At 63.5% G+C, this 57,671-nt stretch carries 56 protein-coding genes (2 of these 56 cut by a window edge); 37 read left to right on the top strand and 19 right to left on the bottom strand.

The annotated features are described in order from the left end of the window. The 7 genes from gmk to ATN38_RS31475 form a co-directional block, all read left to right on the top strand. Positions 1-3, top strand: the final stretch of a protein-coding gene (gene gmk / locus ATN38_RS31505) for a guanylate kinase (protein WP_003944801.1). Its footprint begins 597 nt before the window's first position; 3 of the gene's 600 nt are visible here — the last part of the coding sequence; the start codon falls outside the window, past its left edge; its stop codon occupies positions 1-3. Positions 4-101: 98 nt separating this feature from the next. Beyond that, on the top strand, positions 102-401 hold the full coding sequence (gene rpoZ, locus ATN38_RS31500) for a DNA-directed RNA polymerase subunit omega (RefSeq protein ID WP_003944996.1): 300 nt from the start codon (positions 102-104) through the stop codon (positions 399-401). Continuing rightward, positions 398-1,696, top strand: coding sequence for a bifunctional phosphopantothenoylcysteine decarboxylase/phosphopantothenate--cysteine ligase CoaBC (gene coaBC / locus ATN38_RS31495; protein ID WP_003944888.1), 1,299 nt, complete (start codon positions 398-400; stop codon positions 1,694-1,696). Before rpoZ ends, coaBC begins: the two co-directional genes overlap by 4 nt. Before the next feature lie 188 nt (positions 1,697-1,884). Further along, entirely contained in the window at positions 1,885-3,099 is a 1,215-nt protein-coding gene (gene metK / locus ATN38_RS31490) for a methionine adenosyltransferase (RefSeq protein WP_003944827.1), read from the top strand. A 25-nt stretch (positions 3,100-3,124) separates the two neighbouring features. Continuing rightward, complete coding sequence (locus ATN38_RS31485) at positions 3,125-5,143, top strand: primosomal protein N' (RefSeq protein ID WP_082900998.1); 2,019 nt, start codon at positions 3,125-3,127, stop codon at positions 5,141-5,143. 172 nt (positions 5,144-5,315) lie between these two features. Then, positions 5,316-5,984 (top strand): PadR family transcriptional regulator, encoded by a 669-nt coding sequence (locus tag ATN38_RS31480; RefSeq protein WP_370852745.1) that lies wholly within the window; start codon positions 5,316-5,318, stop codon positions 5,982-5,984. Between the two features lie 94 nt (positions 5,985-6,078). Then, positions 6,079-7,098 (top strand): triacylglycerol lipase, encoded by a 1,020-nt coding sequence (locus tag ATN38_RS31475; protein WP_218749350.1) that lies wholly within the window; start codon positions 6,079-6,081, stop codon positions 7,096-7,098. A 57-nt stretch (positions 7,099-7,155) separates the two neighbouring features. On the opposite strand, the gene ATN38_RS31470 is transcribed toward ATN38_RS31475, so the two are convergent. After that, on the bottom strand, positions 7,156-7,362 hold the full coding sequence (locus ATN38_RS31470; protein WP_003944900.1) for a hypothetical protein: 207 nt from the start codon (positions 7,360-7,362) through the stop codon (positions 7,156-7,158). Between the two features lie 288 nt (positions 7,363-7,650). Here ATN38_RS31470 and fmt point away from each other — a divergent pair, with 288 nt between their 5' ends. From fmt to tpiA, 16 genes are all read left to right on the top strand, one after another. Next, positions 7,651-8,574: a methionyl-tRNA formyltransferase gene (gene fmt, locus ATN38_RS31465; RefSeq protein WP_218749349.1), complete on the top strand. Its 924-nt coding sequence runs from the start codon at positions 7,651-7,653 to the stop codon at positions 8,572-8,574. Beyond that, complete coding sequence (locus tag ATN38_RS31460) at positions 8,571-10,019, top strand: RsmB/NOP family class I SAM-dependent RNA methyltransferase (protein ID WP_047270385.1); 1,449 nt, start codon at positions 8,571-8,573, stop codon at positions 10,017-10,019. Before fmt ends, ATN38_RS31460 begins: the two co-directional genes overlap by 4 nt. 40 nt (positions 10,020-10,059) lie before the next feature. Continuing rightward, on the top strand, positions 10,060-10,407 hold the full coding sequence (locus ATN38_RS31455; RefSeq protein ID WP_003944924.1) for an MmcQ/YjbR family DNA-binding protein: 348 nt from the start codon (positions 10,060-10,062) through the stop codon (positions 10,405-10,407). Positions 10,408-10,471: 64 nt separating this feature from the next. Further along, entirely contained in the window at positions 10,472-11,155 is a 684-nt protein-coding gene (rpe, locus tag ATN38_RS31450; RefSeq protein WP_019748384.1) for a ribulose-phosphate 3-epimerase, read from the top strand. An 8-nt stretch (positions 11,156-11,163) separates the two neighbouring features. After that, a complete protein-coding gene (ribD, locus tag ATN38_RS31445; protein ID WP_030536416.1) occupies positions 11,164-12,216 on the top strand; it encodes a bifunctional diaminohydroxyphosphoribosylaminopyrimidine deaminase/5-amino-6-(5-phosphoribosylamino)uracil reductase RibD in 1,053 nt (350 codons plus the stop codon). A 5-nt stretch (positions 12,217-12,221) separates the two neighbouring features. Next, entirely contained in the window at positions 12,222-12,830 is a 609-nt protein-coding gene (locus tag ATN38_RS31440) for a riboflavin synthase (protein ID WP_003944892.1), read from the top strand. A gap of 110 nt (positions 12,831-12,940) precedes the next feature. Beyond that, positions 12,941-14,215 carry a bifunctional 3,4-dihydroxy-2-butanone-4-phosphate synthase/GTP cyclohydrolase II gene (locus tag ATN38_RS31435; RefSeq protein WP_003944833.1) on the top strand — a complete coding sequence of 425 codons (1,275 nt, stop codon included), beginning with the start codon at positions 12,941-12,943 and terminating at the stop codon, positions 14,213-14,215. Further along, complete coding sequence (gene ribH, locus ATN38_RS31430; RefSeq protein WP_003944999.1) at positions 14,212-14,709, top strand: 6,7-dimethyl-8-ribityllumazine synthase; 498 nt, start codon at positions 14,212-14,214, stop codon at positions 14,707-14,709. Before ATN38_RS31435 ends, ribH begins: the two co-directional genes overlap by 4 nt. Next, the gene (locus ATN38_RS31425) at positions 14,706-15,179 is read left to right on the top strand and encodes a PH domain-containing protein (protein WP_003944987.1); all 474 of its coding nucleotides are present in this window, start codon (positions 14,706-14,708) and stop codon (positions 15,177-15,179) included. The genes ribH and ATN38_RS31425 overlap by 4 nt, the downstream gene beginning before the upstream one ends. Before the next feature lie 74 nt (positions 15,180-15,253). Next, a complete protein-coding gene (gene uvrC, locus ATN38_RS31420) occupies positions 15,254-17,446 on the top strand; it encodes an excinuclease ABC subunit UvrC (protein ID WP_003944805.1) in 2,193 nt (730 codons plus the stop codon). Continuing rightward, positions 17,443-18,342 carry an RNase adapter RapZ gene (gene rapZ / locus ATN38_RS31415; protein ID WP_003944872.1) on the top strand — a complete coding sequence of 300 codons (900 nt, stop codon included), beginning with the start codon at positions 17,443-17,445 and terminating at the stop codon, positions 18,340-18,342. The genes uvrC and rapZ overlap by 4 nt, the downstream gene beginning before the upstream one ends. Further along, entirely contained in the window at positions 18,339-19,403 is a 1,065-nt protein-coding gene (gene yvcK / locus ATN38_RS31410; RefSeq protein ID WP_042445666.1) for a uridine diphosphate-N-acetylglucosamine-binding protein YvcK, read from the top strand. Before rapZ ends, yvcK begins: the two co-directional genes overlap by 4 nt. Then, positions 19,400-20,377: a DNA-binding protein WhiA gene (whiA, locus tag ATN38_RS31405; protein WP_021344225.1), complete on the top strand. Its 978-nt coding sequence runs from the start codon at positions 19,400-19,402 to the stop codon at positions 20,375-20,377. Before yvcK ends, whiA begins: the two co-directional genes overlap by 4 nt. Before the next feature lie 158 nt (positions 20,378-20,535). After that, positions 20,536-21,555: a type I glyceraldehyde-3-phosphate dehydrogenase gene (gap, locus tag ATN38_RS31400; protein WP_003944851.1), complete on the top strand. Its 1,020-nt coding sequence runs from the start codon at positions 20,536-20,538 to the stop codon at positions 21,553-21,555. Positions 21,556-21,572: 17 nt separating this feature from the next. Beyond that, complete coding sequence (pgk, locus tag ATN38_RS31395; RefSeq protein WP_003944901.1) at positions 21,573-22,784, top strand: phosphoglycerate kinase; 1,212 nt, start codon at positions 21,573-21,575, stop codon at positions 22,782-22,784. 6 nt (positions 22,785-22,790) lie between these two features. Beyond that, entirely contained in the window at positions 22,791-23,576 is a 786-nt protein-coding gene (gene tpiA / locus ATN38_RS31390; protein ID WP_042445664.1) for a triose-phosphate isomerase, read from the top strand. Between the two features lie 89 nt (positions 23,577-23,665). On the opposite strand, the gene ATN38_RS31385 is transcribed toward tpiA, so the two are convergent. Continuing rightward, positions 23,666-24,499, bottom strand: a complete 834-nt coding sequence (locus ATN38_RS31385; RefSeq protein ID WP_218749348.1) for a tyrosine-protein phosphatase — start codon at positions 24,497-24,499, stop codon at positions 23,666-23,668. Positions 24,500-24,675: 176 nt separating this feature from the next. On the opposite strand from ATN38_RS31385, the gene secG reads away from it, so the two are divergent. From secG to ATN38_RS31370, 3 genes are all read left to right on the top strand, one after another. Beyond that, positions 24,676-24,909 (top strand): preprotein translocase subunit SecG, encoded by a 234-nt coding sequence (gene secG / locus ATN38_RS31380; RefSeq protein ID WP_003944946.1) that lies wholly within the window; start codon positions 24,676-24,678, stop codon positions 24,907-24,909. Positions 24,910-25,012: 103 nt separating this feature from the next. Further along, positions 25,013-27,787, top strand: a complete 2,775-nt coding sequence (gene ppc / locus ATN38_RS31375) for a phosphoenolpyruvate carboxylase (protein WP_218749347.1) — start codon at positions 25,013-25,015, stop codon at positions 27,785-27,787. A gap of 104 nt (positions 27,788-27,891) precedes the next feature. Beyond that, a complete protein-coding gene (locus ATN38_RS31370; protein WP_218749346.1) occupies positions 27,892-28,677 on the top strand; it encodes an oxidoreductase in 786 nt (261 codons plus the stop codon). Here the strand turns inward: ATN38_RS31370 and ATN38_RS31365 are convergent. The 5 genes from ATN38_RS31365 to ATN38_RS31345 form a co-directional block, all read right to left on the bottom strand. After that, on the bottom strand, positions 28,664-29,176 hold the full coding sequence (locus ATN38_RS31365) for a hypothetical protein (protein WP_242430721.1): 513 nt from the start codon (positions 29,174-29,176) through the stop codon (positions 28,664-28,666). The two genes, ATN38_RS31370 and ATN38_RS31365, sit on opposite strands and share 14 nt — an antisense overlap. Before the next feature lie 172 nt (positions 29,177-29,348). After that, positions 29,349-29,597 (bottom strand): hypothetical protein, encoded by a 249-nt coding sequence (locus ATN38_RS31360; RefSeq protein ID WP_256932256.1) that lies wholly within the window; start codon positions 29,595-29,597, stop codon positions 29,349-29,351. A 134-nt stretch (positions 29,598-29,731) separates the two neighbouring features. Continuing rightward, a complete protein-coding gene (locus ATN38_RS31355) occupies positions 29,732-30,052 on the bottom strand; it encodes a TfoX/Sxy family protein (RefSeq protein ID WP_003944891.1) in 321 nt (106 codons plus the stop codon). A 27-nt stretch (positions 30,053-30,079) separates the two neighbouring features. Next, entirely contained in the window at positions 30,080-30,802 is a 723-nt protein-coding gene (locus ATN38_RS31350) for an AAA family ATPase (RefSeq protein ID WP_218749344.1), read from the bottom strand. Positions 30,803-30,834: 32 nt separating this feature from the next. After that, on the bottom strand, positions 30,835-31,179 hold the full coding sequence (locus ATN38_RS31345) for an iron chaperone (RefSeq protein WP_058038770.1): 345 nt from the start codon (positions 31,177-31,179) through the stop codon (positions 30,835-30,837). Between the two features lie 67 nt (positions 31,180-31,246). On the opposite strand from ATN38_RS31345, the gene ATN38_RS33040 reads away from it, so the two are divergent. After that, entirely contained in the window at positions 31,247-31,375 is a 129-nt protein-coding gene (locus tag ATN38_RS33040) for a hypothetical protein (protein WP_256932255.1), read from the top strand. A 10-nt stretch (positions 31,376-31,385) separates the two neighbouring features. Here the strand turns inward: ATN38_RS33040 and ATN38_RS31340 are convergent, their stop codons facing one another. From ATN38_RS31340 to tkt, 6 genes are all read right to left on the bottom strand, one after another. Next, positions 31,386-32,309, bottom strand: a complete 924-nt coding sequence (locus ATN38_RS31340) for an SDR family oxidoreductase (RefSeq protein ID WP_218749343.1) — start codon at positions 32,307-32,309, stop codon at positions 31,386-31,388. A 325-nt stretch (positions 32,310-32,634) separates the two neighbouring features. Then, positions 32,635-33,375, bottom strand: coding sequence for a 6-phosphogluconolactonase (gene pgl / locus ATN38_RS31335; protein WP_003944853.1), 741 nt, complete (start codon positions 33,373-33,375; stop codon positions 32,635-32,637). Beyond that, positions 33,368-34,276: a glucose-6-phosphate dehydrogenase assembly protein OpcA gene (opcA, locus tag ATN38_RS31330; RefSeq protein WP_003944921.1), complete on the bottom strand. Its 909-nt coding sequence runs from the start codon at positions 34,274-34,276 to the stop codon at positions 33,368-33,370. The genes pgl and opcA overlap by 8 nt, the downstream gene beginning before the upstream one ends. Next, a complete protein-coding gene (gene zwf, locus ATN38_RS31325; protein WP_003944956.1) occupies positions 34,276-35,820 on the bottom strand; it encodes a glucose-6-phosphate dehydrogenase in 1,545 nt (514 codons plus the stop codon). Before zwf ends, opcA begins: the two co-directional genes overlap by 1 nt. A 4-nt stretch (positions 35,821-35,824) precedes the next feature. Further along, the gene (tal, locus tag ATN38_RS31320) at positions 35,825-36,949 is read right to left on the bottom strand and encodes a transaldolase (RefSeq protein WP_218749342.1); all 1,125 of its coding nucleotides are present in this window, start codon (positions 36,947-36,949) and stop codon (positions 35,825-35,827) included. A gap of 5 nt (positions 36,950-36,954) precedes the next feature. Then, positions 36,955-39,057 carry a transketolase gene (gene tkt / locus ATN38_RS31315; RefSeq protein ID WP_218749341.1) on the bottom strand — a complete coding sequence of 701 codons (2,103 nt, stop codon included), beginning with the start codon at positions 39,055-39,057 and terminating at the stop codon, positions 36,955-36,957. Positions 39,058-39,258: 201 nt separating this feature from the next. On the opposite strand from tkt, the gene ATN38_RS31310 reads away from it, so the two are divergent. Next, a complete protein-coding gene (locus ATN38_RS31310) occupies positions 39,259-40,242 on the top strand; it encodes a heme o synthase (RefSeq protein ID WP_003944994.1) in 984 nt (327 codons plus the stop codon). Positions 40,243-40,298: 56 nt separating this feature from the next. On the opposite strand, the gene ATN38_RS31305 is transcribed toward ATN38_RS31310, so the two are convergent. Continuing rightward, positions 40,299-41,264: a quinone oxidoreductase gene (locus ATN38_RS31305; protein WP_050656349.1), complete on the bottom strand. Its 966-nt coding sequence runs from the start codon at positions 41,262-41,264 to the stop codon at positions 40,299-40,301. Between the two features lie 83 nt (positions 41,265-41,347). On the opposite strand from ATN38_RS31305, the gene ATN38_RS31300 reads away from it, so the two are divergent. Next, positions 41,348-41,710: a hypothetical protein gene (locus ATN38_RS31300; protein WP_003945032.1), complete on the top strand. Its 363-nt coding sequence runs from the start codon at positions 41,348-41,350 to the stop codon at positions 41,708-41,710. Positions 41,711-41,773: 63 nt separating this feature from the next. Here the strand turns inward: ATN38_RS31300 and ATN38_RS31295 are convergent, their stop codons facing one another. The 5 genes from ATN38_RS31295 to mptB all read right to left on the bottom strand — a co-directional run bounded on the left by ATN38_RS31295 (position 41,774) and on the right by mptB (position 47,823). Beyond that, positions 41,774-42,748 (bottom strand): heme A synthase, encoded by a 975-nt coding sequence (locus ATN38_RS31295; protein ID WP_021332987.1) that lies wholly within the window; start codon positions 42,746-42,748, stop codon positions 41,774-41,776. 89 nt (positions 42,749-42,837) lie between these two features. Beyond that, positions 42,838-44,232, bottom strand: coding sequence for a hypothetical protein (locus ATN38_RS31290; protein ID WP_233405710.1), 1,395 nt, complete (start codon positions 44,230-44,232; stop codon positions 42,838-42,840). 47 nt (positions 44,233-44,279) lie between these two features. Further along, on the bottom strand, positions 44,280-45,116 hold the full coding sequence (locus ATN38_RS31285; protein ID WP_371684328.1) for an ABC transporter permease: 837 nt from the start codon (positions 45,114-45,116) through the stop codon (positions 44,280-44,282). Between the two features lie 14 nt (positions 45,117-45,130). Further along, positions 45,131-46,072: an ABC transporter ATP-binding protein gene (locus ATN38_RS31280; RefSeq protein ID WP_218749340.1), complete on the bottom strand. Its 942-nt coding sequence runs from the start codon at positions 46,070-46,072 to the stop codon at positions 45,131-45,133. Beyond that, on the bottom strand, positions 46,069-47,823 hold the full coding sequence (mptB, locus tag ATN38_RS31275; RefSeq protein WP_003944776.1) for a polyprenol phosphomannose-dependent alpha 1,6 mannosyltransferase MptB: 1,755 nt from the start codon (positions 47,821-47,823) through the stop codon (positions 46,069-46,071). The genes ATN38_RS31280 and mptB overlap by 4 nt, the downstream gene beginning before the upstream one ends. Before the next feature lie 130 nt (positions 47,824-47,953). On the opposite strand from mptB, the gene ATN38_RS31270 reads away from it, so the two are divergent. The 8 genes from ATN38_RS31270 to ATN38_RS31235 all read left to right on the top strand — a co-directional run. Beyond that, entirely contained in the window at positions 47,954-48,700 is a 747-nt protein-coding gene (locus tag ATN38_RS31270; RefSeq protein ID WP_269455348.1) for a metalloregulator ArsR/SmtB family transcription factor, read from the top strand. Positions 48,701-48,855: 155 nt separating this feature from the next. Next, a complete protein-coding gene (gene sufB, locus ATN38_RS31265) occupies positions 48,856-50,316 on the top strand; it encodes a Fe-S cluster assembly protein SufB (RefSeq protein WP_003944799.1) in 1,461 nt (486 codons plus the stop codon). Beyond that, the gene (gene sufD, locus ATN38_RS31260) at positions 50,316-51,536 is read left to right on the top strand and encodes a Fe-S cluster assembly protein SufD (protein ID WP_218749339.1); all 1,221 of its coding nucleotides are present in this window, start codon (positions 50,316-50,318) and stop codon (positions 51,534-51,536) included. The genes sufB and sufD overlap by 1 nt, the downstream gene beginning before the upstream one ends. 61 nt (positions 51,537-51,597) lie before the next feature. After that, positions 51,598-52,404: a Fe-S cluster assembly ATPase SufC gene (gene sufC, locus ATN38_RS31255; protein ID WP_003944795.1), complete on the top strand. Its 807-nt coding sequence runs from the start codon at positions 51,598-51,600 to the stop codon at positions 52,402-52,404. A gap of 5 nt (positions 52,405-52,409) precedes the next feature. After that, positions 52,410-53,675 (top strand): cysteine desulfurase, encoded by a 1,266-nt coding sequence (locus ATN38_RS31250; protein WP_218749338.1) that lies wholly within the window; start codon positions 52,410-52,412, stop codon positions 53,673-53,675. A 3-nt stretch (positions 53,676-53,678) separates the two neighbouring features. Then, positions 53,679-54,182, top strand: coding sequence for a Fe-S cluster assembly sulfur transfer protein SufU (gene sufU, locus ATN38_RS31245; RefSeq protein ID WP_003944894.1), 504 nt, complete (start codon positions 53,679-53,681; stop codon positions 54,180-54,182). Further along, a complete protein-coding gene (locus tag ATN38_RS31240; protein WP_003944963.1) occupies positions 54,179-54,601 on the top strand; it encodes a metal-sulfur cluster assembly factor in 423 nt (140 codons plus the stop codon). Before sufU ends, ATN38_RS31240 begins: the two co-directional genes overlap by 4 nt. A gap of 339 nt (positions 54,602-54,940) precedes the next feature. Next, positions 54,941-57,671 carry the start of a non-ribosomal peptide synthetase gene (locus tag ATN38_RS31235; protein WP_218749337.1) on the top strand. The gene runs 11,555 nt beyond the window's last position, so 2,731 of the gene's 14,286 nt are visible here — the first part of the coding sequence; the start codon lies at positions 54,941-54,943; its stop codon lies off the right edge, out of view.

Genomic DNA, 57,671 nt, shown 5'->3' with positions numbered 1-57,671 from the left:
TGATTCCGCACCCTTCGGGAACCGATTTCCACCCCGTTTCTCAGATATCCGGATCGATAAAACTAGTTCTTCAATGAAGATCTAATTCAGGAGACACAAGAGTGAGCAGCACTTCAGCCGCGTCTGCAGCAGGTCAGGGCGCTCTGCCTGCCTACGACACCCCGCTCGGCATCACCAACCCGCCGATCGACGAGTTGCTCGAACGCACCTCTTCCAAGTACGCCCTGGTCATCTACTCGGCCAAGCGCGCGCGCCAGATCAACGACTACTACAACCAGCTCGGTGACGGCATCCTCGAATACGTCGGACCTCTGGTCGAGCCCGGTCTGCAGGAAAAGCCGCTGTCCATCGCGTTGCGTGAAATCCACGCTGATCTCCTCGAGCACACCGAAGGCGAGTGAGCACCACATCTGCCGCACCCGAACCTCGTTCGGGTGTCGGGGGAGTGTCCGACGCGCCCACATCGATACGTAAGCGCATTGTCGTCGGTGTCGGTGGGGGTATCGCCGCGTACAAGGCGTGCTCGATCATCCGCAGCTTCACCGAGAGCGGTCATCACGTCCGCGTGATTCCGACCGAATCCGCTCTGGAGTTCGTCGGGCGCGCGACGTTCGAAGCACTCTCCGGCAACCCGGTTCACACCGGCGTCTTCAACGACGTCCCGCAGGTTCCGCATGTCCGTCTCGGACAGGAAGCCGATCTGGTCGTCATCGCGCCGGCAACCGCTGATCTGATGGCGCGAGCGGTCATGGGTCGCGCAGACGACCTGTTGACGGCCACTTTGTTGACCGCGCGCTGTCCGGTCGTCTTCGCCCCAGCAATGCACACCGAGATGTGGGAGCACCCCGCAACGGTCTCGAACGTGGCGACACTGCGTTCGCGCGGCGTCCACGTGATCGAACCTGCCTCCGGGCGTTTGACCGGGAAAGACACCGGAGCCGGTCGACTTCCCGAACCCGACGAGATCGTCGGGTTGGCATCGTTGCTCCTCGAGCGCTCGGACGCGTTGCCGCGCGACCTGGAGGGTCGCCGCATTCTGGTCACCGCCGGCGGTACTCGCGAGCCGCTCGATCCCGTGCGCTTTCTCGGTAATCGCAGCTCGGGCAAGCAGGGCTACGCGCTCGCCCGTCTTGCCGCGCAACGCGGCGCGCACGTGACACTGATCGCCGGGTACACGGCTGATCTCGCCGACCCCGCCGCTGTCGACGTCGTGCACATCAAGACGGCCGAAGATCTCCGGTTGGCAGTGGAAAAGCACGCACCGGGACACGACGGAGTCGTCATGGCTGCGGCTGTCGCGGACTTCCGCCCCACCACCGTCGAAGGCAGCAAGATCAAGAAGGGCGCAAACGAACCCGACTCGATCAGCCTCACCAGAAATGCCGACATCCTCGCCGGTCTCGTCGAAGCGCGTCGTGACGGCGACTTGGATGCTCGAACGGTGATCGTCGGATTCGCCGCTGAGACCGGTGACGCCCATGGTGACGTTCTCACCTATGCCCGCTCCAAGCTTGCCCGCAAAGGTTGCGATCTCCTCGTGGTCAATGCGGTCGGCGAGGGCAAGGCGTTCGAGGTCGATCACAACGACGGTTGGCTGCTCGGTTCCGACGGCTCGGAGTCCGCTCTCGAACACGGATCCAAGGCTTTGATGGCCAGTCGAGTACTCGACGCCCTGGTCAAGCTCTTTCCCGAGTAGCGACACGCGCCCGGTGGTGAGAGTTACCCCACGATAATCGGGTGAGTACAAGGGTGTTGCGCAGGCGGTCCAACCGTTATCGTCGGCTCAGCCCCCAGCTAACAAAGCATGACAAAACGGTCACCGAACGGTGATTCGGATACTTCAATAAGCTGTAGTCAAGAACTCAGTCGTCGAGAGGGAGATCTGTGAGCAAGTCCGGCAGTCGGCTATTCACCAGCGAGTCCGTCACCGAGGGGCACCCGGACAAGATCTGTGACGCGATCAGCGACTCGATCCTCGACGCGCTGCTCACCCAGGACCCGCGCGCCCGCGTGGCCGTCGAGACACTGGTCACCACCGGCCAGGTTCACGTAGCCGGTGAGGTCACGACCACTGCGTACGCGGACATTCCGAAGATCGTGCGCGACACGGTCCTCGAAATCGGCTACGACAGCTCCGCAAAGGGCTTCGACGGAAATTCGTGCGGCGTCAACGTCGCGATCGGCGCCCAGTCGCCCGAGATCGCGCAGGGTGTCGATCACTCGCACGAGGCTCGCGTCGACGGAATCAGCGACGACGAGATCGACCGTCAGGGTGCGGGCGACCAGGGCCTGATGTTCGGCTACGCCACCACCGACACGCCGGAACTGATGCCGCTGCCCATCGCGCTGGCTCATCGTCTCTCTCGCCGGTTGACCGAGGTCCGTAAGTCCGGCGTGCTGCCGTACCTGCGCCCGGACGGCAAGACCCAGGTCACCATCGAGTACGACGGTGACAAGGCTGTCCGTCTCGACACCGTGGTCATCTCCACCCAGCATGCCGCTGACATCGACCTCGACAACCTGTTGACGCCCGATCTTCGCGAGAAGGTGCTTCACTCGGTGCTGACCGACGTCAACCTCACCGATCTCGACACCTCCGATGTTCGTCTGTTGGTGAACCCGACAGGCAAGTTCGTCCTCGGTGGCCCGATGGGTGACGCCGGTTTGACCGGCCGCAAGATCATCGTCGACACCTACGGCGGAATGGCTCGCCACGGTGGCGGCGCGTTCTCCGGCAAGGACCCGTCAAAGGTCGACCGCAGCGCTGCCTACGCCATGCGCTGGGTGGCCAAGAACGCTGTTGCCGCAGGTCTGGCCGACCGCATCGAGGTTCAGGTCGCCTACGCCATCGGCAAGGCAGCTCCGGTCGGACTCTTCGTTGAAACCTTCGGCACCGAGAAGACCGATCCGGCACGGATCCAGAAGGCGATCACCGAGATCTTCGACCTGCGTCCGGGAGCGATCATCCGCGACCTCGACCTGCTGCGCCCGATCTACGCGCAGACGGCGGCATACGGTCACTTCGGTCGCACCGATATCGACCTCCCGTGGGAGAGCACCGATCGCGCCGACAAGCTGCGTAGCGCAGCTGGTCTCTGATCACTGACGTACAGACGGGGCGCGGGTGGGCGCGGAAAGAGTAGCGGCAGAAGTCGATCCGGTCGCCCGGGTGCTGCCGATGCTCCCGCTCGCTCACCTCGACCGTGAATTCGACTACCTCGTTCCTCGTGAACTCGAAGCGGATGCGCAGCCCGGAGTCCGGGTGCGCATCCGCTTCGCTGGTCGTCTGGTGGACGGTTTCATCGTCTCGCGCGAGGCGACCAGTGACCATCAGGGGAAGTTCGGCTGGCTCGAACGCGTCATCTCGTCCGAGCGGGTCTTGACGGCCGAAATCGCGCAAGTCGTCGATCGTGTGGCGGAGCGTTATGCCGGAACCCGCGCCGATGTTCTCCGTTTGGCGGTACCGCCGCGCCACGCGAAGGTCGAGGCGGAACCGTGGGAGCCCGCCGAGTCACCGTCCGCTCCTGAAGCGATCGAAAATGGTTGGCATCTCTACAGATTCGGTGACGCCTTCCTGTCCGCCATTCGCGAGTCGAAAAGCCCGCGTGCGGTCTGGCAGGCGTTGCCTGGTGAAAACTGGCCACTGCGCCTGGCCGAACTGGCCGGGGCCGTAGCGGCAAGTGGTAAATCCGCGATCCTGGTTGTGCCCGATCAACGCGACCTGGACCGCGTCGTCGCCGCTTGTACCGAACTCTCCGGAGCGGATGCGGTGGTAGGTCTGTCCGCGGGCCTGGGGCCGGCCATGCGATATCGGAGGTGGCTCGCTGCACTGCGCGGGACCGCCCGGATCGTCGTCGGCACGCGGAGTGCTGTTTTTGCGCCGACGCCCGAGACCGGTCTTGTCGTCGTCTGGGACGACGGCGACGACAACTTGTCCGAGCCGCGGTCGCCGTATCCACATGCCCGCGAAGTTGCCGTCCTGCGTGGCTACGTCGCCGGGTGCGCCGTCGTGATCGGTGGGTTCTCCCGTACGGCAGAAGCGCAGGTACTCGTCGACTCGGGATGGGCGCACGATCTGGTCGCTACGCGGGACGTCGTTCGTGCCCACGCACCCAAGATCACCGCGCTTGCCGACAGCGATCAAGCCTTGGCCCGCGATCCGGGAGCCAGAGCGGCTCGTTTGCCCGCTATTGCATTCGCGGCCGCCCGGCGCGCTCTGGGTGAGGGCAACGGAGTCCTGGTACAGGTGCCTCGGCGGGGGTACGTACCGACCCTGGCCTGCGGAAAGTGCCGTGCCCCGGCACGGTGCCGTCGGTGCAACGGCCCACTGGCTCTTCCCGCTGCGGCAGGTCCCGACGGCGCCGGGACACCGGCGTGCCGCTGGTGCGGGGTTGCCGATGCCGCCTACCGATGTCACGCGTGCGGGGCGAAAGCGTTGCGCGCGGTGGTGGTCGGTGCCGGCCGGACCGCCGAAGAACTCGGGCGGGCGTTTCCCGGTGTGAAAGTTGTTCTGTCCGGGGGCAGTGATGTGGTCAAGGAACTGCCACACGGGCCCGCGTTGGTGGTCTCGACAGTGGGTGCGGAGCCGGTGATGACCGGCGGCTACGGCGCCGCGCTCTTGCTCGACGGCTGGGCACTGCTCGGCCGGCCCGATCTTCGCGCCGCCGAGGAAACACTCAGACGCTGGATGTCGGCTGCTGCCATGGTGATTCCGCTGTCCGAAGGCGGTGAAGTTGTGGTTGTCGCAGACTCGGGTATCCCGACGGTGCAGGCGTTGGTCCGATGGGATCCAGTGGGGCACGCACAGTCTCAATTCGAGGAACGGGACGAGGTCGGCTTTCCTCCGGCCGTTCACATGGCTGCGATCGACGGTGGATCCGCGGCAATTGCGGAGTTGGTGGATTCAGCTGATCTGCCGGCAAGTGCTGTACTGCTCGGACCAGTGGAATTGCCTGCGGGGGAGAGGCTTCCGTATTCCGGTGAGGACGAGAGCGGTGTCGCGCCGGAGCGAATGCTGGTCCGCGTTCCACGCAAGGACGGTCGCGGCCTTGCGGACGCTCTGGCACATGCGAGGGCCGCGCGCAGTGCGCGGAAGTCTTCGGGTCCGGTCCGCATTCAGATCGACCCACGCCGCATCGGCTGAGTTTCGAGTTGTCGGAGGAATCCTTGCGCTACCCGATATGACGATATATCGTCGAACTATCAACGATAGTGATGGAGGTTCGACGATGGATGCAAGTTTCCCGAACGAGGGGATGTTCGGCCGGCGCGGTTTCTTCGGCGGTTTCGGCCGTGAGCAACGGCCACCATTTGTGATGTGGGTGCCGACGGACGACGGCGCGTCGGGCGATGGTCCCGGCGATCGAGACGGTGGACGACGCGGTCGACCGCACGAGCGGCCGGGCTTCGGTGACATGCCACGCAGAGGCCATCGGCGGGGGCGTTTCGGTCCAGACGGCGGACCCGGCCCCGGCTTCGGTCCGGGCGCTCAGTTCGGTCGCGGGCGAGGACGTGGCGGACGAGGTCGTCGAGGAGATGTGCGCGCTGCGATTCTGCTGTTGATCGCGGAAGAGCCGATGCACGGCTACGAATTGATTCAGCAGATCGTCGAGCGCAGCGGCGGCGTCTGGAAGCCGAGTCCGGGCTCCATTTATCCCGCGCTGTCCCAACTCGAGGACGAAGGACTGGTGATCATCGAAAAGGTTGCCGGCCGCAAGACCGCCAAGCTGACAGAAGAAGGCGTCGCGTACGTCGAGGAACATCGCGCCGATCTCGGGGCGCCGTGGGATGACGTTCGTCTCAGCGTAGGGGAGCCGGAGCAGGACCTTCGAGAACTGATCGGCCAGCTGATGGGCGCGGCCGGTCAAGTGGCTGCTGTAGGCACACCAGCGCAGGTCAAGGCCGCAGCCGACGTGCTTGTCGAGGCGCGCAAATCGCTCTACCGAGTGCTTGCCGGTGATGACGCCGATGAAGGCGGCAATTGAGACGTCGGATACCTACTGTTCGGTAGGGTATGCGCCTCGAAGTTTCTGGTGTTACGGTCAGCTCCCTCGTAGGATCAGAGCAGGAGCAGGAACAATGTCTGGCGTCAAACGGTCTGTGGGACTGACATTTTCGGTAGCAGTGGCGCTGCTGATCGGAGCACCGCCGGCTATATCGGGTGCCGCACCGACGCTTCCGTCTGCGAGTGCCGACGCGATGGACGTTCCTCTCGACATCGGTCCGGGTCAGGCGACCCGTTCCGTTGCTACGGCATATGCGCATGCTCATCCAGCATCCGCACCTGCCGGATCGAACGATTTCGGCTGTGAGCCTTCCGCCACGCATCCCCGACCGGTTGTACTCGCCCACGGAACCGACACCGAGGCGTACGCGGATTGGGCGGCCCTGTCGCCGGCACTGGCAGCTGACGGCTACTGCGTCTTCGCCCTCAATTACGGCGGTGCGATCAAAGAAGAAGACGGGGACGTCGCACACGAGACCTACGGCGTCGGCGACATAGTCGGTAGTGCCACCGCGTTCGGTTCTTTCGTCGATCAGGTGCTGACCGCGACCGGCGCGGACAAGGTCGACGTCATCGGCTATTCGCAAGGCGCGACGGTGACGCGGTACTACGTCAACAAGATGGGCGGCGACGCCTACGTCGATCATTGGGTCGGTTTGGCTTCGCCGACCTACGGCGGGGTGATGTTCGGGTTGGTTCCGATCGTCCGCGCGATCCCCGGCGGAGAGGACTTTGTCGAAGACGTCTTTTCGCGAGCTGTCCGTGAGCAGATGCAGGGGTCGGATATGTTGAACGCCCTCAACGACGGCGGCGACACCGTACCCGGAGTGCGCTACACGACCATCGGGTCCACTGTCGACGAGATGATCCAGCCGTCCTCGAACATCGCGCTCCGCGGTGCCGGTGCAGAAAACATCGTCCTCCAGGATCTGTGCCCGTCGAACCTGACCGGCCACTTCCGCATGCCGTACGACCCCTACGTGATCGACGTCATCCGGACGGTCCTCGACCCCGATGCCGAGCGGCACGCTTCGTGCAGCGCGGTGCCGCTCGGCACGGATATTCCGCAAGTGGTCATCGACGCAAATTCGTGAGCTGCAAATTCGTGCGCTGCTAACTCGTGAGCACCGAGATCACGTGGGTCGGGATGTTTACTCGGCGAGCTTGGCAGTGGCCTGCGCCCACAGGAAGAACTTGTTCGTTCCGAGGTCGCGGACGGTCTTGATGTTGAACGCTGCCTTCAAATGTTCTGCGTCCGAATCGCTTACGCCGTTGAGTGCCGCGACCGGGGCGTCCGCCAATTCTTCGACGGACTTTCCTGCGTAGGCCTTGTCGAACTTACTGTCGATGCCTGCCATCTAAGTTCCTCCGTGTGATCGGTGTATCCCGTATCAGCCTCCGCCGAGTGGCGACGACAGAAACAGTCAATACCGAGGACCGGTGAATGTGCAGGGTTCTGATCAAAGAAATTGCTGAGAAAGTGGTTTGGTGTGGCGCGAGGTAGGTCGTAGCTCTCGCAGTCCTTAGACTGACAGTTCCACCCACCGACACATCCGGGAGCATTTTCGTGAGTTGCAGTCCACCGCGTTCGACAGGCCGATCGGCTGATCAGAGTCCGAAGAGCCCAACGAAACGGGAGAGCTGACATGCGCGTCGTGTTCGCCGGAACACCCGAACCCGCGGTTCCTTCACTGCGTCGGCTCATCGAATCCGCCAACCACGAAGTGGTAGCCGTCGTCACGCGTCCGGACGCTGTGGCGGGCCGCGGTCGAAAAGTCGCCCGATCGCCGATCGGTCTGCTTGCCGACGAGCACGGCATCCCGGTGCTGACGCCGGCCAAGGCGTCCGATCCCGACTTCGCGGCCGAACTCGCCCGCCTCGAACCGGACTGTGCACCCGTCGTCGCCTACGGAAACCTGTTGCCACAGAACGTCCTCGACATTCCGAAATACGGTTGGGTCAATCTGCATTTCTCGTTGCTTCCCGCGTGGCGCGGCGCCGCGCCGGTGCAGGCCGCGATCAGTGCCGGTGACGAGGTGACGGGTGCGAGCGCGTTCCGTTTGGAAGCCGGGATGGATACCGGCCCCGTGTACGGAGTGATGACCGAGCGGATTCGCGACACCGATACGGCGGGCGACCTGCTCGGACGTCTCGCGGAAAACGGCGCTGCCCTGCTCGAATCGGTACTCGACGGACTCGAGGCCGGCGAGATCAACGCGGTTCCGCAGTCTGCCGACGGCGTCTCGTATGCCCCCAAGGTGACGGTGGACGCGGCCCGCGTGCGGTGGGAACTGCCCGCTCCCACAGTGGACCGGCATATCCGGGCCGTCACACCCGCGCCCGGGGCATGGACGATGATCGGTGATCTTCGAGTCAAGGTCGGCCCGATCACCGTCACGGACGAGACCCTGGCAGTCGGTGAGATCTCGGTACGCAAGGATGGTCTGTACATCGGTACCGCGACCACCGCGGTGCGACTCGGGCAGATTCAGCCCCCGGGCAAGAAATTGATGTCGGCAGGGGACTGGGCACGCGGTGCCCGACTCGACGCGGAGGTACGAGCACAGTGACCGAATCACGACGACCGGCACGGCGGACACAGGGTCCCGGAGCCAAGACCGGCGGCGGCGGCAAGAACACCAAGCCGAAGCAGGCCAAGCGGCCTGATCCGGCAACCGCCGGGCTCGATCAACCGCGTCTGGCGGCGCGTGACGTCCTGCGCGCGGTCCGTGAGCGTGACGCGTACGCGAACCTGGTTCTGCCAGGGCTCCTGCGTGACCGCAAACTCGACGCACGCGACGCTGCGCTGGCAACCGAACTGGCGTACGGCGCGGCACGTGCTCAGGGGCTGCTGGATGCGGTGATCGCGCATGCAGCGGGTCGGCCGATCGAAGAGATCGACGGAACGCTGCTCGATGTTCTCCGACTCGGCTCGTACCAATTGCTGCGCACTCGTGTCGCACCGCACGCTGCCGTCGCAACTTCGGTCGATCTGGTCCGCGCCGAAAACGGCCAGGGCCGAGCAGGATTCGTCAATGCGGTCCTGCGCCGTGTTTCCGAACGCACCCAGGAGGAGTGGGTCGAGCTGCTGGCCCCGAAGGACCCGGTCGGCCGGCTCGCCTTCGAGCACGCTCACCCCCTGTGGATCGCGCAGGTATTTGCCGACTCGCTCGGCGCTGCTGCCGGTGAACTCGAAGACGTCCTGATCGCCGACGACGCCCGCCCTGCCGTACACCTCGTCGCCCGCCCCGGCGAGATCTCCGCCGAGGAGCTTGCACTGGTGACCGGCGGCGAGATCGGGCCGTACTCGCCGTACGCCGTGCATCTCGACGGCGGTGACCCCGGACAGCTCGAGGCGGTCCGCCAAGGCTTGGCGGGCGTGCAGGACGAGGGCAGTCAGCTGGTGGCCCGCGCCCTCAGCATTGCTCCTCTCGAAGGTGAAGACTCCGGACGCTGGCTCGATCTCTGCGCAGGTCCGGGCGGTAAGGCAGCGCTTCTCGGCGCTCTCGCCGGTATCGAAGGCGGGCGACTCGACGCCGTCGAGCCCGTCGAACATCGCGCCGAACTGATCCGCAAGACCACTCGCGAGCTTCCCGTGGACGTACACGTGGCGGACGGCCGCGAATCCGGGCTCGAACCCGGATACGACCGCATCCTCGTCGACGCTCCCTGCACCGGGTTGGGTGCGCTGCGTCGGCGCCCAGAGGCACGTTGGCGTCGGCAGCCGTCCGATGTGGCCCCGCTCGTGAAGTTGCAGCGTGAATTGCTTGCTGCCGCAATCGAACTGGTTCGCCCCGGCGGAGTGGTGCTGTACTCCACGTGCTCGCCGCACTTGTCGGAAACGCTGGCAGTGGTCGCCGATGCAGTGCGACGTCACGGCGTCGTGGAACTCGACACCAAGGAATTGGTGCCAGGTGTCCCAGACGTCGGCGACGGATCGTCGGTTCAGTTGTGGCCGCACCGACACGGGACCGATGCGATGTTCATGGCCGCTTTGCGCAAGCCGCTGGCCTGATCGGATGACTTCTGGGCATCGGTAGTCGTATGGTGCCTACATGGTTACGTGGGAACAGGTTGTAGTACTCGGTTCGGCTCTTCCCTCCGTGGAAGAGTCGACCTCGTACAACACCCCGGCACTCAAGGTGGCAGGTAAGACTTTTGCGCGGCTCCGCACCGAAGCGGAGGGCGCTTTGGTCGTGATGTGCGGTCTGGACGAGAAGGAGGCGCTACTCGCCAGTGGCGAGGCGGCTTTCTTCACCACCGATCACTATCACGGGCACGGCTCGATCCTCGTGCACCTCGAACTGATCGACGAGGTGCAGTTGGGTGAGATGCTCGAAGACGCGTGGCGGATCAAGGCACCGGCCAAGGTGCGAAAGCTCCACACCGTCGTCAAGAACTGATCTGATTGCACCGGCTCCGATGTGCATGCACGGTCGGCAATGAGACACAGCTAAACTCGGCGTCGTGGCTTCCCCGATGATTGCACCGTCCATTCTGTCCGCAGATTTTGCTCGACTCGCTGATGAAGCGACTGCCGTGTCCGGCTCCGACTGGCTTCACGTCGACGTGATGGACGCGCATTTCGTTCCCAATCTCACGCTGGGTCTGCCGGTGGTCGAGAGTCTGCTGAAGGCGACGGATATTCCGCTCGACTGCCATCTCATGATCGAGAATCCGGAGCGCTGGGCGCCGCCGTACGCCGAGGCCGGTGCGTACAACGTCACGTTTCACGCCGAGGCCACCGACGATCCGCGTTCGGTTGCCCGCGATATTCGTGCAGCTGGTGCCAAGGCGGGGCTGAGCATCAAGCCTGGAACCCCGATCGACGACTACCTGGAAATCCTCAAGGACTTCGACACCCTCTTGATCATGAGCGTCGAACCCGGATTCGGTGGTCAGTCCTTCATGCCTCAGGTGCTCGACAAGGCACGCGCAGTTCGAAAGCTCGTCGACTCGGGTGAGCTGACGCTCCTTGTCGAAATCGACGGCGGCATCAACGCTTCCACGATCGAGCAGGCCGCTGAAGCAGGGATCGACTGCTTCGTCGCCGGTTCGGCGGTGTACGGAGCGAGTGATCCCGGTGAGGCGGTGCGCAAGCTGCGCGCGCAGGCCGCCTCGGCGTCGCCGCACCTGACGCTGTCGGTCTGAGCCGCTCGATGGCAAAGGGTGGACAGGCGTCGACGGCTGATCTCGACGCCGCGATGCAGATCGCGCTGGCCGCAGCTGATTCCGCGCGCGGATTCACCAGCCCCAACCCACCGGTCGGCGCGGTCATCCTCGCTGCCGACGGAACCATCGCGGGCGTCGGTATGACGCAACCGCCCGGTGGACCGCACGCGGAGGTCGTGGCTCTCGACGAGGCCGGCGATGCAGCGCGTGGCGGTACGGCAGTGGTGACACTGGAACCGTGCAATCACCAGGGGCGAACCGGCCCTTGCTCACAGGCATTGATCGATGCCGGAGTCTCGGCGGTTGTCTACGCCGTCGGTGATCCCAATCCCGAGGCTTCCGGCGGCGCAGCGACGCTCATGCGCGCTGGAATCAGCGTCACGGCCGGACTGAGAGCACCCGAGGTGGAAGCTGGTCCACTGCGGGCCTGGCTGCACAAACAGCGCACCGGTCGCCCGCACATCACGTGGAAGTACGCGGCCAGTCTGGACGGACGCAGCGCCGCCGAGGACGGAACGAGTCAGTGGATCACCGGTCCGCAGGCGAGGGCGCGCGTGCATGCGCAGCGAGCGCAGATCGATGCGATCGTGGTCGGTACCGGCACCGTGTTCGCCGACGATCCGTGGCTGACCGCACGTCAGCCCACCGGTGAGCTCGCGGCGCACCAACCCGTTCGCGTCGTCGTCGGAAAGCGCGAAATACCCTCGACGGCAAGCATTCTCGACGACACCGCACCGACTCTGGTGCTCAACACCGACAACATCGACGAAGTAGTCGAGGCGTTGGGGGAGTACACGGACGTACTTCTCGAGGGTGGGCCCCGTCTGGCCGGAGCATTCCTTGCCGCCGGATATGTCGACGTCATAGAGGCATACATCGCTCCGATCCTGCTCGGCGCGGGCGCCTCCGCACTCGTCGATGCCGGAGTGCACACCATCACCGACGCCCACCGATTCCGTTTGGAGTCTGCGGTAACGATCGGCCCCGATATTTTGTTGAGTCTGGTTCCGGAGAGTTCTGCTCCGGGGAACGAGGAGTAGGGCGCGTGTTCACAGGAATTGTGGAAGAACTCGGCGAAATCGTCGCCAAGGAAGAACTGGTCGATGCTGCACGTTTCACGGTGCGCGGGCCACTGGTCACCTCCGACGCCGGCCACGGTGATTCGATCGCGGTCAACGGAGTGTGCCTGACGGTGGTCGACGTGCTTGCCGACGGTTCGTTCACCGCAGATGTCATGCAGGAAACCCTGAACCGCTCGAGCCTGGCGAAATTGGATGTCGGCTCTCGCGTCAACCTCGAGCGTGCCGCGGCGCTGAACAGCCGACTCGGCGGCCACCTGGTTCAAGGGCATGTCGATGGAACAGGCCACGTCATTTCCCGCTCGCCGTCCGAGAACTGGGAGGTAGTGCGGATCGCACTGCCCGACTCCATTTCCCGTTACGTCGTGGAGAAGGGTTCGATCACCGTCGACGGAGTCTCGCTGACGGTCTCCGCGCTGGGCGGAGACCGCGGGTTCGAGTACTTCGAGATCTCGCTGATCCCGACAACGCTCGAGTTGACGACGCTCGGAACCGCTGTGGTCGGTACGCCGGTCAACCTCGAGGTGGACGTGATCGCGAAGTACGTCGAGCGGCTTCACTCTGCCGGTCGGTAGGACCAGGCTGATCGGACCCGTCCGATTGGTCGTAGGGTTGTCAGTGCATCCGTCGGATGCACTTGTTGTATTCGATGATGTGAAAAGTCAAGACTTTGGAGTGCGAGCACGTGACCAGGTTCGACAGTATCGAGCGCGCAGTAGCAGATATCGCTGCAGGTAAAGCTGTTGTCGTCGTGGACGACGAGGATCGCGAGAACGAGGGCGACCTCATCTTCGCCGCCGAGAAAGCCACCCCGGAACTGGTGGCGTTCATGGTCCGGTACACCTCCGGCTACCTGTGCGTGCCGCTCGACGGTGACGATTGCGATCGGCTGGGCCTGCCCCCGATGTACGCCACCAACCAGGACAAGCACGGCACGGCGTACACCGTCACGGTCGACGCCCGTGAGGGAATCGGTACCGGCATCTCGGCGTCGGACCGCGCTGCGACGATGCGTCTGCTCGCCAACCCCGAATCCGGTGCCAACGATTTCACTCGCCCCGGTCACGTCGTTCCGCTCCGCGCGAAGGAAGGCGGAGTACTGCGTCGTCCTGGCCACACGGAAGCTGCAGTCGACCTCGCCCGCATGGCGGACCTGCGTCCTGCCGGCGTCATCTGCGAAATCGTCAGCCAGAAGGACGAAGGCGCGATGGCTCAGACCGACGAGCTGCGAGTATTTGCCGACGAACACAACCTTGCTCTGATCTCGATCGCGGACCTCATCGCGTGGCGTCGCAAGCACGAGAAGCACGTGCTGCGCATCGCCGAGGCCCGCATCCCCACCCGCCACGGTGAGTTCACCGCTGTCGGCTACACGAGCATCTACGACGAGGTCGAGCACGTTGCGCTGGTGCGTGGCGACATCGCAGGCCCCGACGGAGACGGTAGCGACGTGCTCGTCCGCGTTCACTCCGAGTGCCTCACCGGCGACGTCTTCGGTTCGCTGCGGTGCGATTGCGGCCCGCAGCTCGACGCCGCACTGGACATGGTCGCCCAGGAGGGCCGCGGCGTTGTTCTGTACATGCGCGGGCACGAGGGTCGTGGCATCGGTCTCATGCACAAGCTGCAGGCCTACCAGCTCCAGGACGCCGGTTCCGACACCGTCGACGCCAATCTCGAACTCGGCCTACCGGCGGACGCCCGTGACTACGGCATCGGTGCCCAGATCCTCGTCGATCTGGGGATCTCGTCGATGCGTCTGCTGACCAACAACCCGGCCAAGCGTGTGGGTCTGGACGGCTACGGCCTGCAGATCACCGATCGTGTTCCGATGCCGTTGCGCGCGAATGCGGAGAACCTCACCTACCTGCGCACCAAGCGCGATCGGATGGGGCACGATCTGATCGGACTGGACGAGTACGAGGCGAACCAGAACACCGCACAGCCGGGAACCGCATTGTGAGCGGGGAAGGTCAGCCGCAGCTCGCGATCGCCGAGGCCAAGGATCTGAAGCTGGCGATCGTTGCCGGGCAGTGGCACGCGACGATCTCCGAGGCTCTGATCGCCGGCGCGCAGCGCGTCGCGCAGGAGGCACAGATCAAGGACGTGACACTGGTCCGTGTCGCCGGCGCGATCGAACTGCCGGTCGTTGCGCAGGCATTGGCGCGCACGCACGACGCCGTCGTCGCACTCGGTGTTGTCATCCGCGGCGGTACGCCGCACTTCGAGTACGTGTGCGACGCGGTCACCGCGGGCCTCACACGCGTCTCGCTCGACGAAAGCACCCCCGTGGGGAACGGTGTCCTGACCACCGACACCGAGCAGCAGGCTCTTGACCGTTCGGGTCTGCCGGGTAGCGTCGAGGACAAGGGCGCACAGGCCTGCGCCGCCGCACTGGACACCGCAGTGACCCTGCGCCATCTCCGAGCACCATGGACCGAGGATTCGTTTCGATGAGTACACCCGGCGACAACGAGAACTGGGAACTGATCGCGTCACCGCGTAAGTCGACGCGATACGCGATCGGAGTTGCCGTCCTCCTGGTGATCGTTCACGTCACACTTGCACTCCTGCTCCGCCAGGGGTCCACCGGCGTGTACTTCCGTGCCGCGGACCAGATCGCGATGGCAGGCATCGGCACCATTCTGGCTCTCGGTGTGCTGATGTTGACGCGGCCCCGGGTCAAGGTGGGCAAGCAGGGTATCGCCGTACGAAACATCCTGGGCGAGAAGATCGTCGACTGGGATCTGTTCGAGGGACTCTCGTTCCCCGACGGTGCCGCCTGGGCACGCATCGAGTTGCCCGACGACGAGTACATGGCAGTGATGGCGATCCAGTCCAACGACCGCGAGTACGCCGTCGACACGGTCGGTAAGTTCCGCGAACTGGCCGACCGCTACGCACCGGTCGCGCACAAGAGCAACTGACGTCTTCCGACCGGTTCGGTGCCCGCATCCTGCGCGTTTCCGAGTCGGTCGGTGGCGGCGACTAACCTGAAACCGTGCCGGATCCCTCGACTTACCGCCCCGCTACCGGAACCATTCCGGCTGCGCCGGGCGTCTACAAATTTCGCGATCCGCATGGTCGGGTCATTTACGTCGGAAAGGCGAAAAGCCTCCGTTCACGTTTGAACTCGTACTTCGCGGACGTCACGACACTTCATCCCCGTACTCGGCAGATGGTGACCACCGCCGGCAGCGTCGAGTGGACCGTCGTCAGTACCGAAGTCGAAGCGCTTCAGCTCGAGTACAACTGGATCAAGGAATTCGATCCGCGGTTCAACGTCCGGTACCGCGACGACAAGACGTATCCGGTTCTCGCGGTGACGCTCAACGAAGAGTTCCCGCGACTGTTCGTCTACCGCGGTCCGCGGCGCAAGGGTGTCCGGTACTTCGGTCCCTACTCCCATGCCTGGGCGATCCGCGAAACTCTCGATCTGCTGCTACGAGTCTTTCCCGCACGAACGTGCTCGTCCGGAGTCTTCAAACGGCACAACCAGATCGGTCGTCCGTGTCTGCTCGGCTACATCGACAAGTGCTCGGCGCCCTGCGTCGGGCGAGTCAGCGCCGAGGAGCATCGACAGATCGTCGAAGATTTCTGCGACTTCCTCGCCGGCCGCACGGACAAGTTGGTCAAAGATCTCGAAAAGCGCATGCAGCAGGCTTCCGAGGATCTCGACTTCGAGACCGCAGCCCGTCTGCGTGACGATATCGGCGCTTTGCGCAAGGCGCTCGAGAAGCAGGCCGTCGTACTCGGTGACGGCACCGACGCCGATCTCGTCGCCTTTGCCACCGATGATCTCGAAGCCGCCGTTCAGGTGTTCCACGTGCGGGGCGGACGCGTGCGGGGTCAGCGTGGATGGGTCGTGGAGAAGGCAGGCGACGCCATCGACTGGGCCGCACTCGACGCCGAGTCCGACCTGCCGATCCTGGTCGAGCAGTTCCTCACCCAGTTCTACGGGGAGCAGGCGGCCCTCGACCCGGGAGCGGGTTCCGAGGCCGGGATCAGCGCAGTTCCCAAGGAAGTTCTGGTGCCGGTTCTGCCGGCAAACGCGACCGAGATCCAGGCGTGGCTGAGCAAGCTTCGGGGATCGCAAGTGCAACTGCGGGTTCCGCAACGTGGCGACAAGAAAGACCTCGCCGAAACAGTTCAGCGAAACGCGAAAGAGGCTCTGGCGCAGCACAAGCTCAAGCGTGCCGGCGATTTCACTTCGCGTTCTGCGGCGCTGCAGGGCATCCAGGAAGCACTGGACCTGGACTCGGCTCCGCTACGAATCGAATGCATCGACATCAGTCACGTCCAGGGAACCGACGTCGTGGCGTCACTGGTCGTGTTCGAGGACGGGCTCCCGCGTAAGTCGGACTACCGGCACTACGCGATCAAGGAAGCCGCCGGCGACGGTCATTCCGACGACGTCGCGAGTATCGCCGAGATCACGCGTCGGCGGTTCCTGCGCCACAACCGCGACCTGGGCGTCCTCGCGGCGTCGGCGTCGACCATGGACTCGGACGGTGGGGACCTGGCTCCCGAAGCGGCGATCGACCCGGCGACGGGCCGGCCTCGGCGGTTCGCCTATCCGCCCAATCTGTTCGTCGTGGACGGCGGCGCCCCTCAGGTCACGGCGGCAGCGGCGGTCCTCGACGAGCTGGGGGTCACTGACGTCGCGGTAGTCGGGTTGGCCAAAAGACTCGAAGAGGTATGGGTACCGGGGGAAGAAGATCCGGTCATCCTCCCTCGGACGAGCGAGTCGTTGTACCTACTGCAGCGCATCCGAGACGAAGCCCACCGCTTCGCGATCACGTTCCATCGCAGCAAACGCTCGAGGCGGATGACGGCTTCGGCTCTGGATTCGGTCAAGGGGCTCGGTGAAACTCGTCGAACCGCTCTGGTGGCTCACTTCGGTTCCGTGGCGAAGCTGAAAACGGCAACGGTCGAGGAGATCATGCAGGTCCCCGGTATCGGTGAGACCACCGCCACAGCAGTTCTGGCCGCACTCGGCACGGATTCGGCTGCAGCCGACGCGGGCGCTGAAGCTCGAGCGCTGCCAGCCGCGGTAGGGGATGATGAGCTGGACACGGAATCCGAATCGTCTGTTACGTCTGCTGACGCGCCCAGCGCCGAATCCGGTAGCGGCGACGAGGGCTCCGAGTCGCGAGAATTGTCCATGCCGACGACGGGGCCGAGTGCACAGTGACTACCGACAGCGCCAAAGACAGTCGAACGATGGATTTCCTGCTGGTGACGGGATTGTCCGGAGCAGGTTTGAGTACCGCTGCCAAGGTGCTCGAAGACCTCGGCTGGTATGTCGCGGACAATTTGCCACCTGAGCTCATTTCCCGAATGGTCGGTCTGAGCTTGACCTCCGATCCGCCGGTCGATCGTCTGGCCGTCGTGATCGACGTGCGGAGTCGACTCTTCACCGGCGATCTCGGGTGGGTGCTCACCGAGCTCGAGGCGGAACCGATCCACACTCGGGTGCTGTACCTCGAAGCGTCGGACGACGTGTTGATCCGACGGTTCGAACAGGTGCGCCGCAGTCATCCGTTGCAGAACGACGGCATCGACGGCACGTTGTCCGAAGGGATCGCAGCCGAGCGTCGGCAGTTGGCCGTGGTGAAGGCGGCCGCCGATCTGGTCATCGACACGTCGGCACTGAAGGCGCATCAGCTGCGTCAGAAGATCGAAACGGCGTTCGGAAACGATGCCAACCGAACGATGAAGGTGACGGTCCAGTCGTTCGGATTCAAGTACGGCCTGCCCATGGACGCCGATCTCGTCTGTGACGTTCGTTTCCTGCCCAATCCCCACTGGATCCCTGAACTTCGCCCGCACACCGGTCAGGACGCCGACGTTCGCGACTACGTGTTGTCGCGCGAGGGCGCGGAAGACTATCTCGACACCTACCGACATCTGGTGGATTTGACGATCGCCGGATATCGACGAGAAGGAAAGCGCTACATGACAATTGCGGTCGGATGCACCGGCGGTAAGCACCGAAGCGTAGCCATGTCCGAAGCTCTCGCGAGGCGTTTGGGTTCCGAGGACGACATCTCGGTCAGCATCGTGCACCGGGATCTGGGGCGCGAATGAGTGAACCGACACATCGCTCGCGGGAGACACCCGAGGGGCCGGCCATCGTCGCGCTCGGCGGCGGGCACGGATTGTTCGCCACGCTCCAGGCCGTCAGACGCTTGACGTTCGACGTCACCGCCGTGGTCACGGTCGCCGACGACGGTGGTTCGTCGGGCCGGCTGCGCGCCGAACTCGGCGTCATCCCGCCTGGAGACCTCCGGATGGCGCTGGCAGCTCTCGCGTCGGACGAACCCGAGATAGTCGACTGGACTCGGACCATTCAGCATCGCTTCGGCGGTGTCGGCGCACTTGCCGGGCACTCGGTGGGCAATCTCATCCTGGCCGGACTGACCGAGGTGCTCGGCGATCCGGTCGTCGCGCTCGACGAGATGGCGCGACTGCTGCGAATCCGTGGCCGTGTGCTGCCGATGTCGCCGATCGCGCTCGAGATCGAAGCCGACGTTCAGGGACTCGAAGAGGACCCCCGCGTCAGCCGCTGCATTCGTGGACAGGTTGCCGTCGCGACCACCCCGGGCAAGGTTCGGCGTGTGAGACTGCTCCCGTCCAATCCGCCCGCGTGCCCCGATGCCGTGACTGCGATCGATCGTGCCGATCTCGTGGTTCTCGGCCCGGGATCGTGGTTCTCGAGCGTGATCCCACACGTCCTGGTACCCGAACTCGTCGAATCACTGTCGTCGACGAAGGCTCGAAAGGTACTGGTGCTCAATCTCGCACCCGAGCCGGGGGAGACCGCCGGATTCTCCGCGGAGCGTCACCTGCACGTACTCTCCCAACACGTGCCCGATTTCCGGGTCGACTACGTGGTGGTCGACTCGGCGTCGGTACCGGCCGGGCGTGAACGTGAACATCTGCAGCGTGCGGCGGATCAATTTTCAGCCGAAGTCAGGTACGCGGATGTCGCGGACACCTCACCGGGCGCAGCGCATGTACACGATCCGGCAAAACTGGCCGATGTACTGGCTGAACTGTCGAGCAGTGCGGCAGTAGGGGATTCGACACAGTCTTCCCTGCAAGAACAGCAATCCGAAGAACAGAGGGAGAACGCTTCGTGGCAATGACAGCGGAGGTCAAGGACGAACTGAGCCGGTTAGTGGTGACTCAGGTCAGCTGCCGCAAGGCAGAGGTCTCCGCGTTGCTGCGCTTTGCCGGTGGGCTCCACATCGTCGGCGGCCGGGTGGTCGTCGAAGCAGAGGTGGATCTGGGCTCCACGGCGCGACGTCTGCGCCGGGAGATATTCGACCTGTTCACCTACAGTGCCGATGTGCACGTACTCAGTGCGGGCGGGCTTCGAAAGTCCGCTCGCTACATCGTGCGTGTAGCGAAGGAGGGTGAGGCCCTCGCGCGCCAGACGGGACTGCTCGATCTTCGCGGGCGCCCGGTTCGCGGCTTGCCTGCGCAGGTCGTCGGCGGAAGTGTCGGCGACGCCGAAGCAGCGTGGCGCGGTGCGTTCCTCGCGCACGGTTCCCTGACCGAACCCGGCCGTTCGTCGGCGCTCGAAGTGAGCTGCCCCGGCCCGGAAGCTGCACTTGCTCTGGTTGGAGCTGCGCGGCGTCTGGGGATCTCGGCGAAGGCACGTGAGGTTCGCGGAACGGATCGTGTGGTGATCCGCGACGGTGAGGCCATCGGCGATCTCCTGACCCGAATGGGAGCCCAGGACACACGCCTGGTGTGGGAGGAGAGGCGGATGCGACGCGAGGTCCGCGCCACCGCCAATCGTCTCGCCAATTTCGACGACGCAAACCTGCGACGCTCTGCTCGCGCTGCCGTTGCGGCTGCTGCGCGCGTCGAGCGTGCGTTGGAGATCCTCGGTGAGGACGTGCCCGATCACCTCGCGGCGGCGGGTGCACTGCGCGTCGAGCATCGGCAGGCGTCCCTCGAAGAACTCGGCCAGTTGGCCGACCCGCCGATGACCAAGGACGCCGTTGCCGGACGTATCCGTCGCCTGCTGTCCATGGCTGATCGCAAGGCCAAGGAAACGGGCATACCCGACACCGAATCCGCAGTGAATGTGGAGCTACTCGAAGAGGGGTGACCTGCCCTCCGTCAGGGTGGGCTGCGCACGTTCGGGCCACGCGCATTAGGGTATGAGTCACATCGACCGATGAACCCCACGTCCGCGTCGTGCACACATGGATTCGGAGTATGCGTGGGTCAAGTTGCACACCAGAATCATGGTCAAAGGAGCGAATTGTGACTGTCCGGGTTGGCGTAAACGGTTTCGGCCGTATCGGACGTAACTTCTTCAGGGCGGTGGATGCGCAGAAGGCGCTCGGAACCACCGATATCGAGATCGTGGCAGTCAACGACCTGACTGACAACGCGACGCTCGCTCACCTGCTGAAGTACGACTCCATCCTCGGCCGTTTGCCGTACGACGTGTCGCTCGACGGTGACGACACGATCGTCGTCGGCGATCAGCGCATCAAGGCCCTCGCACACCGTGGCCCGTTGAACGAACTTCCCTGGGGCGAGCTGGGCGTCGACGTCGTCGTCGAGTCCACCGGCATCTTCACCGACGCCGCAAAGGCCAAGGGACACCTCGAAGCCGGCGCCAAGAAGGTCATCATCTCGGCTCCGGCCAAGGGTGAAGACATCACCATCGTGATGGGCGTCAACGACGACAAGTACGACGGCAGCCAGAACATCATCTCCAACGCGTCGTGCACCACCAACTGCCTCGGCCCCATCGCCAAGGTTCTCGACGACGAGTTCGGCATCGTCAAGGGTCTGATGACCACGATCCACGCGTACACCCAGGATCAGAACCTGCAGGACGCTCCGCACGCAGACCTCCGTCGCGCCCGCGCAGCTGCCCTCAACATCGTTCCCACCGGTACCGGTGCAGCCAAGGCAATCGGCCTGGTTCTCCCGCAGCTGCTCGGCAAGCTCGACGGCTACGCACTGCGCGTGCCGATCCCCACGGGCTCGGTCACCGACCTCACCGCGAACCTGAAGAAGTCGGCCACCGCCGACGAGATCAACGCTGCGATGAAGGCTGCTGCCGAAGGACCCCTCAAGGGCATCCTGAAGTACACCGACGCACCGATCGTCTCCTCGGACATCGTCACCGACCCGCACTCGTCGATCTTCGACTCGGGTCTGACGAAGGTCATCGACGACCAGGTCAAGATCGTCTCCTGGTACGACAACGAGTGGGGCTACTCCAACCGCCTCGCCGACCTCATCGGCCTCGTCGCCAAGTCTCTCTGAGCGGAGTTTCGATAACAGTGGCAGTTCAGACGCTGAAGGATCTGCTGGACGCTGGGGTCGAGGGGCGCACCGTACTGGTGCGTTCCGACCTCAACGTCCCGTTGGATGGCGGAGAAATCACGGACCCGGGTCGCATCGTCGCGTCCGCTCCCACCCTGCGGGCACTCGCCGAGGGTGGAGCGAAGGTCATCGTGACCGCGCACCTCGGGCGCCCCGACGGTCAGCCCGATCCCAAGTTCTCCCTCGCACCGGTTGCCGCGAAGTTGGCCGAAATCCTCGGTCGTAACGTGCAACTCGCCGGTGACGTCGTGGGACAGGACGCGCTGGCTCGTTCCGAAGGACTCACCGACGGTGACGTCCTGATGCTCGAGAACATCCGTTTCGACCCTCGCGAGACCAGCAAGGACGAAGCCGAGCGGGTCAAGCTCGCCAAGGCTCTCGTCGAGCTGGTCGGTGACGACGGCGCATTCGTCTCCGACGGATTCGGTGTTGTTCACCGTAAGCAGGCGTCGGTCTTCGACGTCGCGAAGCTGCTCCCGCATTACGCCGGATACCTGGTCGGCGCCGAGGTCGAGGTGCTCGCCAAGCTCACGCAGGACGCAGCGCGTCCGTACGCGGTGGTGCTCGGTGGCTCCAAGGTCTCGGACAAGCTGGCCGTCATCGAGGCACTGGCACCGAAGGTCGACACTCTGGTGATCGGCGGCGGAATGTTCTACACGTTCCTCGCGGCTCAGGGTGTGTCCGTGGGCAATTCGCTGTGCGAAGAGTCCATGATCGAGACCTGCAAGGATCTCCTCGACCGGTACGCCGACGTCATCCACATCCCTCAGGATGTTGTCGTCGCGGACTCCTTCTCGGCCGATGCCGAGTCGAAGATCGTTCCGTTCGACAAGATTCCCGACGGCTGGATGGGTCTGGACATCGGACCGGAGTCGGTCAAGCGCTTTGCCGCGATCCTGACCGGCGCCAAGACGGTGTTCTGGAACGGCCCGATGGGCGTGTTCGAGTTCCCGAAGTTCGAGGCAGGCACCCGCGGTGTCGCCGAGGCAATCGTGGAGGCAACCGAGAAGGGCGCCTTCAGCGTCGTCGGCGGCGGCGACTCCGCAGCAGCCGTTCGTCAGCTCGGTATCCCGGACGAGGGCTTCTCGCACATTTCCACCGGTGGTGGCGCTTCCCTCGAGTACCTCGAGGGCAAAGAGCTGCCTGGCATCGCAGTACTGGAAGGCTGATCCGACATGGCACGTAAGCCGTTGATCGCCGGCAACTGGAAGATGAATCTGAACCACCTCGAGGCTATCGCCCTGGTGCAGAAGATCGCTTTCTCCTTGCCTGCGAAGTACTTCGACAAAGTGGACGTCACGGTCATCCCGCCGTTCACCGACATCCGAAGCGTCCAGACGCTGATCGAGGGCGACAAGCTCCTCCTCACGTACGGCGCGCAAGATGTCTCGGCTCATGACTCGGGTGCGTTCACGGGCGAGATCAGCGGCTCCATGCTGGCCAAGCTCGGTTGCACCTTCGTCGTGGTCGGTCACTCCGAGCGTCGCACCCTTCACGGTGAGACCAACGAGACCGTCCTCGCGAAGACGAAGGCTGCTCTCAAGAACGGCCTCACGCCGATCGTGTGCATCGGCGAAGGCCTCGAGATCCGCGAAGCGGGCGAGCATGTCGCCTACAACGTCGACCAGCTCAAGGGTTCGTTGGCGGGCCTGAGCGCGGAGGAGATCTCCAAGATCGTCATCGCGTACGAACCTGTCTGGGCCATCGGCACCGGCCGTGTCGCTTCTGCCGCCGATGCACAGGAAGTGTGTGCTGCGGTACGAGCAACAGTGGCCGAACTTGCCGACGCCGAGGTCGCGGCCGGCGTTCGCGTTCTGTACGGCGGTAGCGTCAGCTCCAAGAACGTCGGAGAGATCGTCGGCCAGACCGACGTCGACGGCGCTCTTGTCGGCGGCGCGTCACTCAAGGCTGACGAGTTCGCGACACTGTCTGCGATCGCTGCAGGCGGTCCACTCCCGTGATGATCGGGTAGTGAGCTGAAACTGCTCGAGACTAAGACTGCGGGTGTGTGACCGAGTAGGTCACACGCCCGCAGTTTTTTGTTCGCGAGTCAGCTCAGGAGTTTGGTTTTCAGAGCGCCGACGAGTTCGGGAGCAAGCTCCAACCCGGAGGTCAAATAGTTCTCGACGGTCCCGTAGTGGTCATCCACCTGCTCGAAGGCAGCGCCCAGGTAACTCGCGTCGACGGAAAGCAGCAACCGGATCACCTCGCCCTTGTCTGCATCTGTGGCAGCGGCGATCTTCGCGACTGTTGCCTCGATGTACTCGGCCGAGTACGTGTTCGTGAGCAGGTAGTCCGCCGTGATCGTTTCGCGCGGTACACCAGCGAGTGTCTGCAGTAGTGCTGCCGCCCAACCTGTTCGGTCCTTGCCCGCCGTGCAGTGGAAGAGTTGCGGCCCCTCGGTGGTCGCCAGGGCGGCGAACAACTGCGAAAATCCGTTCCGAGTGACGGGGTCTGCGACAAAGCTGCGATTGATGTTCTGCATGAAAGCTGTTGCAGCGTCCGCTGTTCGGAGAGCCATCGCTTCGGCGTGGATGTTTTCGGACAGGATGGGAATGTGGGCGTACATCGCCGGCGCCGGCACGATGTCGGGAGTTTCGTTCGCCTCGGTTTCGGAGCGCACGTCATAGACGGCGGTCAGCCCCAGCGATTCCACGATTGCAAGATCCTCGGGCGAGGGCGTCAGTACGTTTGCACGGTAGAAGACTCCGCGGCTCATCGCCTGTCCGCTGGTCGTGACGTACCCGGGGCCGGCCACGTCGCGGAAGTTGTGAATCGAAGCCAGACGCGGTGTGTCAGGCAGGGGTGTGTCGGGCAGGGCAGTGTTGGGCAGGGCAGTGTCGGAAAGCTTGGAGCCGGCCTTTCGGAGGTAGAGTCGCGTCAACTGAAAAACTACTGAATCGGTATCTCGACAGTGTGATCGATGCCACTGATCAAGAGTCGTGCCTGGCCGGGTGCAAAGTCATGTGCGAGGCGGGTATGTGGTCAGGCTATCTGCGCGCGCCTGTATGGTGATATCGGTTGTAGTTGTCCCTATTGGATTGGTGGACGTAGACAGACATGAAACTGTTCCTGGATATCCTGCTGGTCATCACCAGCTTGCTCCTCATCGCCTTGGTGCTCCTGCATCGCGGTAAGGGCGGCGGTTTGTCGAGTCTGTTCGGTGGCGGTGTCCAGTCCAGCCTGTCCGGATCGACTGTTGTCGAGAAGAACCTCGACCGGTTGACGGTCTTCACCGCGTTGATCTGGCTCATTTCGATCGTCGGCATCGGCCTGGAGATCAAGTTCGCCTGATTCTCGGCTCATGACTTACAGCCGGTAGTTTTTCACACACGAATTTCAGACACGGAACCCCGCCTATCGAGCGGGGTTCTTTGTTTCGGTCGATAATTGTGTGATGACTGAAACCGCGTCGCATCGAGAAACACCGCGAGAGGCCACCGAGCCGCTGCGCGAAGACATCCGGCTTCTCGGCGGAATACTCGGACAAATAGTGCGAGAGCAAGCCGGCGACGATGTGTTCGATCTGGTCGAGCGAGCCCGTGTCGAGTCGTTCCGAGTCCGTCGTTCGGAGATCGATCGCGCCGAACTGGTGTCGCTGTTCGCCGAAATCAGTACGGACGACGCCATTCCCGTCATCCGGGCGTTCAGTCACTTCGCACTGCTCGCCAACCTGGCCGAGGACATCCACCGCGAGCGTCGACGGGCCATCCACGTCAACGCGGGGGAACCGCCCCGCGACAGCACTCTCGCGGCCACGTACACCAAACTTGATGCAGCCGATATCGATTCGGCCACCGTCGAAGAAGCGCTTCGGGGCGCCCTGGTCTCACCCGTCATCACCGCTCACCCGACGGAGACTCGACGCCGTACGGTGTTCGAGACGCAGAGTCGGATCACCGAGTTGATGCGATACCGCGAGCGCACGGCGCTGAGCGTCGCAGAAACCGCTGATGTCGATCTGCAATTGCGCCGTCAGATCCTGACCCTGTGGCAGACGGCTCTGATCCGGCTCAGCCGCCTCCGCATCCAGGATGAAATCGAGGTAGGCCTGCGCTACTACGACGCAGCGTTGTTCGAGGTGATTCCGAAGATCAACGCCGAGGTTCGCAAAGCGCTGCGCACTCGTTGGCCGGACGCCGGGCTCCTGCCGGAACCGATCCTGAGGCCGGGTTCGTGGATCGGCGGTGACCGAGACGGCAATCCGTACGTGACCGGCGAAATCGTCCAGCGCGCCACGTCGCGCGCTGCGGCGACTGCTCTCGAGCATCACCTCGAGGAACTCGATCATCTCGAGCGTGAACTGTCGATGTCGGCGCGGCTGGTTTCCGTCACGCCCGAACTCGATCTGCTGGCGTCTACCTCCGGCGACGACTCTGCCTTCCGGGCCGACGAGCCGTACCGTCGCGCGATTCGCGGTATCCGCGGGCGCTTGAGCGCCACAGCACTGACGGTACTGGGGGAGTTGCCCGCCCACGGGTCCGACGACGGACTCGAGGCGTACACCGACCCGGCACAGTTGCAGCGGGATCTCGGAATCATCGACACCTCGTTGCGTCGTTTCGGTGACGAGACCATCGCCGACGATCGACTCGATCGGCTCCGAGAAGCGGTGGAGGTGTTCGGCTTTCACCTGTCCGGTCTGGACATGCGGCAGAACTCCGAGGTACACGAAAGCGTCGTCGCAGAACTTCTGGCGTGGGCCGGAGTTCACCCGGACTACGCGTCCTTGCCGGAAGCCGATCGAGTCGAATTGCTGTCGGCCGAGTTGACGACGCGGCGACCACTGACTTCGCCGGACGCCGAGTTCAGCGAATTGACCACCAAGGAACTGGCCATCATGGCGGCCGGTGCCAAGGCAGTGCGGGTTCTCGGAGCGGGCGCAGTACCCAACTACATCATCAGCATGTGTACCTCGGTCAGTGACATGCTCGAGGCCGCAGTGCTGCTCAAAGAGGTCGGGGTGCTCGATCCGGGCGTCGGTAGCGAGCCCTCGTGCCCGATCGGCATCGTGCCGTTGTTCGAGACGATCGAGGATCTGCAGGGCGGCGCCGACACATTGCTGGCGACGCTCGACATCCCGATCTATCGTGCGATCGTCCGTTCCCGTGGTGACAGTCAAGAAGTGATGCTCGGGTACTCCGACTCGAACAAGGACGGCGGGTACCTGGCAGCCAACTGGGCGCTGTACCGTGCCGAACTCGACCTCGTCGATGCCGCGCGTAAGAGCGGAATCAGGTTGAGGCTCTTCCACGGCCGCGGCGGAACCGTCGGACGTGGCGGCGGACCGAGTTACGAAGCGATTCTGGCTCAGCCTCCCGGTGCAGTCGCGGGTTCTCTGCGAATCACCGAGCAGGGTGAGGTGATTGCGGCCAAGTACGCCGAACCGCGTCTGGCACATCGCAACCTCGAAACACTCATCGCCGCGACTATTGAGTCGACGTTGCTCGACGTCGAAGGACTCGGCAGCGATGCCGACGCTGCCTACGCGGTACTGGACGAGCTCGCGTCCCTCGCCCGCACCGCGTACAGCGAACTGGTGCACGACACACCAGGATTCGTGCAGTACTTCGAAGCGTCCACACCGGTCGCCGAGATCGGGGCACTCAACATCGGCTCTCGCCCGGCCTCTCGCAAGCAGACCAAGGCGATCTCCGACCTGCGAGCAATTCCCTGGGTGCTCTCGTGGAGTCAGTCTCGCGTGATGCTTCCGGGTTGGTACGGAACCGGCGCCGCGTTCGAAAGATGGATAGACGGAGACTACACTCGGCTTGCCACGTTGACGGCCCTGTACGAGAAGTGGCCGTTCTTCCGAACCGTGCTCTCGAACATGGCCATGGTGATGTCGAAGTCGGATCTCGGTTTGGCGGCCCGGTACGCGGACCTCGTGCCCGACGCCGAACTGCGCGATCGAGTCTTCGGAATGATCACCGACGAGCACGAACGCACAATTCGCATGTACAAGGCAATCACGGGCAACGAGAACCTCTTTGCCGACAACTCGGGCCTCGAGCGTTCGGTCCACAACCGGTTCCCGTACCTCGAACCTCTCAACCATCTACAGGTCGAGCTGATCCGTCGGTACCGTTCCGGCGACGAGAGCGATCAGGTGCGTCGGGGTATCCAGCTGACGATGAACGGCCTGGCCACTGCGCTTCGTAACAGTGGCTAGGTAACAGCGGCTGGTTCTGCAGGTTTACCAGGGTGTGCGTGCGGCGACTCTAGAGCTGTCGCACGCACACCCAACGCTGCGCACCGGACCGAACGGGGACCGCAGTGGATCTGCAATTGGACGGACGAACTGCCGTCGTTACCGGCGCGGGAAAAGGTATCGGACTGGCTGTCACGCGGGCGTTGGTGGCCGAGGGAGTCCACGTCGTCGCGGGCTCGCGGACGCTCTCGCCGGAACTCGAATCGCTGCAGTCCGGCGGCGCCGTCACCTTTGTCGGCGTCGACCTCGCGAGTGTCGAAGGATCAACCCGACTGCTCGAGGTTGCAGCAGCGAGGGGCGGCGTCGACATCCTGGTCAACAACGTCGGGGCCGTCACCCCGAGAACGAGCGGTTTCGCGGCCATCACAGACGAAGAGTGGGCGGCGTCGTTCAATCTGACGTTCTTGTCGGCTGTACGCACTGTTCGCGCTGCGCTGCCGGAGTTGATCCGCCGAGGTGGCGGGAGCATCGTGACGATCAGTTCGGTCAACGCATTCTTACCTGACCGCACGGTGATCGACTACAGCGCCGCCAAAGCGGCGTTGACCAACTTCTCGAAGTCGTTGTCGAAAGAACTGGGCGGGCAGGGGATCCGCGTCAATACCGTCAGCCCTGGCCCGGTGCAAACGGAGTTGTGGCTCGGCAAGCACGGAGTGGCCTCGACGCTGGCGAAGGCGAGTGGGTCAGCCGCCGACAACATCGTCGAAAGCGCCGCGGCCGGAGCCGAGACTGGGCGGTTCACCTTCCCCGAAGAGGTTGCCGACCTGGTGTTGTTCCTCGCCAGCGATCGTGCGGGGAACGTGACAGGCGCGGATTTCGTGATCGACGGCGGTCTGATCAAGACCTTGTGATCATTGCTGCCTGAAACCTGATCATGTGCGCGACGGTCGACGACGTGATGCACAGGATCACTGCGGACGCGATGACCACCCACAGTCCCCACCCGATGGACGGTCCGGCAGTGTGCCCTGCGAACTCGGTACTACGTCGCACGATGGACGCGGCGTTTCCGACGGCAACGATCAATACCGCGATTCCGACCAAAGGGCCGGTGCAGTGATTCTTGATCTCGGGCGTGACGTCTCGAACCATGAGGGTGATCAGCGCGGTCACCGCGCAGAGAGCGAGGACGAGAGTGATCACTCCGCATTCGTCGATACCACTGTGGTCCAGCGCGGAGGATGACGTCCACGGGCCGAGGCTTCCGGCGACGATCCCGGCGCACGCCCAGAGCGATCCGATGAGGCTAGGTCCGAAACGGTCGGGCATGAGGGAGGGAATTGCGCGGGTCGACGGCGTCTGAAACCCGAAGGCGCGTTGGTGATCCGGCTGATTGGGTGTGAACGTCACGGGACGGACCACCTTTCCTCCGCGGCGTCGAGCCGCCCAATCCAATGCTTTTCCGGAGTCTAAGGGCCGCCCAGTTCACTTTTGCCGAATCGAGCGAAATTGATCGAACCGGCGCTAGGGCTCGAGCAACTCGGCGCGAGAATATTCGTTGCAGCCCGCACCGACGAGGCGCTTACTGATCAAACGGCGTCGTGAACGACACTGGTTTGCCGGCGGCGCGCGCGTACGCGATCTCTCGGCGCGTGGACTCACCGATGTATCCGCGAGGGTTGACGACCAGAACCCGATCGGCGAGGTCGATCTTGCGCAGATGGAGCGCGTCGAGCAGGATCTTCTGCTCGACAGAGACCGCCTCGTCTGCTTCACCCGGCGCGACGACGATCACGCCCGCGAACGTCAGGTCGCGGTTCGCCTCCCACATCTCTTCAGCGAATCGCGCAGAGCCGCAGATACATACAATCTCAGGTCGATCGGGCACGGTTCAGTCTCTCATCGACGCGAGAGCCCGCGGCCACACCAGTCTCGTCAGTTATCTTCGGCAACGCACCCCAGCTGTCAGTGAACGAAGTCCAGAGCTTCCTTGATCCACGCGTTGAATTCGACGTTCGAACTCGTCCCGGTTCGGTCGACGACGATCCATCCCTTGCTCATCGGCTTACCCCGCATCTCGGGCCAACTTGCACCCTTGTGCGTCAGAAGCTCGTCGACTCGATCGGGGTCACACCGAACCATGATGTTGCCGTGTGAGTTCGCACTGGCGGCCAGCTTCCCGTTCACCATGAAGCTCAGCCCACCGAACATCTTTACTTCCTCGACGTCGTCCTCGCCCGAGAGCGCATCGCGGATACGCTCAGCCAGCGCTTTGTCGTATGCCATGGAGGCCTCCTGGGGTGGAGTTCCAGGTTAGATCAGATGGCGCAGGTACGTGTGCGGGTCGTGAAGGAACCGCTGCCAGTTCGACACCAGATCGAGGTCCTCCCAGCTCGAGGCTCGGATTCCCCATTCTCCGATCTCGAGCAGGTTGGCGTTCGGCAGCGCCGCGATGATCGGCGAGTGCGTCGCGATCACCGCCTGCGCGCCGGATTCCACCAACTCGCCGAGCAGCGCGGCCAGTGTCAGGGTCCCCTGGAAGGAGAGTGCGGCATCGGGTTCGTCGATGAGATAGAAGCCGCCGTCGGCGGTCCTCGACGACAGGATCTCGAGCAGCGCCTCACCGTGGGAGAGGTGATGGTAAAGCGGTTCAGGTCGCTTGGGATTGGGGTTGTCCTCCAAGTACGTGTACAAACCGTGCAGGGTTTCGTCTCGGAGGTAGTACGCCCACTTCGATGCTCCGGGACTCCGCTCGATCACAAGGTCGAGGCCGCCCGGTTCACTCGATCGAGTCTGATGCCGCGTATTGGTCGACCCGCCTTCGGCGTTGAGACCGAGAACGGCGGCAATAATTTCGATGACGGTCGACTTTCCCGCTCCGTTTTCGCCGACCAGAATGGTGACACCCGGTGGAAGCTCGAGACCGTGCTGAACGATCTGCGCGACTGCAGGCACCGTCATCGGCCAGCTGCCTACGTCGGCGCCCGACGATGGCCCGGCCTTGATGCGGCGGATGGGTTGTCTCTGCACGGCCATACGTTCTCACAAGGCTCCGACGAGAACGGACGTTAGTGGCGCTGCGCGAGCAATTCGACGATCCGAGCCACGAGATCGAGAGGGATCGGTTTGTTCAGCGGGAACTTCACCGTTGATTTCGCAGCCCGGTAAGGGTCGACGGACTTCTCGAACTCGGCGTCACCCGCCGGGAGCGGGTACATCGAGATGTGGTTTTTCCAGCCTGCGAAGTGAATCAGGTTCTTTCCGTTCACCGTCATGGTCGGCATCTGATAGCTGATGGTCTCATCGAGGCCTGAAACCGTGTTGTGAATCGTCTCGCGGATACTCTCGAGGGCTGGTTGCACGTCGGTGGGAAACGAAGCGATGTATTCGTTGATCGTCGCGAATTCGGCCATGCGCGGATCATAATCGCGCTCCGACTCCCAATTGCGGCGACTTGGGGGACAAATGAGACCATTAGGTATGAAAAATCTGGAACCTTGGGAGTTCGCCGGCATGCTCACGCATCTGCGTGCCTACCTGACCAACGCAAGGCGCTTTCTGTGGGGGTGGTCTTACCGCGAGGTAGACGGCTCGTCGGAAGATCGTTGACTAGTCACGTTCAGCGTTGGTAATGCCAGAAATCGGGGCGGCTGCCGTCCGCGTCGGTGAACCCGTATTCCGTTCCGAGTTCGCCTGAACTGACCGATCGCTGATTCCATCGCTGTCGATTCGGATCGGCAGCGATGGCCGCGATCGCACGTCCGATGAATCTTGGCGACTCGGAGCGTGCGAAATCCGCGGGCGCAGTCGGACAATCCCGCTCCGGCAACAGAGCGTCACGCCAATTCGATTCGCCGACACCAAAATTGTCGAGCATCATCTCCGATCGCAGGAACCCGGGAGTGATGGCGACGGCAGTACAGCCGAACGGGGCAAGTTCGTGGCCTTGCGAAAATGCGAGCCTGTTCACGGACACCTTTGCCAAGTCGTAGAACACCGAGATGCGATAGTTCGATGCGTTGTATTCGGTAGTGCCATCGGTTATTTCGGCGACCAGTCCGCCTGGCCGATCAGTCATGAGCGGCAGGAGGTGGTGCGACGTGGTGATGTGGGTGTCGATCGCCAGACGCAAGATGTGAAACCCCTTGTCCAGATCGTGTTCCCATACCGGCGTGTTCCACTCCGCCGGCCCACCCTTGAGTAATTCCGCGCCCCAGATGTCGTTGACCAAGATGTCGATATGGTGATAGTCGATTCGCAAGCGTTCGGCGAGATCAGCCACTTGTTTGCTCTTGAGATGATCGACGGCAATCGGCACGCCGACGCCGCCCAGCTCGGTGACCAACTCTGCCGTCTCTTCGATGGTCTCTCCGCGCGGATAGTCCGACTGAAGAATTCCGGCAGATGTGCTCCGGCCAGTGCAGATGACGGTTGCACCGGCCTCGCCCAATGCCGCGGCGATTCCGCGTCCGGCGCCCCTCGTCGCCCCGGCAACTACAGCCACTCGCCCGCGAAGTGCGTCCGGATTCGGTGTCCACGACATTGTTCGATTGTTCTCGCCTGGATTGATTCGTTCAAGAGTGAAAGCGATCTGCGGAACCGAACCTTACTTCGCGGCGTCCAAGGTAGTAATCACTCGGATGAAGGAGGCAGGGGGAGAGATGGATCGTTGTGTGGGGCGCAGTGCTGGTTGGAGAAACGGGATCTCGGGATTGAGTTCCGTTCCGTCAAAAGGAAATTCGCATCGGATCCGGACTCGGCGGGTAGTCGAAAGTCGCCACGGTGAGAAAGTCGTCGACGTACCACCAAGCCGGGAATCGCCCGAAGACGATTCCCGGCCGGTGTGAAATCAGATCTGTGAAATCAGATCAGGGAAGCTGCGAGGCAGCGTCCGTATCGAGGAACCAACGTGTCGCAACCAGACCGGTGGCGCCGGCGGACGGCCAGTCGTCGGCCGAAGCACCTCCGACGGCTTTGGCAACGGCCTCGGCCTTTGCAGCACCCGAGACGAGCAGCCAGACCTCTTTGGCTCGCCGAACAGCAGGCAACGTGAGGGTGATCCGCACCGGTGGCGGCTTGGGGGAGTCCGTCACCGCGACTACGAAACGCGCTTCTTCGCGAACAGCGTCGGTGTGCGGGAACAACGAGTTGACGTGTCCTTCGCCGCCCATACCGAGCAGGTGCACGTCGAACGTCGGAACCTGATTCCCGTGTGCCTGAGCGCCCAGCAGTTGTTCGTACGCCGTCGCCGCCCCGTGTGGATCACCGTCGTAGATACCGTCGGATGCGGCCATCGCATGTACCCTGTCGGGATCGACCGGCACATGATCGAGAAGCGCCTCACGTGCTTGCACTTCGTTCCGCTCGGGATCGCCGGACGGCAGGAACCGCTCGTCGCCCCAGTACAGATCGATCTGCGACCAGTCGATGTCGCCGGGAGCTTCACGCAACTTCTCGAGAAGTGCGATGCCGGTTCCACCGCCGGTCAGCACGATGGACGCGAACCCGCGAGCCTTCTGGGCATCGACGATGGTCGTGACCAGGCGTGCGGCGGCAGCGTCGACAAGTTGGCCGGCGTCTGAAAACTTCTCCACGACAACATCACTCATAGGTCACCTTCTCCAATCCGGCCAGAGCTTCTTCGTAGATCTCGTCCGGATCGAGCCGACGCAATTCCTCGGCGAGGCAATCGCGTGTCTCTCGACGACCCAGAGAAACCAGCGCGTCAGGCTGACCGGTGCGGATCAACGTTGCGGTCGTGCCCTCCTGCGGACGACTGATGGAGATACTGCGGGTCTCGAGCTTCAACTCGACCGTCAGCTCACCCGTACGCCGAATGACCGGACCGTCGATCTTGGCCGCCAACCAACCGGCGAGAATATCCAGTGCCGGTTCGGTTTTGAGACCGGAGACCACCGCTGAGGTGATCTTCTCGTGCGGCGGCTGATCGAGAGCCGATGCGAGGAGCGCGCGCCAGTAGGTGACGCGACTCCAGGCGAGATCGGTATCGCCGGCGGTGTACGACGCGAGTCGTCCCTTGATGGTGGCGGTCGGATCGGGGGCGCCGGTGGCGTCGGTGATGCGACGGATCGCAAGCTTTCCGACGGGGTCTTTCGCCGGAATCTCGGGTGCCTCGAGGGGCCACCACGCGACAACTGGTGTGTCGGGGAGCAGGAAAGGGATGACGACGCTGCTCTCGTGGTCCGCCAGCGGACCGTAGAGACGCAACACGACAACCTCCGAGGCGCCGGCGTCCCCGCCGACACGGATCTGAGCATCGAGCCTGGGCTCACTCTGCTCGTCGCCACGCAGAAGCACGATGACGCGGCATGGGTGCTCGCGGCTTGCTTCGTTGGCGGCCTCGATGGCTTCCTCGGCATTCCCGGTGTCCCTGGTGCAGACGACGAGCGTCAACACCCGTCCCAAGGTGACAGCGCCGCCGGTCTTACGTACCTCGACCAGTTTCTTGCTGACCTGGACCGTGGTGGTGGACGGCAAATCGAGAATCACTAGGGTCGCCTCCATTCGCGTCCGGTGCGTTGCATCATTTCGTCCGCAGACGGTGGTCCCCACGTTCCGGCCTCGTAGGGTTCCGGCTTACCGCCGGCAGCCCAGTGCTCGAGGACGGGATCGAGGATCTCCCAAGACAATTCGACTTCGGCATTCACCGGGAACAGAGACGGCTCGCCGAGCAACACGTCGAGAATGAGCCGCTCGTACGCCTCCGGAGACGACTCGGTGAAAGCCTGGCCGTACGAGAAGTCCATGTTGACGTCACGGACTTCCATGCTCGATCCGGGAACCTTCGAGCCGAACCGCATGGTGACGCCCTCGTCGGGCTGCACGCGGATGACCAGAGCGTTCTGGCCGAGGTCTTCGGTCATCGTCTTGTCGAACGGTAGGTGCGGTGCACGTTTGAACACCACCGCGATCTCGGTGACACGGCGTCCGAGTCGTTTGCCCGTGCGCAGGTAGAACGGCACACCCGCCCAGCGGCGGGTGTCGACCTCGAGGGTGATGGCGGCAAAGGTCTCCGTGATGGAGTCCGCTGCGAAGCCGTCTTCTTCGAGGAGCCCGACCACCGGCAGCCCACCCTGCCAGCCGCCCGCGTACTGGCCGCGGGCGGTGGTCTCGTCGAGGGGCTCGGCAAGGCGAGTAGCCGAGAGGACCTTGATCTTCTCCGCCTGCAGATTGAGCGGCTCGAAGCTGATGGGTTCTTCCATCGCCGTGAACGCGAGCAACTGGAGCAGGTGGTTCTGGATCACGTCACGGGCCGCGCCGATGCCGTCGTAGTACCCCGCGCGTCCACCGAGGCCGATGTCCTCGGCCATCGTGATCTGAACGTGGTCGACGTAGTGCGCGTTCCAGATCGGATCGAACAACTGATTCGCGAAGCGCAGAGCCAGAATGTTCTGGACGGTTTCCTTACCGAGGTAGTGGTCGATACGGAAGACCGTGTCCTCGGGGAACACCTTGTTGACGACGGCGTTCAGTTCGCGAGCGCTCTCGAGGTCGTGGCCGAACGGCTTCTCGATGACAACTCGTCGCCACTGACCGTCCTCGGCCTGCGCGAGGCCCGACGCCGACAGTTGCTCGAGCACCTGAGGAAACGCGTTGGGCGGAATCGCAAGGTAGAAACCGTGATTGCCGCCGATACCACGTTCGTTGTCGAGCGTGGCCAACGTGTCGGACAGGTTCTGGAAGGCCTCGGCCTCGTCGAAACTGCCCTCCACGAACCGGATACCTTCAGCGAGCCTCTCCCAGACGTCCTGACGGAACTTGGTGCGAGCACCGTCCTTGACTGCTTCGAGGACGACGTTCGCGAAGTCCTCGTCCGTCCAGTCACGCCGGGCAAACCCGACCAGAGCGAATCCGGGCGGCAACAGTCCACGGTTGGCGAGGTCGTAGATGGCGGGCATGAGCTTGCGCCTGGCAAGGTCGCCGGTAACACCGAAAATCACCAGGGCGCAGGGCCCCGCAATGTGCGGAAGCCGTTTGTCGGTGCTGTCCCGAAGGGGATTCACCCAATCTGATGCCGCCGCGGAATCGCTCACAGGCTCAGCTCTTCTGGGTTGCTGCGCGGAGCTGCTCGGCGGTTGCGTCGAGCAACTCGTTCCAGGACACCTCGAACTTGTCGACGCCCTCTGTCTCGAGGACCTTGAACACGTCCGCAAGATCGATGCCGACTGCAGCGAGCTGATCGAAGACCGCCTGTGACTCCTGAGCGGTGCCCGAGATCGTGTCGCCGGTGATCTCGCCGTGGTCGGCGAGAGCGTCGAGCGTCTTCTCCGGCATGGTGTTGACCGTGTTCGGCGCAACCAACTCGGTGACGTAGAGCGTGTCGGGGTAATCCGGGTTCTTCACGCCGGTCGACGCCCACAGCGGACGCTGAGCCTTGGCGCCGTCGGCCAGAAGAGCCTGGAAGCGCGGCTGCACCTCGAAGATCTGCTGGTACGCGTTGTACGCCAGACGTGCGTTTGCGAGTGCAGCCTTGCCACGAAGCTCGAGGGCTTCCGGCGTGCCGATTGCCGTGAGGCGGTTGTCGATCTCGGAATCCACGCGGGAGACGAAGAACGAGGCGACCGACTCGATGGACGAGACGTCGCGGCCGGCAGCCTTGGCGGTGTCCAGACCTTCCAGGTATGCGCCCATGACTGCCTCGTAGCGCTCGACCGAGAAGATCAAGGTGACGTTGACGCTGATGCCCTCACCGATCACCTTGGCGATGGCGGGAATGCCTGCCAGCGTCGCGGGAATCTTGATCAGGACGTTCGGGCGATCGACGATCTTGTGCAGCTCGATCGCCTGCGCGACGGTGGCGTCGGTGTCGTGTGCCAGGCGAGGATCGACCTCGATGGACACGCGGCCGTCGACGCCGTTCGACGCCTCGAACTGCGGAGCCAGGATGTCGCACGCAGCACGCACGTCGTCGGTGGTCACCGCGGTGATGGTGGCGTCGACATCGGCGCCGCGCTGTGCGAGCTCACGGACCTGAGCGTCGTACGCCGATCCCTTGGACAGTGCCGCCTGGAAGATCGACGGGTTGGTCGTGACACCCACGATCGACTTCGTGTCGATGAGGTTCTGCAGGTTGCCGGACTGGATGCGATCCCGCGAGAGGTCGTCGAGCCAGATGGAAACGCCTGCAGCGGAGAGCTTTTCAGTATTCACGTTCTGTGTCATCGAGATCATCCCTTCACAGCTGCGAGGGAGCGCTGCGCGGCTTCGACAGTCGCGTCGGCAGTGATGCCGAACTCCCGGAACAAGGTCTTGTAATCGGCGGAAGCGCCGTAGTGCTCGAGCGAGACGGCCTGACCGGCGTCGCCGAGGATGCGCCACCACGGCATCGCGATGCCGGCTTCGATGGACACGCGTGCGCGGACGGCGGGCGGAATGACCTCGTCGCGGTACGCCTGATCCTGCTCGAGGAACCAGTCGAGGCACGGCACGGAAACGACGCGGGTTGCGACGCCCTGAGCTTCGAGGGTTTCGCGAGCCTCGGTGGCCAGATGCAGTTCGGAACCGGTCGCCAGCAAGATGACCTCGGGCGAACCGTTGGCTGCGTCGACGAGGACGTAAGCGCCGCGCTTGACACCCTCGGCAGCCTTCTCCTTGGTGCCTTCGAGAACCGGGATGTCCTGGCGAGTGAGTGCCAGAGCCGTCGGGCCCGTCTTGTTCTCGAGTGCTGCCTGCCATGCGAAAGAGGTCTCGTTGGCGTCACCCGGGCGGACGACGGCGAGGTTCGGGATCGCACGAAGAGCAGCGAGGTGCTCGACCGGCTGGTGGGTCGGGCCGTCTTCGCCGAGACCGATGGAGTCGTGGGTCCAGACGTAGGTGACGGCAGTCTTCATCAGTGCGGCCAGGCGAACCGCCGGACGCATGTAGTCGGAGAAGACCATGAAGGTTCCGCCGTACGGGCGGGTGGGCCCGTGAAGCGCGATGCCGTTGAGGATCGAGCCCATCGCGTGCTCGCGGATGCCGAAGTGGAGCGTGCGGCCGTACGGCTGCGCATTCCAGTCGTTGGTGGAGATGGAGAACGGGCCGAACGAATCTGCGCCCTTGATGGTGGTGTTGTTGCTGCCGGCGAGGTCGGCGGAGCCGCCCCACAGCTCGGGCAGGATCGGTCCGAGCGCGTTGAGTGCCGAACCGGAGGCCTTGCGAGTCGCAACGCCCTTGGCGTCGGCCTCGTAGGTCGGGAGAGCGTCGGCCCAGCCGGCAGGGAACTCACCGGCGAACAGGCGGTCGAAGAGTTCCTTGCGCTCGGTCTCACGTGCAGCCCACGCGTCGAACTCGACCTGCCATGCCTTGCGTGCGTCGGCGCCGCGGGAGACGACCTCACGGGCGTGAGCCAGAGCGTCGGCGTCGACGTCGAAGGACTTGGCCGGATCGAAGCCGAGGGCTTCCTTGACCGCTGCAACTTCGTCGGCACCGAGAGCGGAGCCGTGGACGTCGCCGGTGTTCATCTTCTTCGGAGCCGGGAAACCGATGATGGTGCGGAGCAAGATGATGGACGGACGATCGACGACGGCCTTGGCCGCGGCAACCGCGTCGAGGATGCCGGAGACGTTCTCGCCACCTTCGACGTGCTGAACGTGCCAGCCGTACGCCTCGTATCGCTTTCCGACGTCTTCGCCGAGAGCGATGGTGGTGTCGTGCTCGATGGAGATCTTGTTGTCGTCGTAGAAGACGATGAGGTTGCCCAGTTCCTGGACACCGGCGAGGGACGAGGCCTCGGACGTGACGCCTTCTTCGATGTCACCGTCGGACGCGATCACGTAGATGTGATGGTCGAAGGGGGAGGAGCCGACCGGGGTCTCCGGATCGAACAGTCCGCGCTCACGACGCGCAGCCATCGCCATACCGACTGCGGACGCAAGGCCCTGGCCCAGCGGACCGGTGGTCATCTCGACGCCGACGGTGTGGCCGACCTCGGGGTGGCCGGGGGTCAGTGCGCCCCACGTGCGGAGAGCTTCGAGGTCAGCGAGCTCGAGACCGTAGCCCGACAGGTAGAGCTGGGTGTACAGCGTCAAGGATGAATGGCCACAGGAGAGAACGAAGCGGTCACGGCCGACCCATTCTGCATCCGAAGGATCGTGGCGCATGACGCGCTGGAAGAGGGTGTATGCCAACGGCGCCAAGCTCATTGCAGTTCCGGGATGGCCGTTGCCGACCTTCTGAACCGCGTCGGCGGCGAGCACGCGGGCGGTATCGACAGCCTTGGTGTCCAGGTCGGTCCAGTCCGAGGGGTGGACGGGTTGCGTGAGGACGTGGATCTCGTCTGTGATCGACACTGGCAGATGTCTCCTGACATGGTGTACGTGGATTGCGAGGGTGGGGTGTCCCTCCACTGCGTAACCCAGCCTAATGGTCCTGGCTGTCCGGGTCGATTCGGTTCCTCAATGGCTGCGGTCTACCATCGTTCGTAGTAGAGAACAGTGTCAGCAGTGTGTCGTGAAGAGTTAGTGCGGTAACGCGTGGTGCAAGGAGAGAACGTGCGGACAGGGCAACAGCCGAGCGGACATGGCTTCGGCAGCCCAGGTGCCGCCCCGCGGGCGACCAATACCGATACGGTGTGGGGTCGCGCAACGGGCAAGGTTCTGGCTTATATCGCGCTCACGAAGCCGCGAGTGATCGAATTGCTGTTGGTGGCAACCATTCCGGCAATGCTGCTGGCCGATCGCGGAACGGTCGACATCGTTCTGATCCTCAGCACCCTCTTCGGTGGCTGGATGGGCGCGGCGAGTGCGAACTCGCTCAACTGCGTCGTCGACGCCGACATCGACAAGGTCATGAAGCGCACGGCGAAGCGTCCGCTGGCCCGCGAGGCGGTGCCGACGCGTAACGCGCTCGTCTTCGGGCTCCTTCTCGGACTCGCGTCGTTCCTGTGGCTGTGGTGGCGAGCCAACCTCTTGGCCGGCATCCTCGTCGTGATCACGATCGCGTTTTACGTCCTCATCTACACGATGGTTCTCAAGCGTCGTACCTGGCAGAACGTCATCTGGGGTGGCGCAGCCGGATGTATGCCCGTCCTCGTGGGCTGGGCCGCTGTCACCGGGTCGCTGAGCTGGCAGCCCGTCGTGCTGTTCCTGATCATCTTCTTCTGGACGCCGCCGCACACCTGGGCGCTGGCGATGCGATACAAAGAGGACTACAAAGCTGCCGGTGTTCCCATGCTTCCGGTGATCGCCACCGAAGAGCACGTCACGAAGCAGATCCTGTTCTACAGCTGGGCAATGGTCGTAACGACGCTTGTCCTCGTGCCCGCATCGGGAGTCATCTACGCCGCCATCACCATCGTCGCTGGTGCGTGGTTCCTGCTCATGGCACATCAGCTGTACCGCAGCGTTCGCGGTGGTGCTCAGGTCAAACCGCTCCGCCTGTTCCTGCAGTCCAACAACTATCTTGCGATCGTGTTCGTCGGCCTCGCTGTCGACTCGGTTCTCGGACTGCAGACGATCAGCGACATGCTCAGCTGATTCTGCTGTGCGCCTTTATTAACCGCGGGCGGTTAATAAAGGCGCACAGCACTTCGCTAGGGGATCAGAACGATCGACCCGGTCGTTGCTCTACCTTCCAGATCCCGATGCGCTGTTGCCGCATCGGCGAGGGGATACTCGGCGCCGACGCGAATATCGAGTTTCCCGGCCGCAATGGCGTCGAAGACATCGCCGGCACGCCAGGTCAGTTCCTCTCGAGTGCGAATGTGATGCGCGAGCGTCGGACGCGTCAGGAACAGCGAACCCGACGAATTGAGCCGCTGCGGGTCGACAGGCGGAACCGGTCCACTGGCCGCACCGAACAAAGCGACCGTGCCGCGGATGCGCACGGAAGCCAAGCTCGAATCAAAAGTTGTCGCGCCGACGCCGTCGTATGCCGCCGCTACTCCTTCGCCGCCGGTCAACTCCCGGACTCGCGCTGCGATGTCCTCGTCGTACCGCAGAACCTCCGAGGCACCGGCGCCGCGCGAGAGTTCTTCCTTTGCATCCGATGACACAGTCGTGATGACCTTCGCCCCGAGGCTGACGGCCATCTGCGTCAGGATCAACCCGACGCCGCCCGCGCCTGCGTGCACGAGCACGGTGTCGCCGCTCTGGATCGGATACGTCGACTTCGCGAGGTAGTGCGCTGTCATCCCCTGCAGGAGCGCCGACGCTGCGGCCGATGCCGGGACACCGTCAGGCACTTTCACGGCGACTGCGGCGGGAACAGCCACCTTCTCGGCATAGCTGCCAGTGGCAGCGGCCCACGCGACCCGGTCGCCCACGGCGAATTCGTTGACCTCGGAACCGACAGCTTCGACGACACCGCTGCCCTCGTCGCCGGGAATGTAGGGGAGCGGACGCTTGTACTGGCCCATTCGGAAGTACGTGTCGATGAAATTGATGCCGATCGCTTCGGTCTTGACGAGTAGATCGCCTGGGCCTGGTGTCGGTTCGGGTTGTTCGGTCAGAGTCAGAACCTCTGGTCCGCCGGTCTCGGTCACGTAGATGGCTCGCATGGTTTCTGTTCTACACCCGAGGCGGCCGACGCTCAGTCCATGCCTGGTGTCGCTTCCGGGCTACCGACCAGTATTGTCGAGTCATGAGCACCGATACCGAGAAGTCGGACGCCACCCCGTCCGCGCCGGAACTGCCGAAGTCCACGGTGAACGCCATCACCAAGTTCGTCGCCGAGCACGGCGGCTCCGCCAGCGCCGTCATCCAGCCGGTCGGCCTGGCCGGCGTTCGCATCACCCTCGTAGGTGCCGACGGCATCCTCGGTGATCAGGTCGTCGAGGACCTCGCCACGGCAAACGCGGTCGTCGCGTCCTTCGACAACGTCACCGTCGCCGAGTGGGAGCGCGAACTGACGAGCATCGTCACCCCGCAGGAAGGCCATTTCAAGAAGATGGCCGGTTGGGTCGCCAACCAGACTCGGTTCCCGAAAGCTCGCAACGAATCCTGAAATGACGTGTGGGGCGTAGGAACACCTTTTGGTGTTCCTACGCCCCACACGTGTCTTGAAGCGTCAGACAGCTGGTATCGGCGAATTGGTCGGCGTGTACTGGCGGGTCTTACCCGCAGCCCAAACTGCTGCGGTCGCAGCCGTGCACAGTCCTGCACCGGCGACGTGCATGATCACCAGAACTTCCGGCACATCGGTGAAGTACTGCACGACACCGATGAGCGACTGCGCGAGGATCAGTCCCAGCAGGACCTTCAGACGGATCTTCACGGCTGCGGATGTCCCGACCGCATACAGGCCGAAGGTCAGACCCACGACCAGCGCGAGATATCCGACCAGAAGCTGTGAGTGCAGATGGACGAGCGTCACGATCTCGATCTCCAGGCGAGGCACCGTCCGGTCCAGTCCCTTGTCGCCGGCGTGCGGGCCTGCGCCCGTTACGAGAGTTCCAGCGACCAAAACGCCGGCGAGCGCGACACCTGACAGCGCGGTAAGCCAGCGCAACGGCTTCGGCATCACGACCAGAGTTGTTGCTTCGTCGGGTTCCGCGATCTTCGCGTACATCACCGTGGCAACCCAGACCATCAGCATCGACGCAACCAGGTGAATGGCGACCGTCCACCACAGCAAGCCTGTGAGGACGGTGATACCGCCGATCACTGCCTGAACGACAGTGCCGAGCGGCATCATCCAGGCGTAGACAAGCACTTCTTTGCGTCGGCGAGCGCGAGTCACCGCAAGCACGATCGCAGCGGCGACGATGACGACCAGGAAGGTCAGCAGGCGGTTGCCGAACTCGACGGCTTGGTGAATCACCGCGACCTGTCCGTGGCCGACCGGGACGAAGCTACCGGGGAAGCACTGCGGCCACGTCGGGCAACCGAGTCCCGAGTCCGTCACGCGCACCACCGCGCCGGTGACAGCGATGCCGCCCTGCGTCAGGATCACGATGAACGCGATGATTTTCTGCGTTTTCAGCGAGGGGAGAGGTAGTCGATCCACCAAGCGTAAAAATCCGGCATACACACGATTCACCACGCCAACGATCGTAGTTCCCCATCAACTACACAGTGTCGTTGGGGCCAGCTCGCTCCGCGCCTGCCCCGCGTCGTTGGGGCCAGCTCGCGTCAGTTCGCGCGAACTCGCACGATTCCCGAGATCGTTCCCTGGAAGTACTCGCCCGACTCGGTGATGAGTGCAGACATCTGAAGGGTGTCGTTGAGGATCGTCGACGGCAGCGGAGTCGAACCGATCTGCGACCCGTCCTTCGAGTCGATCACCGCGAAGGAGTAACCGTCCAGCGGAGAGGTGTTCGGAGCACCGTCCCGTGTCACCGTGTAAATCGAGCCGTCAGCCGTCGAGAGGTGAGGTACCGCGGAGCTACGAATCGTGTTGTCCCACACGACATGGCAGCCGACCGGATCGATGTCGACGCGGGTCATTCCGCCGTTGAAGGGTGCCGTGGCGGGGACCGCTGGACCGGCACCTTCAGGAGTCGTGGGGTACGGGTATCCGTAAGTGCCGGCGACGTAGACGGAATGACCGATGCCGACGGGGGAGTTCTCGCTGCCGCTCGGTGAGCCGTCCTGGCTGGCAGCGGACAACACCGGCTGCGTGCACACCTCGGCGCCCGTGTCAGCGCGATAGACATGCAAGCTCACTGTCGGGTGGGCGTTGTCGACGATGGTCAAGAAATCGCTGCCCGTCGACGGGCCGAAGTATGTCGGCGTCGATCCGGTTCCCCAGCTGAGCTGACCCGGATTACGGGCCGGCCCGCGGTCGTACGGCTGACGCCAGTCGATGACGACCTCGTCGCCATTTCGCTTCAGTTGGTAGAGCGCGTGGGTCGTTGCGACAGCAGTGCCCGTCGGGGAGGTGGAGATGCTGTTCTGCACCTGTTCACCTTCGGGGAGCGCAATGCTGTGCGCGATTCGATCCGCGCCGACATACCCGACGGTGCCGTGCCCGGTGGCGAACCAGACATTGCCTTCCCAGTCCGGAGCGAGGCCGGTGACGTTGTCGTCGGCGGCAACCGCACCACTGAGATCGACTACATCCGCGAGTTCCAGCCGCCAACTGCCGTCCGGATTCTGCGCATGGGAAATGCGGACCAGTTGACGGTTTCCGTCGACGGCTACGAGACGGTTCTCGTTGTCGAGGTAGGCGTAGACGCCGCCGAGCAGACTGCCCTTCGCGAGCGGCAGTTGTGCTACGGATCTACCCAACGGCGTGGCGTCGGCCTTCGGATCGATCAAATGGATGGTCGGGATCTGGCCGATCATCGTCGTGCAGAGCGAGACGACCATGCCGTCGGAACCCTGGAGGACCGTCGGGCAGGCGGCCATCATCGGGAAAGCAGTCACCTCGTGTGGGCCGGTTCCTGGACCAGGCAGCGGAGTGACGTCGGACGAGCCCGCGTCACCGTGCATGGTGGAAGTACCGACGGGACCGAGGTACGGATTTGCAGGTGCGAGTGGACCGGACACCGAAGGGGTCGCCGTTGCGGGTCCGGCACACAACATGACTGTTGCGGCCACACAGCCGACGATCTGAGCTGTCCGTCGTGTACTCACGTGAACTTGAACCACCTTGCTGCGCAGACTCCGGCCACTGCGGCCCAGATGAGAAGTACGAGAATCGAGAACCAGTCCATCGAGGTGTCGAGGGCCGCTTCGAGTGCGTGTGCGAGAGCGCCGGACGGAACAATGCGGACCAGCGTGTGGACGGCGGTCGGAAGTTCACCACTGGCGAAGACCACACTGCCGATGCCCACCATGATGAACCACAGGATGTTGGCGAGAGCGAGAACGATCTCTGCTCGCAAAGTACCGCCGAGCAGTAGGCCAAGCGCTGCAAATGTGACAGTACCGATGGCAATGACCACTGCGCCGAGTACAAGTTCGACGAATGACGGACGCCATCCCAACGCCAAACCGATAGCGCCGAGCAAGAGTGACTGCAGAGCCACGACGATGATGACGGCAGCGCTCTTGCCTGCGATGATTCCCCACCGCGGTAGCGGCGTTGCACCGAGTCGCTTGAGCGCGCCGTATCGGCGGTCGAATCCGACGGCGATGGCCTGTCCGGTGAACGCCGTCGACATCACGGCAACCATCATGACACCAGGGAGCACGGTATCGACCCGAGAATCGCCCAAATCGCCGATCGGAAGTAGACACAGTCCGATGAGCAGGGTGATCGGGATGAACATGGTGAGCAGCAATTGCTCACCGTTGCGGAGCAGAAGAGTCAGCTCCAGTTTGGTCTGCGCCGCCAGCATCTTGGCCGCCGAATTGGGGCGGGGATCCGGCGAGAAGGTGCCTGGCTCGAAGCGGTTCTCGGCGAGCCGTCGGTCTCTGGCAACGCTGATGGGACTGCTCTGGCCGTTCGACGCTGTTTCGTTCATGACCTTGATCTCCGTCATCCCCTCAGTTCCCGGCCCGTCAATTCGAGGAAGACGTCTTCCAGACTCCGTTGATCGACGCGAATGTCGTTGATCAGCACGTCCTGATCGGCACACCACGTCGCGACAGTCGCCACGGTTGGCGGATCGATTGCACCTTCGACGACGTAGGTGCCGGGGTTGGATTCCTCGATGCGGAACCCGGGGAGTGAACCGGCCAGCGAATCGAGGCTCAAACCGGGAATCGTCGTCAGACGGAGTTGTCCTTCGGCGCCCTTGCTGGTGACCTCGGCCGGCGTTCCTGACGCGACGATCTTGCCGTGGTCGATGATGACCAGTTCGTCGGCGAGCGCTTCGGCCTCGTCCATGAGGTGTGTGGTGAGCAGGACGCTCACGCCGTCGCGTCGCAGAGCGTCGATGAGTTCCCACACGAGTAGACGTGCCTGAGCGTCGAGGCCGGCGGTGGGTTCGTCCAGAAATACCAATTCGGGACGGCCGACCAGCGCGCACGCCAGGGACAGTCGTTGCTGCTGGCCTCCGGAGAGGCGGCGGTACGGGGTCTTGCGCGCATCGGTGAGGCCGAGTTTGGAAAGGAGCCAGGCGGGATCGAGCGGGTCGGCCGAGTATGCGGCCACGAGGTCGAGCATTTCCCCGGCCTTGGACCCGGGGTACGCGCCGCCGCCCTGCAGCATGACGCCGATTCGCGAGCGGACTTCACCGGAGTCGGCGATGGGGTCGAGACCGAGCACTCGAACCGTGCCGGCATCGGGGGTGACAAAACCTTCGCACATTTCGACGGTGGTCGTCTTACCGGCTCCGTTGGGGCCGAGCAGGGCAACGACCTGGGCCGTCTCGACAGTGAGATCGATACCGTCGACGGCTCGAACACCGTCGAAGGACTTGACGACACCCTGGATCTGTACCGCCGGCGTCGACGATCTGGAGGCTCTCGAGGTCACGGGGAATCAGCGTAAGCCCCCGCCGAGTTGTCTTCGTCTACCGGTCCGCCTTTCGTGATCTCCGCTACTGGCTTGTCGCTACGCCAGGGGAGTGAATTGCGGGTGAAGACGATGAGCGTTCCGGCGGTGAGGATGGTCGCGATGACGGCCTGCACGATCATGAACGGAAGGTATTCGGCGCCGTTGGACATCAACATGACGCTGACGATCGAGGTGAAGACGACGGCAGGGATGCGGAAAATCGGCGCGGTGGCCCACGCCGCCAACGGAAGGATCGCCCACAGCAGGTACCACGGCTGAACGACGGGGAACAGGAGAACGATCGCTCCGAGTGCGATGCCGAGTCCACCGACCGGGTGTATGCGGCCCATGTACACCGAGATCATCATCCGAGCGGTGACGAGCATGGCGACGAGAGTTGCGATGGGCCGCGTGATCGTGAGGATCGCCGTCGTGTGATCGCCGAGTCCGAGTAGTACACCGGCCAATCCCGTGCCGACGCCCAGGAGCGTCGGGATGGACATCCAACTCCGGACTGCGGTGGCGGTGTCGAGGGTGTTGATCCAACCCATACCGAGCCCACTGGCCACGCTGATGACAAACGTGACGACAGCGGCAACGATGCCCAGGAGAATCGCGGCTCCCGCCAAGGCTTTCCAGGTTCCGCCCCAACGCCGGGCCAAAGCCATGCCGACAAATCCCAGTGCAAGCAAGGACGGAATTTTGACGGTCGACGACAAGGCGATCAAACCTGATCCCGCAACGAGATAGAACAGCGCTCGCCCACGGATGGGCCCGGACCCTTCGACTGCGCGAAGAGCGATCTCGATTCCGGCGAGCATCAACCCGAGCATGAGTGCTTCGTTGTGGATGCCGGCCACCAAGTGGAAGAGCAACAGTGGGTTCGCGGCACCGAGCCAGAGCGAACTGACGGCAGAGACACCGCATCGCTTGGCCAGTCGCGGTATCGCCCACACGATGAGCGCGACGCCGGCCAATGCGAGCAAGCGGTGCAAGAAGATTCCGGCCACGATGTTGTCGCCGGTCAGTGAGCTGATCCCGCGTCCCAGCCACAGGAAGAACGGTCCGTACGGAGCCGGGGTGTCGCGCCAGATCGTCGGAACCGTGCGGGTGAGAACGTGGTCGACGCCCAGTGCCGCCTTGGGGCCGATGGCGTACGGATCGAGTCCACGGGCCGCGATTTCGCTTTGAGCCAGATACGAGTAGACGTCGCGGCTGAACATCGGCGGTGCGACCGAGAGCGGCAGGATCCACAGCAGGAGTGTGCGGTCCAACTGGGAACGGGTCATGCGCCGCGGTGCGCCGGAACGGCTGCGTATGTCCCCGACTGCAAATCGGCCCATCATCAGCCAGGCCAGAACGACGAGCACGGTTCCGGTCATCGTCATGGTGAGTGAGACCGTCGGCATACGTCCGGGAAGGCTGAGGACTCGAAGTCCTGCGGTCGGATTCTGCAGGACGGGTTGCGCGCCGGCGCCGAGCGCTCCGACTGCCATCAAGACCGCGCCGGTTGCGCCGAATCGGCGAATCCCTCGCAGTTGTGCGGTTTCCTTCGCGTTCAGGCCCGGGCGCTCGTCCTCGTCGCCGTGCAGCACCGCGGCCATACTCTGCCGGGGAGCGGATCCGAAAGGTCGAACGCCGATTGTGGAAAGCGCGAGTGCCTTGGGTTTTTCCAGCAGGATCGCGCGCGCCGATCGCGCGGTCGTCGTCTTCTCGGGGGTCTGCGGCACACCAGGCAGCGTAGCGGCTCCATCCAGCCGGACAGACAAGCACAAACAACGTACGTTGTCCGGATATTCCCGAATGTAATGCAGGTTGCCCTTAGTAGACCTGCGAAAAGAATTCCGTCACACTTGTGTTGTGAAAAGAAATGCGTCAGACCCTCGAAGCAAGGAAGTTGCAGGTCAGCCCACTGTAGCGGCCTCGCCGAGTGCTGCCGCAAATCCGGTGACGGTGAGCGTCGAAGGTCAGACGCGGGCGGCAGTGGTCAAGCTGCTACTCGAAGAAGGCCCTATTACCGCCTCCGAAATCGGCACGCGCCTCGGTTTGAGTGCCGCAGGTGTCCGACGTCACTTGGATGCGTTGATCGAGTCCGGCGAAGCCCGAACTGCTTCGGCGTCGTCGCTGCGTCAGCGTGGACGAGGTCGTCCCGCCAAGCAGTTCCAGATCACCGCGACCGGTCGCGGCCGCCTCGGCCACACCTACGACGATCTGGCGGGAGCCGCGATGCGGCAACTCCGTGAAATCGGCGGAGACGCGGCAATCGAGGAGTTCGCCAAGCGTCGGGTCCAGGCGATCGTCGGAGACGTCGAACCGGCTGATCCGACAGATGTCGACAACGTCGAGGCGACAGCGGACGCAATCGCCGAAGCCTTCAATGCGGTGGGGTTCGCAGCGTCGACCCGGCCGGTCGGCAACGGCGTGCAGATCTGCCAACACCATTGCCCGGTTTCCCATGTGGCAGAAGAGTTTCCGGAACTATGCGAGGCAGAGCAGCAAGCATTCCGGCAATTGCTCGGGACTCATGTTCAGCGTCTGGCGACCATCGCCAACGGTGACTGCGCCTGCACGACGCACGTGCCCCTCGTGTCCACCGGGAGTAGATGACCGGACCAGAGTGTTCTACAGAGCGTTGCCACCGTGCAGCGTTCGAATAGAGATTTTTCAGCTAGTTCTTCAAAGTCAGAACTGCTCGACCACAGCGACCAGCCCTCGCTGAGCCCGAGCAGCCGTCAAGAAACAAGACTCCGGAAGGAGCTCGCATGACCGTCACATCAGACCAGGCGACTACCACTGCGGCAGCAGGCACCGAGCCGCTCACGCAGGAAGAGACCATCGCGTCCCTCGGTCATTACGGCTACGGCTGGTCCGATTCCGACGAAGCCGGAGCCAGCGCGCAGCGCGGGTTGTCCGAGGCTGTCGTGCGGGACATCTCCGCCAAGAAGAGCGAGCCCGAGTGGATGCTCGACATCCGCCTCAAGGCGCTGCGCACCTTCGACAAGAAGCCGATGCCGAACTGGGGCAGCGACCTCGAAGGTATTCACTTCGACAACATCAAGTACTTCGTCCGGTCCAGCGAGAAGCAGGCCGAGTCGTGGGAAGACCTGCCCGAGGACATCAAGAACACGTACGACAAGCTCGGCATCCCCGAGGCGGAGAAGCAGCGCCTCGTTGCCGGCGTCGCAGCTCAGTACGAGTCCGAGGTCGTCTACCACTCGATCCGTGAGGACCTCGAGGAGCAGGGCGTCATCTTCCTCGACACGGACACCGGTCTCAAGCAGCACCCGGAGCTGTTCAAGGAGTACTTCGGATCGGTCATCCCGGCCGGCGACAACAAGTTCTCCGCGCTGAACACCGCCGTGTGGTCCGGTGGCTCGTTCATCTACGTTCCGCCGGGAGTCCACGTGGACATCCCGTTGCAGGCGTACTTCCGCATCAACACCGAGAACATGGGTCAGTTCGAGCGCACCCTGATCATCGTCGACGAAGATGCCTCCGTGCACTATGTCGAGGGTTGCACCGCGCCGATCTACAAGTCCGATTCACTGCACTCGGCCGTCGTCGAGATCATCGTGAAGAAGGGCGGCCACTGCCGCTACACGACCATCCAGAACTGGTCCAACAACGTCTACAACCTGGTGACCAAGCGCACCAAGGTCGAGGCCGGCGGATCCATGGAGTGGGTCGACGGCAACATCGGCTCCAAGGTCACCATGAAGTACCCGGCCGTGTGGCTGATGGGCGAGTACGCCCGCGGTGAGGTTCTCTCCGTTGCGTTCTCCGGCGAGGGCCAGCACCAGGACACCGGCGCCAAGATGCTCCACCTCGCGCCGCACACGTCCTCGACCATCATCAGCAAGTCTGTCGCCCGTGGTGGTGGACGTGCGTCGTACCGCGGTCTGGTGCAGGTCAACAAGGGTGCCCACGGCTCCAAGTCGACCGTCAAGTGTGACGCTCTGCTGGTCGACCAGATCAGCCGAAGCGACACCTACCCGTACGTCGACATCCGCGAGGACGACGTCACCATGGGTCACGAGGCCACCGTTTCGAAGGTCAGTGACGATCAGCTCTTCTACCTGATGAGCCGCGGACTGACCGAGGACGAGGCGATGGCCACCATCGTGCGTGGATTCGTCGAGCCCATCGCGAAGGAACTCCCGATGGAGTACGCGCTCGAGCTCAACCGCCTTATCGAACTTCAGATGGAAGGGGCTGTGGGTTAGTGACCACGCCAGAGACCGGAGTCATCGGAGCTGTTGCCGGGGAGAACCCGACCGCTCCTGTAAAGGGTGCAGCCACAGGCTCACCCATCACGAACAAGGGTGAGCAGTTCTCCTCGTTCGACGTCAATGCTTTCGAGGTTCCCGGCGGACGTGACGAGATCTGGCGGTTCACCCCGCTGCGTCGTCTCCGGGGATTGCACGACGGCAGCGCCGTCGCCAACGGACAGGTCACCGTCGAGGTCGACGGCGGAAGCGACATCACCGTCGAGACCGTCGGCCGTGACGACGCACGTCTGGGCAAAGCCGGCGTTCCCGCTGATCGCATTGCAGCGCAGGCGTATTCGAGCTTCGAGACGGCAACGGTCATCTCGGTTGGCGCCGAGGTCGAGGTCGAGAAGCCCGTCGTGGTCACCATGACCGGCCCCGGAGTCGACAACGTCGCCTACGGACACACCCAGATTCGTCTGGCGCAGTTCGCCAAGGCGACGTTCGTGATCGACCAGCGCGGCAGCGGAACCTTCGCGGAGAACATCGAATTCGTTCTCGGTGACAGTGCGCAGCTGACGGTGGTGGCCATCCAGGACTGGGCGGACGACGCAGTTCACGTGACGTCACACCACGCTCGCCTGAACCGCGACGCAGTGCTTCGATACACCTCGATCAGCCTGGGCGGCGACCTGGTTCGCCTGTCCGCCACCGTCAAGTACGACGGACCGGGCGGCGACGCCGAACTGCTCGGCCTGTACTTCGCCGACGCCGGCCAGCATCTGGAACAGCGTCTGCTGGTGGACCATTCGCAGCCCAACTGCAAGTCCAACGTGGTCTACAAGGGTGCGCTTCAGGGAGATCCCGGATCCGGCAAGCCCGACGCGCACACCGTGTGGATCGGCGACGTTCTCATCCGCGCCGCAGCGGACGGCACCGACACGTTCGAGCTCAACCGCAACCTGGTGCTGACCGACGGCGCCCGCGCCGACTCGGTTCCGAACCTCGAAATCGAAACCGGTGAGATCGTCGGGGCCGGCCACGCAAGTGCAACGGGACGTTTCGACGACGAGCAGCTGTTCTACCTGCGTGCTCGTGGTATCCCGGAGGATCAGGCTCGTCGTCTGGTCGTACGTGGGTTCTTCCACGAAATCATCAACAAGATCGCTGTTCCCGAGGTGCGCGATCGCCTCGAAGCCGCAGTCGAAGCCGAACTCGCAGCCGTCGGCTCCTGACCGCCCCGCCTGCGACACCACCCCGTCGCTACGCTCGCCCGCCTCATCTTGAAGGAATTTCATGTCTACCAGTGACAACACCACCACCTCGGTCCTCGAGGTTCGTGACCTGCACGTCGAGGTCGCCAACTCCGATGCCAACGCCGAGCCCATCCAGATCCTCAAGGGCGTCGACCTGACGGTCCGCTCCGGGGAGACCCACGCGATCATGGGCCCCAACGGCTCCGGCAAGTCGACTCTGTCGTACGCCATCGCCGGTCACCCCAAGTACCAGGTCACGTCCGGCTCCATCACCCTCAACGGTGAAGACGTCCTCGCAATGAGCGTCGACGAGCGTGCACGTGCCGGGCTCTTCCTGGCCATGCAGTACCCCGTCGAGGTTCCCGGCGTTTCCATGTCCAACTTCCTGCGCACCGCCGCTACGGCCGTGCGAGGCGAGGCTCCCAAGCTGCGCCACTGGGTCAAGGAAGTCAAGGAAGCCCTCAGCGAGCTCGAGATCGATCCCTCGTTCATCGAGCGCTCGGTCAACGAAGGCTTCTCCGGTGGCGAGAAGAAGCGCCACGAGATCCTGCAGTTGGGCATGCTCAAGCCGAAGATCGCGATCCTCGACGAGACCGACTCCGGCCTCGACGTCGACGCTCTGCGCACCGTCTCCGAAGGCGTCAACCGCTACAAGGAGCGCGAGAACGGCGGCGTTCTGCTGATCACGCACTACACGCGCATTCTGCGCTACATCAACCCCGACTTCGTTCACGTGTTCGTCGGTGGCCGCATCGTCGAGTCCGGTGGACCGGAGCTGGCCGACGAGCTCGAGACCAACGGCTACGTTCGTTTCACCGCGGACACCGCAGCTACCCAGGGAGCGTAATCACGATGACCACCTCGGTGCGCGAGCTCGACGTCACAGCGGTTCGGGCCGACTTCCCGATCCTGGCGCGAACCGTGCGCGACGGAAAACCTTTGGTGTACTTGGATTCCGGCGCTACCTCGCAGCGTCCGGTCCAGGTTCTCGATGCCGAACGGGACTTCCTGACCACGTGTAACGCGGCAGTACACCGGGGTGCTCATCAGCTCGCAGAAGAGGCGACGGACGCGTACGAGAATGCTCGCGCCACCATCGCTTCTTTCGTGGGCGCGGATTCGGACGAGTTGGTGTTCACCAAGAACGCCACCGAGGCTCTCAATCTGGTGACCTACGTTCTCGGTGACGATCGCTTCGACCGCCATGTCGGTCCTGGCGACGAAATCGTCATCACCGAACTCGAACACCACGCCAACCTCGTTCCCTGGCAGGAACTTGCGCGCCGAACCGGTGCGACGCTCAAGTGGTACGGAGTCACCGACGACGGCCGGATCGATCTCGATTCGCTGGAGCTGACAGACGCGGTGAAGGTCGTTTCGTTCACCCACCAGTCCAACGTGACCGGCGCGATCGCGCCCGTCGAGGAATTGGTGCGACGAGCACGCGCCGTCGGTGCACTCGTCGTGCTCGACGCGTGCCAGTCGGTGCCTCACATGGCGGTCGACTTCCACGAACTGGGAGTGGACTACGCGGCGTTCTCCGGTCACAAGATGCTCGGCCCTTCGGGGGTCGGAGTTCTCTACGGCCGTCGTGAACTGCTGGCAGCAATGCCTCCGTTCATCACCGGTGGCTCGATGATCGAGACGGTCACCATGGAGGTCAGCACTTACGCGCCACCGCCTCAGCGTTTCGAAGCCGGCGTACCGATGACCTCACAGGTGGTCGGGTTGGGCGCTGCCGTGGATTACCTGAACACCTTCGGGATGGACGCCGTCGCCGCGCACGAGCACGTGTTGGTGGAGGCTGCTCTCGAAAAGTTGTCGCCGATCGAAGGTCTGCGCATCATCGGACCGCAGACGTCCGAGAACCGCGGCGGAGCGATTTCCTTTGTCGTGGACGGTATTCACGCCCACGACCTCGGACAGATCCTCGACGACGAGGGCGTCGCGATTCGCGTCGGACACCATTGTGCGTGGCCGCTGCATCGTAAGTTCGGTGTCGCTGCGACGGCCCGTGCGTCGTTTGCGCTCTACAACACCACCGCGGAAATCGATGTTCTCGTTGCCGCGATCAAGCGTGCGCAGGAATTTTTCGGTGTCGCAGGGGAGTTGAACTGAATCATGCGCATGGAGCAGATGTATCAGGAAGTGATCCTCGATCACTACAAACATCCGCACGGCCGCGGACTCCGTGAGCCGTTCGGCGCCGAGGTGCACCACGTCAACCCGACGTGTGGCGACGAGGTGACGTTGCGCGTCCAGATCTCCGAGGACGGAACGGTCTCCGACGTCTCGTACGACGGTCAGGGTTGTTCGATCAGCCAGGCGTCGACGTCGGTGCTCAACGACCTCGTCATCGGGATGCAGGTCACCGACGCACTGAAGACGGTGACGGCGTTCAACGAGATGGTGAGCAGTCGGGGCACCGTCGAGGGGGACGAGGACGTTCTCGGCGACGGTATCGCGTTCGTCGGAGTCTCGAAGTATCCGGCACGCGTGAAGTGCGCCTTGCTCGGATGGATGGCATTCAAGGATGCTGTAGTCCAGATTGTCGACGGCAGTGCTGTGACGACGGCGGACAGCAGCAGTGAATTGGTCGACACGACTGAAGGACAGGGATCATGACCGAGACACAACCAGTGCAGGACGCCGAGGTCGGCGCTCCGGTGAATCCGAATCCCGATTCCACTGCGGAATTCGGTGGCGCACAGGGCAGTGGCACTGTCCCGTCGCCTGAGCGACTCGACGAACTCGAAGAAGCGATGCGCGACGTCGTCGATCCCGAACTGGGAATCAACGTCGTCGATCTCGGCTTGGTCTACGGACTCTTCGAAGACGACGGTGTCGTCACGATCGACATGACTTTGACGTCGGCGGCGTGCCCGTTGACCGACGTGATCGAGGACCAGGCGCGCGGCGCACTTGTGCGTAGCGATCTGTGTACCGACATGAAGATCAACTGGGTGTGGTTGCCGCCGTGGGGACCGGACAAGATCACCGAAGACGGACGCGAGCAACTGCGCGCACTCGGCTTCACGGTCTGACAAGCAACCTCGGCACGATCAACTGAATACATTTCACCGGAGCGTCGGTGCCCGTTCGTCGGGTACCGGCGCTTCGGTTTGTTATATAGGGCCGTTTTAGCCATGATATTCAGGACAATAGTCCCAAATGGTTGTTTGATGAATATTTGCTGGAAGCTGACTGATCGGTAACATCGCAGCTGATTGTCACGATGTGATCTCCGGCGGGCGATTAGCCAGTTTCCACCCGAGCTTTCCAAAGTATTCGTCTCATTTTCGAAGTGCCCCGATCAGTTCGAAGCGTCCAGCGGACGCATAAACCTGTTTGCATCATGATCAAGTTGTAAGAGGGAGATTCGTGTGGATGGCAGTCCCGACCGAGGAATCGTTTCCGCAGCTCGTCCGGACGACGAACTCACCTTCCCTCTTTCTGCCGCGCAACTTTCCCTGCTTGTCGCACAACAGCTTCGACCCGAGATTCCCGTCAGCATCGCTCAGTACGTGGACGTGGACGGCCCACTCGACATCGAGCTGCTGACCGCTGCCAGCAAACAGACCGGTCGTGAGATCGGCTCCGGATATCTGCGCCTGGTCGAGGTGGACGGGGTTGCGCGTCAGTGGCTCGATCTCGACATGGACGACTCCCTCGACGTGGTCGATCTTCGCGCCGAATCGGATCCGGAATCTGCAGCGCAGGAATGGATGCGCAGAGAGCACACCACCGCCATCGATCCGTTCACCGATCGTCTGGTCAGGCTGGCAGTCCTGGTGCTTCGCGACGACCATTACTACTGGTACAGCCGTATTCATCATGTGGCGCTCGACGGTTTCGGCGCGATGTCGATGATGAACCGCACAGCCGAGATCTACACCGCCGCGGTGCGGGATCTGCCAGTTCCCCCAGCGGTAACTGCCCCCCTCCAATCGTTGGTGAAGGCAGAGGCCGACTATCTGGGCTCAACCCGGTGGGAACGCGATCGCGACTACTGGAACACCAAGATGGCCGACAAGCCGGGCGGAACCTCGCTCGCGTCCTCGACTGCTCCGTCGCAGGCATGGTCACGCCTACGGTCGGCCACGGTACCTACGGAACTGCGGAGCTCCCTCGAACGGCTGGCCGCCGCCCACGACGTGACGACGTCGTCAGTGGTGATCGGTGCACTGGCGGCTTACCTCGCCCGGGCCACCGGGACCCGCGACGTGGTCCTCAGCCTGCCGGTCTCGGGGCGGACGACAAAAGCTGCTCGCAGGTCCGGCGGAATGATGTCGAACGTCGTCCCGATACGTGCGAGCGTCGATCCGCATTTCGCGGTCGGGGACCTGCTGCACGAGGTGAAGATCGAACTCACCGGCGCACTGCGTCATCAGAAGTACCGCCACGAGGACCTACGACGCGACCTCAACGCCGGTGATCACAGCATCGCCGACGGACGAGGCTTCCACGGGCCGTTGATCAACCTCATGCTGTTCCATTCCGGAATCACTCTCGGGGACGCGCACGGCGAACTGAACGTGATCTCGACCGGGCCGATCGAAGACCTCTCCGTCAACGTCTATCAGACTTCCGCAGCCGAAGAGATCCAGATCGACTTCGCCGCGAATCCAGACCTGTACACCAACGAGGACATCTCGCGTCACCACCGGCGTTTCCTCGAGTTCCTCGACTTGTTCTGCGCTGCGGAATCGGGAACTCGATTGATGGATATCGACCCCGACGCCGCGGGTAAATGGATCGCCGAAGTTCAACACGCCCGCAACGTCGAGTACTGGTCTGCGACCTTGTCGAACCCCGCCGAGGAACTGGGTTTGCCGGTCGTCGCCGGATCCGGTCGAACGTCCACGCCCCTCGAGATCGAGGCAGGCCTCTGCCGGAGCCTCGAGACGATGGCGACGACGATGAACACGAGTCTGTTCGTGCTGTTCCAGTCTGCGATGGCCGGACTGCTGCGCCGCGTCGGTTCGGCCGACGAGGTGTCGATCGGCGTCTCGGTCCGAGGGTACGGCGCCTCCAATCCGGACGATTTCGTCTCGATGTTCGCCAACCAGTTGGTGCTTCGCTCGACGGTGTCGAACACCATGACGCTCACCGACCTGGTCGGTGCGGTGGACACCGTCGCAATCGAAGCTCTCGAACACGCAGACATTCTTCTGTCTTCGGTGACCGCCGCACTCGGTGACGGCCGCTGGGTCGAGACGGGCCCGTTGTTCCGGGCGATGGTCTGTTTCGAGGAGCCGCTGGATGCTCACCCGAGATTTCCGGGGCTCATGGTCGGTGCGCCTATCGGATCGGATCTGGCCACCGTGCCGGAACTGTTTGTCTCCCTGGCGATTCCGACTGGTGAGCATGCCGATTTCGATCAGCCGATCTCCGGTGTTCTGGATTGGCTCGGCACGAAAGAGCAAGCCGAGGACCTCGCCGACCGTTATCTACGAATCTTGACCGCGATGGTCGGTACTCCGCACTCGGCGCTCGGCTCAGTGGATCTACTGCGCCCGGAGGCGCGCCAGGCGCTGGTGCCGCCCGTTCTGCCGATTACCCCGGTCCGAACGCTCTCCGAGATCCTTTCCGACCGCATTCGGGCGACCCCGGAAGCGATCGCCGTGGTCGCGGGCAGCGAGCGCGTGTCGTACCGCGAACTCGATCGACGATCGAATCAGTTGGCGCGCAAGCTCGTCGATCATGGCGTGCAATCCGAGTCGTTGGTCGGAATCATGCTGCCGAAATCCGTGGACATGATCGTTGCCGCTGTCGCGGTAGTGAAGGCCGGCGGCGGATACCTCCCACTCGATCGTGCACACCCCGCCGAGCGTTTGGCATACGTGGTCGAGGATGCGCAACCGGTGTGCGTCATCTCCGATTCCACTTTCCCGAACTCCGCCTTCCCGAACTCTGACGTGGTGGTCGTCGGCGTCGAATCCGACGAATACTCCGGTGAGAGTCTGGAAACCGATGAGCGCTCGCGCGGACACGGAGCCGACAATCTGGCGTACGTGATCTACACCTCGGGGTCGACGGGCCGACCCAAAGGTGTCTCCGTCACCCACGCCACTGTGGTGCGATTGTTCGAGAACACGCACGTCGAATTCGGAT

The organism is Rhodococcus sp. FH8 (genome assembly GCF_019266085.1).
Classification (GTDB): domain Bacteria; phylum Actinomycetota; class Actinomycetes; order Mycobacteriales; family Mycobacteriaceae; genus Rhodococcus_F; species Rhodococcus_F qingshengii.
This window is presented reverse-complemented; position numbering and strand designations above follow the sequence as displayed.

Excerpts from the sequence above, each read along its gene's own strand:
- tpiA (WP_042445664.1), top strand. The coding sequence starts at position 22,791 with ATGGCACGTAAGCCGTTGATCGCCGGCAACTGGAAGATGAATCTGAAC.
- secG (WP_003944946.1), top strand. The coding sequence starts at position 24,676 with ATGAAACTGTTCCTGGATATCCTGCTGGTCATCACCAGCTTGCTCCTC.
- ATN38_RS31305 (WP_050656349.1), bottom strand. The coding sequence starts at position 41,264 with ATGCGAGCCATCTACGTGACCGAGACCGGCGGACCAGAGGTTCTGACT.
- ATN38_RS31350 (WP_218749344.1), bottom strand. The coding sequence starts at position 30,802 with ATGGCCGTGCAGAGACAACCCATCCGCCGCATCAAGGCCGGGCCATCG.
- ATN38_RS31470 (WP_003944900.1), bottom strand. The coding sequence starts at position 7,362 with ATGGCAGGCATCGACAGTAAGTTCGACAAGGCCTACGCAGGAAAGTCC.
- ATN38_RS31455 (WP_003944924.1), top strand. The coding sequence starts at position 10,060 with ATGGTTACGTGGGAACAGGTTGTAGTACTCGGTTCGGCTCTTCCCTCC.
- ATN38_RS31290 (WP_233405710.1), bottom strand. The coding sequence starts at position 44,232 with ATGTTGTGTGCCGGACCCGCAACGGCGACCCCTTCGGTGTCCGGTCCA.
- tal (WP_218749342.1), bottom strand. The coding sequence starts at position 36,949 with ATGACACAGAACGTGAATACTGAAAAGCTCTCCGCTGCAGGCGTTTCC.
- sufC (WP_003944795.1), top strand. The coding sequence starts at position 51,598 with ATGTCTACCAGTGACAACACCACCACCTCGGTCCTCGAGGTTCGTGAC.
- sufB (WP_003944799.1), top strand. The coding sequence starts at position 48,856 with ATGACCGTCACATCAGACCAGGCGACTACCACTGCGGCAGCAGGCACC.
- ATN38_RS31300 (WP_003945032.1), top strand. The coding sequence starts at position 41,348 with ATGAGCACCGATACCGAGAAGTCGGACGCCACCCCGTCCGCGCCGGAA.
- ATN38_RS31355 (WP_003944891.1), bottom strand. The coding sequence starts at position 30,052 with ATGGCATACGACAAAGCGCTGGCTGAGCGTATCCGCGATGCGCTCTCG.
- ppc (WP_218749347.1), top strand. The coding sequence starts at position 25,013 with ATGACTGAAACCGCGTCGCATCGAGAAACACCGCGAGAGGCCACCGAG.
- ATN38_RS31345 (WP_058038770.1), bottom strand. The coding sequence starts at position 31,179 with ATGGCCGAATTCGCGACGATCAACGAATACATCGCTTCGTTTCCCACC.
- ATN38_RS31360 (WP_256932256.1), bottom strand. The coding sequence starts at position 29,597 with ATGTGGGAGGCGAACCGCGACCTGACGTTCGCGGGCGTGATCGTCGTC.
- pgl (WP_003944853.1), bottom strand. The coding sequence starts at position 33,375 with ATGAGTGATGTTGTCGTGGAGAAGTTTTCAGACGCCGGCCAACTTGTC.
- ATN38_RS31475 (WP_218749350.1), top strand. The coding sequence starts at position 6,079 with ATGTCTGGCGTCAAACGGTCTGTGGGACTGACATTTTCGGTAGCAGTG.
- yvcK (WP_042445666.1), top strand. The coding sequence starts at position 18,339 with ATGAGTGAACCGACACATCGCTCGCGGGAGACACCCGAGGGGCCGGCC.
- ATN38_RS31425 (WP_003944987.1), top strand. The coding sequence starts at position 14,706 with ATGAGTACACCCGGCGACAACGAGAACTGGGAACTGATCGCGTCACCG.
- ATN38_RS33040 (WP_256932255.1), top strand. The coding sequence starts at position 31,247 with ATGAAAAATCTGGAACCTTGGGAGTTCGCCGGCATGCTCACGCATCTG.
- ATN38_RS31480 (WP_370852745.1), top strand. The coding sequence starts at position 5,316 with ATGTGGGTGCCGACGGACGACGGCGCGTCGGGCGATGGTCCCGGCGAT.
- sufU (WP_003944894.1), top strand. The coding sequence starts at position 53,679 with ATGCGCATGGAGCAGATGTATCAGGAAGTGATCCTCGATCACTACAAA.
- ATN38_RS31240 (WP_003944963.1), top strand. The coding sequence starts at position 54,179 with ATGACCGAGACACAACCAGTGCAGGACGCCGAGGTCGGCGCTCCGGTG.
- whiA (WP_021344225.1), top strand. The coding sequence starts at position 19,400 with ATGACAGCGGAGGTCAAGGACGAACTGAGCCGGTTAGTGGTGACTCAG.
- ATN38_RS31250 (WP_218749338.1), top strand. The coding sequence starts at position 52,410 with ATGACCACCTCGGTGCGCGAGCTCGACGTCACAGCGGTTCGGGCCGAC.
- ATN38_RS31285 (WP_371684328.1), bottom strand. The coding sequence starts at position 45,116 with ATGAACGAAACAGCGTCGAACGGCCAGAGCAGTCCCATCAGCGTTGCC.
- ribD (WP_030536416.1), top strand. The coding sequence starts at position 11,164 with ATGGCAAAGGGTGGACAGGCGTCGACGGCTGATCTCGACGCCGCGATG.
- fmt (WP_218749349.1), top strand. The coding sequence starts at position 7,651 with ATGCGCGTCGTGTTCGCCGGAACACCCGAACCCGCGGTTCCTTCACTG.
- ATN38_RS31340 (WP_218749343.1), bottom strand. The coding sequence starts at position 32,309 with ATGTCGTGGACACCGAATCCGGACGCACTTCGCGGGCGAGTGGCTGTA.